Origin of the sequence: Parablautia muri (genome assembly GCF_009917485.1) — a bacterium.
In the GTDB taxonomy this organism is placed as follows: domain Bacteria; phylum Bacillota; class Clostridia; order Lachnospirales; family Lachnospiraceae; genus Suilimivivens; species Suilimivivens muri.
This window is the reverse complement of the sequence record NZ_QZDT01000030.1, coordinates 1-49798: the sequence shown is the minus strand read 5'-3', so window position 1 is coordinate 49798 and position 49798 is coordinate 1. Positions and strand designations below refer to the sequence as shown.

Annotated in this window: 51 protein-coding genes and 1 pseudogene; 19 read left to right on the top strand and 33 right to left on the bottom strand. The window is 43.0% G+C overall.

All coding sequences use genetic code 11. The features are described 5' to 3' along the window. Window positions 1–212 precede the first annotated feature (212 nt). The 4 genes from D5281_RS16365 to D5281_RS16350 form a co-directional block, all read right to left on the bottom strand. A complete protein-coding gene (locus D5281_RS16365; protein WP_160561179.1) occupies window positions 213–1568 on the bottom strand; it encodes an ABC transporter substrate-binding protein in 1356 nt (451 codons plus the stop codon). Window positions 1569–1807: 239 nt separating this feature from the next. Then, the gene (locus tag D5281_RS16360) at window positions 1808–3394 is read right to left on the bottom strand and encodes a response regulator transcription factor (RefSeq protein ID WP_160561178.1); all 1587 of its coding nucleotides are present in this window, start codon (window positions 3392–3394) and stop codon (window positions 1808–1810) included. Next, window positions 3375–5204, bottom strand: coding sequence for a cache domain-containing sensor histidine kinase (locus D5281_RS16355; protein WP_160561177.1), 1830 nt, complete (start codon window positions 5202–5204; stop codon window positions 3375–3377). Before D5281_RS16355 ends, D5281_RS16360 begins: the two co-directional genes overlap by 20 nt. Before the next feature lie 209 nt (window positions 5205–5413). Continuing rightward, a complete protein-coding gene (locus D5281_RS16350) occupies window positions 5414–5605 on the bottom strand; it encodes a DUF1858 domain-containing protein (RefSeq protein WP_160561176.1) in 192 nt (63 codons plus the stop codon). A gap of 425 nt (window positions 5606–6030) precedes the next feature. Here D5281_RS16350 and pflB point away from each other — a divergent pair, with 425 nt between their 5' ends. The 4 genes from pflB to pflA all read left to right on the top strand — a co-directional run bounded on the left by pflB (window position 6031) and on the right by pflA (window position 9599). Then, window positions 6031–8070 (top strand): formate C-acetyltransferase, encoded by a 2040-nt coding sequence (pflB, locus tag D5281_RS16345; RefSeq protein ID WP_160561175.1) that lies wholly within the window; start codon window positions 6031–6033, stop codon window positions 8068–8070. 74 nt (window positions 8071–8144) lie between these two features. Beyond that, window positions 8145–8348 (top strand): hypothetical protein, encoded by a 204-nt coding sequence (locus D5281_RS16340; protein ID WP_160561174.1) that lies wholly within the window; start codon window positions 8145–8147, stop codon window positions 8346–8348. Window positions 8349–8375: 27 nt separating this feature from the next. Then, window positions 8376–8618: an autonomous glycyl radical cofactor GrcA3 gene (gene grcA3, locus D5281_RS16335; RefSeq protein WP_160561173.1), complete on the top strand. Its 243-nt coding sequence runs from the start codon at window positions 8376–8378 to the stop codon at window positions 8616–8618. A 219-nt stretch (window positions 8619–8837) separates the two neighbouring features. Further along, entirely contained in the window at window positions 8838–9599 is a 762-nt protein-coding gene (gene pflA / locus D5281_RS16330) for a pyruvate formate-lyase-activating protein (RefSeq protein WP_160561172.1), read from the top strand. A 117-nt stretch (window positions 9600–9716) separates the two neighbouring features. Here the strand turns inward: pflA and D5281_RS16325 are convergent, their stop codons facing one another. Next, a complete protein-coding gene (locus tag D5281_RS16325; RefSeq protein ID WP_160561171.1) occupies window positions 9717–9989 on the bottom strand; it encodes a DUF3795 domain-containing protein in 273 nt (90 codons plus the stop codon). Between the two features lie 52 nt (window positions 9990–10041). Beyond that, a complete protein-coding gene (locus D5281_RS16320; RefSeq protein ID WP_277935413.1) occupies window positions 10042–10971 on the bottom strand; it encodes a helix-turn-helix transcriptional regulator in 930 nt (309 codons plus the stop codon). A 395-nt stretch (window positions 10972–11366) separates the two neighbouring features. Between D5281_RS16320 and D5281_RS16315 the strand changes: the two genes are divergently transcribed. Continuing rightward, window positions 11367–11537: a DUF362 domain-containing protein gene (locus tag D5281_RS16315; protein WP_160561170.1), complete on the top strand. Its 171-nt coding sequence runs from the start codon at window positions 11367–11369 to the stop codon at window positions 11535–11537. Between the two features lie 652 nt (window positions 11538–12189). On the opposite strand, the gene D5281_RS16310 is transcribed toward D5281_RS16315, so the two are convergent. From D5281_RS16310 to dctP, 5 genes and pseudogenes are all read right to left on the bottom strand, one after another. After that, window positions 12190–13077: an ROK family protein gene (locus D5281_RS16310; protein ID WP_160561169.1), complete on the bottom strand. Its 888-nt coding sequence runs from the start codon at window positions 13075–13077 to the stop codon at window positions 12190–12192. A gap of 9 nt (window positions 13078–13086) precedes the next feature. After that, window positions 13087–14280, bottom strand: coding sequence for a class I mannose-6-phosphate isomerase (locus tag D5281_RS16305; protein WP_160561168.1), 1194 nt, complete (start codon window positions 14278–14280; stop codon window positions 13087–13089). Continuing rightward, entirely contained in the window at window positions 14253–14819 is a 567-nt protein-coding gene (locus D5281_RS16300; protein ID WP_160561167.1) for a hypothetical protein, read from the bottom strand. Before D5281_RS16300 ends, D5281_RS16305 begins: the two co-directional genes overlap by 28 nt. Window positions 14820–14862: 43 nt before the next feature. Then, window positions 14863–15936 (bottom strand): annotated as a pseudogene (locus tag D5281_RS16295) (TRAP transporter large permease). A gap of 27 nt (window positions 15937–15963) precedes the next feature. Next, complete coding sequence (gene dctP, locus D5281_RS16290) at window positions 15964–16881, bottom strand: TRAP transporter substrate-binding protein DctP (protein ID WP_330585098.1); 918 nt, start codon at window positions 16879–16881, stop codon at window positions 15964–15966. Between the two features lie 119 nt (window positions 16882–17000). Between dctP and D5281_RS16285 the strand changes: the two genes are divergently transcribed. The 3 genes from D5281_RS16285 to bsh all read left to right on the top strand — a co-directional run bounded on the left by D5281_RS16285 (window position 17001) and on the right by bsh (window position 19240). Further along, window positions 17001–17591 carry a MurR/RpiR family transcriptional regulator gene (locus tag D5281_RS16285; protein ID WP_160561166.1) on the top strand — a complete coding sequence of 197 codons (591 nt, stop codon included), beginning with the start codon at window positions 17001–17003 and terminating at the stop codon, window positions 17589–17591. 78 nt (window positions 17592–17669) lie between these two features. Next, window positions 17670–18077, top strand: a complete 408-nt coding sequence (locus D5281_RS16280; protein WP_160561165.1) for a cupin domain-containing protein — start codon at window positions 17670–17672, stop codon at window positions 18075–18077. A 185-nt stretch (window positions 18078–18262) separates the two neighbouring features. Next, window positions 18263–19240, top strand: coding sequence for a choloylglycine hydrolase (gene bsh, locus D5281_RS16275; RefSeq protein WP_160561164.1), 978 nt, complete (start codon window positions 18263–18265; stop codon window positions 19238–19240). A gap of 116 nt (window positions 19241–19356) precedes the next feature. Here the strand turns inward: bsh and D5281_RS16270 are convergent, their stop codons facing one another. The 11 genes from D5281_RS16270 to rpsF all read right to left on the bottom strand — a co-directional run bounded on the left by D5281_RS16270 (window position 19357) and on the right by rpsF (window position 30654). Further along, complete coding sequence (locus D5281_RS16270; protein ID WP_160561163.1) at window positions 19357–20172, bottom strand: helix-turn-helix domain-containing protein; 816 nt, start codon at window positions 20170–20172, stop codon at window positions 19357–19359. Between the two features lie 254 nt (window positions 20173–20426). Next, complete coding sequence (dnaB, locus tag D5281_RS16265; RefSeq protein ID WP_160561162.1) at window positions 20427–21767, bottom strand: replicative DNA helicase; 1341 nt, start codon at window positions 21765–21767, stop codon at window positions 20427–20429. A 116-nt stretch (window positions 21768–21883) separates the two neighbouring features. Further along, complete coding sequence (gene rplI / locus D5281_RS16260; protein ID WP_160561161.1) at window positions 21884–22330, bottom strand: 50S ribosomal protein L9; 447 nt, start codon at window positions 22328–22330, stop codon at window positions 21884–21886. A 48-nt stretch (window positions 22331–22378) separates the two neighbouring features. Continuing rightward, window positions 22379–24433, bottom strand: a complete 2055-nt coding sequence (locus D5281_RS16255) for a DHH family phosphoesterase (protein ID WP_456299543.1) — start codon at window positions 24431–24433, stop codon at window positions 22379–22381. Window positions 24434–24594: 161 nt separating this feature from the next. Next, window positions 24595–25644, bottom strand: a complete 1050-nt coding sequence (locus tag D5281_RS16250; RefSeq protein ID WP_160561159.1) for an ABC transporter permease — start codon at window positions 25642–25644, stop codon at window positions 24595–24597. Between the two features lie 31 nt (window positions 25645–25675). Beyond that, window positions 25676–26890: an ABC transporter permease gene (locus D5281_RS16245; RefSeq protein ID WP_160561158.1), complete on the bottom strand. Its 1215-nt coding sequence runs from the start codon at window positions 26888–26890 to the stop codon at window positions 25676–25678. 72 nt (window positions 26891–26962) lie between these two features. Next, on the bottom strand, window positions 26963–27643 hold the full coding sequence (locus D5281_RS16240; protein WP_160561157.1) for an ABC transporter ATP-binding protein: 681 nt from the start codon (window positions 27641–27643) through the stop codon (window positions 26963–26965). 249 nt (window positions 27644–27892) lie between these two features. After that, window positions 27893–29554: a hypothetical protein gene (locus tag D5281_RS16235; protein ID WP_160561156.1), complete on the bottom strand. Its 1662-nt coding sequence runs from the start codon at window positions 29552–29554 to the stop codon at window positions 27893–27895. Window positions 29555–29572: 18 nt separating this feature from the next. After that, window positions 29573–29836, bottom strand: coding sequence for a 30S ribosomal protein S18 (gene rpsR, locus D5281_RS16230; protein WP_160561155.1), 264 nt, complete (start codon window positions 29834–29836; stop codon window positions 29573–29575). Window positions 29837–29869: 33 nt separating this feature from the next. After that, entirely contained in the window at window positions 29870–30325 is a 456-nt protein-coding gene (locus D5281_RS16225; protein WP_160561154.1) for a single-stranded DNA-binding protein, read from the bottom strand. A 38-nt stretch (window positions 30326–30363) separates the two neighbouring features. Continuing rightward, a complete protein-coding gene (rpsF, locus tag D5281_RS16220; protein ID WP_160561153.1) occupies window positions 30364–30654 on the bottom strand; it encodes a 30S ribosomal protein S6 in 291 nt (96 codons plus the stop codon). Window positions 30655–31174: 520 nt separating this feature from the next. On the opposite strand from rpsF, the gene D5281_RS16215 reads away from it, so the two are divergent. The 3 genes from D5281_RS16215 (at window position 31175) to D5281_RS16205 (ending at window position 34136) form a co-directional block, all read left to right on the top strand. After that, complete coding sequence (locus D5281_RS16215) at window positions 31175–31888, top strand: LytR/AlgR family response regulator transcription factor (RefSeq protein ID WP_160561152.1); 714 nt, start codon at window positions 31175–31177, stop codon at window positions 31886–31888. Beyond that, the gene (locus tag D5281_RS16210; protein WP_160561151.1) at window positions 31885–33162 is read left to right on the top strand and encodes a sensor histidine kinase; all 1278 of its coding nucleotides are present in this window, start codon (window positions 31885–31887) and stop codon (window positions 33160–33162) included. Before D5281_RS16215 ends, D5281_RS16210 begins: the two co-directional genes overlap by 4 nt. Window positions 33163–33341: 179 nt before the next feature. Next, on the top strand, window positions 33342–34136 hold the full coding sequence (locus D5281_RS16205; RefSeq protein ID WP_160561150.1) for a hypothetical protein: 795 nt from the start codon (window positions 33342–33344) through the stop codon (window positions 34134–34136). A gap of 14 nt (window positions 34137–34150) precedes the next feature. Here the strand turns inward: D5281_RS16205 and D5281_RS16200 are convergent, their stop codons facing one another. The 4 genes from D5281_RS16200 to D5281_RS16185 form a co-directional block, all read right to left on the bottom strand. Then, the gene (locus tag D5281_RS16200) at window positions 34151–34327 is read right to left on the bottom strand and encodes a DUF951 domain-containing protein (RefSeq protein WP_160561149.1); all 177 of its coding nucleotides are present in this window, start codon (window positions 34325–34327) and stop codon (window positions 34151–34153) included. 28 nt (window positions 34328–34355) lie between these two features. Next, window positions 34356–35072, bottom strand: coding sequence for an NAD-dependent protein deacylase (locus tag D5281_RS16195; protein WP_160561148.1), 717 nt, complete (start codon window positions 35070–35072; stop codon window positions 34356–34358). Window positions 35073–35330: 258 nt separating this feature from the next. Further along, window positions 35331–36074 (bottom strand): YdcF family protein, encoded by a 744-nt coding sequence (locus tag D5281_RS16190; protein ID WP_160561147.1) that lies wholly within the window; start codon window positions 36072–36074, stop codon window positions 35331–35333. 106 nt (window positions 36075–36180) lie between these two features. Further along, a complete protein-coding gene (locus D5281_RS16185; RefSeq protein ID WP_160561146.1) occupies window positions 36181–36381 on the bottom strand; it encodes a hypothetical protein in 201 nt (66 codons plus the stop codon). A gap of 286 nt (window positions 36382–36667) precedes the next feature. On the opposite strand from D5281_RS16185, the gene D5281_RS16180 reads away from it, so the two are divergent. The 4 genes from D5281_RS16180 to D5281_RS16165 all read left to right on the top strand — a co-directional run bounded on the left by D5281_RS16180 (window position 36668) and on the right by D5281_RS16165 (window position 40531). Then, a complete protein-coding gene (locus D5281_RS16180) occupies window positions 36668–37192 on the top strand; it encodes an adenine phosphoribosyltransferase (protein WP_160561145.1) in 525 nt (174 codons plus the stop codon). A 56-nt stretch (window positions 37193–37248) separates the two neighbouring features. Further along, the gene (locus D5281_RS16175; RefSeq protein WP_160561144.1) at window positions 37249–38607 is read left to right on the top strand and encodes an NCS2 family permease; all 1359 of its coding nucleotides are present in this window, start codon (window positions 37249–37251) and stop codon (window positions 38605–38607) included. Window positions 38608–38816: 209 nt separating this feature from the next. Next, window positions 38817–39611 carry a histidinol-phosphatase gene (locus D5281_RS16170; protein WP_160561143.1) on the top strand — a complete coding sequence of 265 codons (795 nt, stop codon included), beginning with the start codon at window positions 38817–38819 and terminating at the stop codon, window positions 39609–39611. A 269-nt stretch (window positions 39612–39880) separates the two neighbouring features. Continuing rightward, window positions 39881–40531 carry a trimeric intracellular cation channel family protein gene (locus D5281_RS16165; RefSeq protein ID WP_160561142.1) on the top strand — a complete coding sequence of 217 codons (651 nt, stop codon included), beginning with the start codon at window positions 39881–39883 and terminating at the stop codon, window positions 40529–40531. Between the two features lie 102 nt (window positions 40532–40633). On the opposite strand, the gene D5281_RS16160 is transcribed toward D5281_RS16165, so the two are convergent. The 4 genes from D5281_RS16160 to D5281_RS25815 all read right to left on the bottom strand — a co-directional run bounded on the left by D5281_RS16160 (window position 40634) and on the right by D5281_RS25815 (window position 43025). Beyond that, on the bottom strand, window positions 40634–41494 hold the full coding sequence (locus D5281_RS16160) for a LysR family transcriptional regulator (RefSeq protein ID WP_277935415.1): 861 nt from the start codon (window positions 41492–41494) through the stop codon (window positions 40634–40636). A 160-nt stretch (window positions 41495–41654) separates the two neighbouring features. Beyond that, window positions 41655–42251 (bottom strand): LVIVD repeat-containing protein, encoded by a 597-nt coding sequence (locus tag D5281_RS25825; protein WP_277935412.1) that lies wholly within the window; start codon window positions 42249–42251, stop codon window positions 41655–41657. Between the two features lie 3 nt (window positions 42252–42254). After that, window positions 42255–42842, bottom strand: a complete 588-nt coding sequence (locus tag D5281_RS26615) for an LVIVD repeat-containing protein (RefSeq protein ID WP_330585090.1) — start codon at window positions 42840–42842, stop codon at window positions 42255–42257. 21 nt (window positions 42843–42863) lie between these two features. After that, window positions 42864–43025 carry a hypothetical protein gene (locus D5281_RS25815; RefSeq protein ID WP_277935411.1) on the bottom strand — a complete coding sequence of 54 codons (162 nt, stop codon included), beginning with the start codon at window positions 43023–43025 and terminating at the stop codon, window positions 42864–42866. 250 nt (window positions 43026–43275) lie between these two features. On the opposite strand from D5281_RS25815, the gene D5281_RS25810 reads away from it, so the two are divergent. From D5281_RS25810 to D5281_RS25795, 4 genes are all read left to right on the top strand, one after another. Continuing rightward, a complete protein-coding gene (locus D5281_RS25810; RefSeq protein WP_277935410.1) occupies window positions 43276–43407 on the top strand; it encodes a hypothetical protein in 132 nt (43 codons plus the stop codon). 12 nt (window positions 43408–43419) lie between these two features. Continuing rightward, entirely contained in the window at window positions 43420–43677 is a 258-nt protein-coding gene (locus D5281_RS25805) for an NAD(P)H-dependent oxidoreductase (RefSeq protein WP_277935409.1), read from the top strand. A 5-nt stretch (window positions 43678–43682) separates the two neighbouring features. Then, complete coding sequence (locus D5281_RS25800) at window positions 43683–44120, top strand: hypothetical protein (RefSeq protein ID WP_277935408.1); 438 nt, start codon at window positions 43683–43685, stop codon at window positions 44118–44120. 108 nt (window positions 44121–44228) lie between these two features. Continuing rightward, complete coding sequence (locus D5281_RS25795) at window positions 44229–44720, top strand: hypothetical protein (protein WP_277935407.1); 492 nt, start codon at window positions 44229–44231, stop codon at window positions 44718–44720. 791 nt (window positions 44721–45511) lie between these two features. Here D5281_RS25795 and fliD read toward each other — a convergent pair. The 3 genes from fliD to D5281_RS16130 form a co-directional block, all read right to left on the bottom strand. Next, window positions 45512–46720 (bottom strand): flagellar filament capping protein FliD, encoded by a 1209-nt coding sequence (fliD, locus tag D5281_RS16140; protein ID WP_330585088.1) that lies wholly within the window; start codon window positions 46718–46720, stop codon window positions 45512–45514. A 237-nt stretch (window positions 46721–46957) separates the two neighbouring features. Beyond that, a complete protein-coding gene (locus D5281_RS16135) occupies window positions 46958–48808 on the bottom strand; it encodes an ATP-dependent nuclease (RefSeq protein WP_160561139.1) in 1851 nt (616 codons plus the stop codon). A gap of 139 nt (window positions 48809–48947) precedes the next feature. Next, window positions 48948–49798, bottom strand: an 851-nt coding sequence (locus tag D5281_RS16130) for a prepilin peptidase (protein WP_277935406.1), incomplete at its 5' end; no start/stop codon positions are given.

Here is a 49798-nt window from a genome sequence, read left to right as displayed (position 1 = left end):
ATCAACTGCTTGAAAAATACTTTTTAAACATTTTTCATTTTACCTATTGACATTTCTTAGCTGGACTTTTTAAAAAAATCCGGCATCTGGCAAATGTCAAATTGTAATATCTGATATTTGTGCAGATGCCGAAATGAGCTTACTATGCTTTTCTGATTTATTTTATTTATTGTTTTATTAACATAAGGTCTGTCCGCGAAGAATATTCTTTACTACTGATTGTCAATTTCCTTTTGGATTTCCTCCGCCGCCTTGTCTAAGGCTGTTTTGGGATCCTCCACGCCATAAGCAACACGTTCCATGGCATCATTCACCGCATTAAAAACAGCGTTTGAATATGCAACCTTGGGCGAACCCACGCCGCAGGCAACTGATTCATAAATAACCGCATTGTTTTCCGGATTTTCCGCAATATAGCGCTCTTTCAGAGATTCTCTTACAGGCGGCACGCCCATCATTTCGTAGCGGGTCCATGCCACATCTGCAGAAGATGCATACTCCATGAATCTCCATGCTTCTTCTTTGTGTGGTGTCTCACTGCTCATAAACATAAATCCCATACCGCAGAAGGTAGCCTGCTTTTCCTGCTTTAAGGGAGCTGCCATTGCAATTTTGCCGGCTAACGCACCGCCATCCCATGTGGCGAAATCGGTGGTATTGGCATAAGTCATGGCTGCAAGTCCGCTTGCAAAGGGATTGTTGTCGCTGTTGCTGCTATCCCAGGGAATGGTTCCCTCATCCTCAAGCTTCTTTAAAAATTCCGCTGCCTCCACCGTCTTTTCGGAATTACACAAAACCGTATTATTGTCCTCGTCCACCAGATTCTTTTCCCCGTTTGCCAGAAGGAAAATCGTCAGATAATGTTGCTGGCCTGTGCCGGATGAAGGAACGCTAAGCCCGGTCTGAACCACATTATCGCCTTCCTTTTTCACCAGCTTTTTGTGATACTCATAAAGCTCATCCCAGTTTGTAGGCGGGCTATCGGGATCAAGACCTGCTTCTTCAAACAGCTCTTTGTTATAAACCAGCAGCCGCACATCCGGCTGTGTTGCGATACCATAAAGCTTTCCGTTGATGGTTCCCAGATTCAAAGCGCTCTCCATATAATCATCTTTGCCATCCCAATTGGTTGTAAATTCATCCAATTCCGCATACTGTCCCAAAGGAACTCTCACGCCCATGGAAGCTAATGTAAAATCAATCACATCCGGCGCCGTTCCTGACGCAAATCCGGTATTTAACTTGGTTTCAAAATCATCTCCGTAACTGCATTCCTGGTACTCAATCTCAATATCGGGATTCGCCGCCTCAAAGTCCGCAATTACTTTATCCCAAAATTCCTTTTTCCCGGCATCTGTACCCGCTCTTAAAAAAGTCAGTTTAACCTTTTCACCTGAAGCTGTCTGCTCACTGCCGGAATCTTTGCCTGCTTCGGACTCCTGGGTTGTTTCCGATGACGATGCCGCATCTTTTGAAACAAGTTCTTCCGTACCTTTGTTTCCACAACCTGCCATACTAAGCGCCATTGCTGCTCCTAACAGAGCGCACATAACTTTTTTTAACTTCATCTTTTCCCTCCTTTATTGCTGATAAAAACGATTGACTACAAAACCTCTTAACCAATTGACAGCTCACGATTTTGTTTTACAATCAACTGTTTGATGTTTTTATTTTACGAAAAAAAGAGCACAGGTTCCATGTCTGCAATTAACACTTCCTTGTACTCAATTTCTATATTTTCGCATATTTTTTTATATAATTTATATAAAATTTGCCATTTTTGTATTTTGTTTTGTCTTTTTGTATATTATTTTGTTTTCCGGTATTCCAAAGGAGAGCACCCGTAATGGTCTTTAAACGCCCGGCTAAAATGAGCCGAATCAAAAAAGCCCACCTGTTCAGCGATTTTTCCTACCGACAGTCTGGTGTCCTTTAACAAGGTACGGGATTTTTCCAGCCTTACCTCCTGCAGATAGCTGCTGAATTTCCTGCCCGTTTCCTTTTTAAAAAGCGTAGAAAGATAGGGCTTGCTCAAAAACACCTTATCCGCCATCTGTTCTAATGAAATCCTCTCTCCCATATGATCTTCTACGTATTCCATTACCTCCTTTACAGAGGCTGAATATTGCATGTTTCCACGCTTTTTCTGCAAAAGATTACACAAATAATCCTCTTCGCTTTTCACGGCATCCAAAAGCTTCTGTAAGTTCAGCATCTCCCTGCTTATTAAAAGCTTGGCCCCTTCCACTCGTTCTTTTTCGTCATCATTTAACCCATACTCCCACAGATTATGCCGGTATGCCGACAAAATCTCATCACACAAGGCTTTCACATATGTAGGGTGAAGATAAGATGCTTTTTGCACATTATGTAAAAAATCCTCTACTTTTTGCGCTGCTTTTGCATAATCGGCCTGATACAGGTATTTCATGATTTCCTTAATATCCTGGTTAAAATAAAGCTCTCCCGCCTCCTGCTTCATATAAACCCGCATATCATCATACTGCCAGGCTCCGCAAAGTCCAAAAAAAACTCTGTTTTCTCTTGCGGCGGCGGCCTGTCTGCACATTTCTTTTATGTCAATCAGCTGGTTTGTCCCCCGCTGCGTCTGGTTTCCATCCCCCTGCATCCTGCTGATTCCCAGATACGGCCTGATACCTGTATGGACTTGCAAAATATTTCCCAGCCTGTCCATCAATTGCAGACGTTCCCCTTCTTTATTATGTAAGTATCCCAAAATAAGCGTTTGGTTATCCGCCCAGAAGAAAGCTCCCTGCAGCTGTTCCTGTTCCAGGAATATAGCAAGCAGTTCTTCTACAGCCTCGCAGGAGACCTGCTTTTCCAGATAAATTTCAGCAAACACCAATTTTGAAATTTCCTGCTCCTTTATATTTTCTCCCAAAACCCTCGTCAATTCTTCGGCGCCGGCCATACCCTGTTTTACCAGTTCGGCAAAAACCGCCCCCTTTTTGTTTTCCGTTTCTTCTATCTGGGTTTCCTCTTTATCAACCTGCTTTTGTTCCAGATACTTTGCTGCAGCGTCCAGAATCTGCTTCAGGGACTCTTTGGTGATTTCAGGCTTTAGCACAAATTCCTGGGCGCCTAAACGGATTGCCTGACGGGCATAATGAAATTCGTCATAAGCGCTTAGAATCACCTTATAGGGCTTAAGCCCCATTTCCAAAAGCTTTTCCAAAAATTCCAGCCCATCCATAACGGGCATACGTATGTCCGTAAAGACAACGTCCACATTCTTTGCACAGGCAAGATAATCAAGGGCCATACTGCCGTTGGAAAAAACCCCTTCCACATGATAATCCCCTGAAAGTTCTTCCAGCTTTTTCTTAAGCCACTGTCTGGTAATTCCTTCATCTTCAATGATGATGATTTTCATAATGGCTCCCTCCCTGTAACGCACCCGCCGTTCTGGCCGGCATCCTCATGTCAATTCTGATTCCTCCATTTTCCAGTTGATAAGCAAAAAGTCCGCTTTCATCTCCAAAAGAAAGCCTGATACGCTCCTGTACATTCCTGATTCCAATGCTGCTGACCTGGCCTTCCTGGCAGTCCTTCTTAGAAGCAAGCAGCGTCTTGATTTTATGAAGGTCCGCCCCTTCTCCATTATCATAAACACTGATGATAAGTTCTTCCCCTTCCTTTCGCGCCTTAACACAAATCTTCCCCATTTCTTTTTTCGCACCAAAGCCATGGGAAATAGAATTTTCTACCAGGGGCTGTACGGAAATCCTGGGCACCAGACATTCCTCCGTTTCCCTGTCCATTTGAATTTCCCATTCAAACATATCCTGATATCGGTTTTCCATCAGCACCAGATAATTTTCCAAAGACTCCATCTCCTCCTTGACCGGAATCAGCTCCCGATAATCCGAGAAGGTTTTCTTAAGTAGCTTAGCCAGCGCTAAAAGGGAGATGTTTGCTTTCTCCTTCATGTCCATTTCCATCAAAAACCGGATGGACGCCAGCGTATTATATAGGAAATGCGGATTGATCTGCGCCTGCAGCGCATTCAGTTCCAAAACACGCTTTTCCTCATCCCGCTCTCCAAGCTGTCTTATCAGTTCCTCGATTCTGTCAAGCATCTGGTTGAACTGGCTGCCCAGCTGCCCAAACTCATCATTGCTCTCCACCTGTGCCCGGACGCTTAAATCTCCCTGGTAGGCCGTGCGCATATCCTCCTTAAGCTTCTGCACCGGATGGCTGATATATCTTGCGTTGTAAATGGACATCAGCAGAGCCAGCAAAAAGTATATGACAGCCACCCCTACCATCCAAAGGTAGCTCCAATTGCCAAACCAGGCGCTCTTTTGCATGGTTTCATACATTACGATTTTCCAGCCTGTGACAGAGTTTGTGGTAAAACAAATCTGTGAATAAATCCCTTCTATGTTTGCAGGAAAATAACCATGGTCGTAGTCTAAAAGTTTTCCCAGATAGGTTTGTGAGCTGATATAACTTCCTGTCAGTTCCTGGTCCGTACAACTGATAATCCGCCCTGTCTCGTCCATCAAAAATACTTTTTGATTTTCCTGCCGGATGCCGTCTCTGAACAACCGTTCAAACCGTTCCTGTTGAATGCTTACATCCATTAATCCAATGTACCTGCCGCTGTTTAAATGCCGCAAAAGCCGCACCGCACGTACAATACTGTCCTTGTCTTTGCCAAATTCCTCGCTTCGATAGGTTGGAATGTAACGGATTCTGCCGCTCTCTAACAACATATCGTACCAATCTTCCTTTTTTAAACTATTCAGGTCCGAAAATATAAACTCTACTTCATCGTTCCATCTGGAAGAATAGTTCCGTCCGTTTTCTCCCAATATTTCCAGATAATACCCCGTATCGCCATAATAAACCCAACGGCTCCGCAAAAATTCCTGCATTGCCTTTTCGGTGGTTCTTGCCTCATAATCGCTTTCATATCTTTTTTGAGAAAGCAGGCCGTTTACCTCCGCATTGCTAAAAAAGAAATCCGAATAAACCACAATATTTTTAAGCATGTCCTCCATATTCCGGTTGATCTGGTTTAAAATAGCCAGCCTGGACTGATTCAGCCTTTGATTCGCCTCCGTCTGCACAAAGGAAATAATCTGCCAGGATAAAATCAAACAGGGAAGGGCAAATAAAAGTACGTTGGAAAACAATATTTTTTTCTGCAGATTCATTCCCCGTAAATATCTTCTCATTGTCAGCCATTCCTTTCAAATGGTATACATAGATTTTATCATTCCGGCCTTTTTATTTCAACCGGTTCATTTTATTGTTGGCACAGTAAAAATACCGGCCTTCCATACAAAATACATCCTCCCTTTGGCAGAGGGTATTTTGAAAGAAAACCGGTATTGTAAGCAGGGCCGTCACCGACCCTATGCCGCAGTATCCATTTATGGGCTTTTTATAATGCTTCGATTTTAGCCATCAAATCGTTAATGTCCATGCCATGCACCATAGCAGCCTCCGCAAGACTCTCAGCCTGGGCAGAAGGGCAGCCTAAGCAGTGCATGCCGGCTTCCATCAGAACCGGCGCAACCTCCGGATTGGTTCTTAAAATTTCACCAATTGTCATATCTTTATTGATCTGTGCCATATACCATAACCTCCTTTTGTATACACCATTATTTCAGGCAGATTTTACTTTATATACCTGCATTTCAGTATAATACTTTGCCCGGTTTCTGGCAAGACTAAACCTCATTGCGGACTAAAAATACGGGATAAGCACATTCTTTTTTTTAATCGGACCGCTACCAGACTAAAAAGATATCTCAGCCTAGTGTTATTAACGCAGTACCACAGGCAAAGCTTGCGGTATGCAAAGGGGATAAAAATGAACCCTAAACAATTTTTACAAAAAAATTATAAAATTTCCCTAAAATACGTACTTTGTTCATAAAAAAGTACACGCTTTGCCTTGACTCGCCGCAACTGAATAACATATAATAATGTTACGGCAGAAGCATAGTTTTATGCACAAATAAATTTATCAAATAAGGATTAGGAGGCTTACGCAAAATGAGACCAGAATGGAAAGATTTTGTAGGCGGCAAGTGGGAGAACGAGGTTAACGTACGTGACTTCATTCAGAGAAACTATCATCCCTATGAGGGTGATGAGTCCTTCTTAGCCGAAGCTACACAGAACACAAAGGATTTATGGCAGATGGTACTGGATCTGCAGAAACAGGAACGTGAAGCAGGCGGCGTTCTTGATATGGATACCAAGGTTGTATCCACAATCACATCACATGGCCCTGGTTACCTTGATAAGTCCAAGGAGACTATCGTTGGTTTCCAGACAGATAAGCCTTTCAAGCGTTCCTTTCAGCCTTACGGCGGTATCAGAATGGCTGAGAAAGCCTGCTCTGATAATGGTTACGAAGTAGACCCTGAAATCAGCGAGTTCTTCTCAACTCACAGAAAGACACACAATGCAGGCTGTTTTGACGCATACAATGCAGAGATGAGAGCTTGCCGTTCCGCACATATTATCACAGGTCTTCCTGACGCTTATGGACGTGGACGTATCATCGGCGACTACAGACGTGTTGCTCTGTATGGTATCGACAGATTGATTGAAGACAAGCAGGCGCAGAAAGATTCCACAGGACGCGTTATGACAGATGATGTTATCCGTCTGCGTGAAGAAATTTCCGAGCAGATCGTTGCTCTTAAATTAATGAAAGAAATGGCTGCTTCTTATGGCTGCGACATTTCCAAACCTGCAACCAACGTACAGGAAGCAATCCAGGCAACCTACTTTGGATACCTTTGCTCTGTTAAAGAGCAGAATGGCGCTGCAATGAGCCTTGGTCGTACATCTACTTTCCTTGACTGCTACGCTGAAAGAGACCTTGCAAACGGCACTTTCACAGAACAGCAGATTCAGGAATTTGTTGATCACTTCATTATGAAGCTGCGTTGCGTAAAATTCGCTCGTACACCTGAGTACAACCAGATTTTCGCTGGCGATCCCGTATGGGTAACCGAGTCTCTCGGCGGTGTTGGCGTTGACGGACGTCCTATGGTAACAAAGATGAGTTTCCGTTACCTGCATACACTTACCAACTTAGGACCCAGCCCTGAGCCTAACTTAACGGTTCTCTGGTCCACAAGACTTCCTGAAAACTGGAAGAAATACTGTGCAAAGATGTCCATCCAGACTTCTTCTATCCAGTATGAGAACGATGACCTTATGAGAGTTACACACGGTGATGACTACGGTATCGCATGCTGCGTATCCTCTATGGTTATAGGTAAGGAAATGCAGTTCTTCGGCGCTAGAGCAAACCTTGCTAAGTGTCTGCTTTATGCCTTAAACGGCGGTGTTGATGAAGTTACCAAGAAACAGGTTGGTCCTAAATATCGTCCTGTTGTTGGCGATGTTCTTGATTTTGATGACGTTTACAGCAAATTCATCGATATGATGGAATGGCAGGCAGACGTTTATGTAAATACTTTGAACATTATCCATTATATGCATGACAAATACTGCTATGAGAGAGCTGAGATGGCCCTTCATGACAGAGATGTTAAGCGTTATTTCGCAACAGGTGTTGCCGGACTTTCTATCGTAGCCGACTCTTTATCCGCAATCAAATATGCTAAGGTAGAGGCTATCAGAGATGAAGACGGTATCATTGTAGACTTCAAGACCACAGGTGATTTCCCGAAATATGGTAATGATGATGACCGCGTAGACAGCATTGCTCAGGAAGTTGTTCACAAGTTCATGACAGCAATCAGAAGACACCATACCTACAGAAACGGTGTTCCTACAACATCTATTCTTACCATTACGTCTAATGTAACTTATGGTAAGGCAACAGGTAATACACCTGACGGACGTAAGAAAGGCCAGCCTTTCGCTCCCGGCGCTAACCCGATGCACGGACGTGATACCCACGGTGCGGTAGCATCCTTGTCTTCTGTATCCAAGCTTCCTTTCAATGATGCACAGGATGGTATCTCCAATACCTTCACCATCATTCCGGGCGCTCTTGGCAAAGAAGATCAGGTATTTGCCGGAGATATTGAACTTGATTTAAACAAATAATGTAACCGTTCAAACAAGCTGAACTTTTACAAAGTCAGAATAAATAACAACCTAATTTCAGGAGGTACAATGCAATGGACAATAATAAAATGGTGGATGACCTTGTTAAAATGCTGGATTCCGGCATGGCTATGGGCGTAGGACATGTGAATGTGGACTATGACGAAGCCAGTGAAAAGACAAAAGATGTTCAAACCATGGGGTGTACGGATTGTTCCAGGACTCCCTTAGCCTGCAGCGTCCCTACCCTGGAAGACGGTCTGGATGACTTTCATTAATCAATTATATAAGGAGGTAAACTTGCCATGGCTAATAATACAGCACAGGTAGATAACTTAGTATCATTGTTAGATGGATACGCAACAAAGGGCGGACATCATCTCAACGTAAATGTTTTAAACAGAGATATGCTTTTAGATGCTCAGAAACATCCCGAGAATTATCCTCAGCTTACAATCCGTGTTTCCGGATATGCTGTTAATTTCATCAAATTAACACCAGAACAGCAGGCTGACGTTATTTCCCGTACATTCCATGAGTCTATCTAAAAAAGACTTGTTCGTTAATTAAAATTTAACTGGGCAGCCGGCGGATATGATTTATCTGCCGGCTGCCCTTTTATAATAAGCTTTGCAAGATACTATAAGCGGCCCTTAGGCCGTGAGCTGTAATACTTATGGCCATTTATGCGAAAAGCAAACAAAACTCTGATTTGCTTTTCACCCGCTTTCTGTTATACTATAGATTGAAATAAGAAGGGAGATGTAATGATGCAAGGTAGAATTCACTCTTTAGAAAGTTTTGGCACGGTAGACGGCCCGGGAACCCGTTTTGTTGTGTTTGTGCAGGGATGTCCCATGCGGTGCGCTTACTGCCACAATCCCGATACCTGGTCCATGACCGGCGGTACCATGATGGAACCTGCGGAAATATTTGAGCAATATAGGAGAAATGAAGCCTTTTATAAAAACGGCGGCATCACCGTAACCGGTGGTGAGCCTTTAATGCAGGTTGATTTCCTCATTGACCTGTTTACCATTGCCAAGGTCGAGAATGTACACACCTGTATTGATTCCTCCGGTATTGCCTTTAAACCGGACAATCAGCCCTTTATTGAAAAGCTTGATGAGCTGATGAAATTAACGGATTTGGTTATGTTAGATATCAAGCACATTGACCCGGAAAAGCATAAGGAGCTTACCGCCCAGCCTAATGAAGGGATTTTGGCATTTGCCGCCTACTTAAATGAAAAGCATGTGGATATGTGGATTCGTCATGTAGTCGTTCCCGGCATTACCGATGATGAGAAATATCTGTATCAGTTAGGCTATTTTATCGGACAGTTTTCCAATTTGAAAGCCCTTGATGTTCTGCCCTATCACACTATGGGCGAAACCAAGTACAAAAAGCTGGGTATGTCCTACAAATTAGCCGGCGTTCCTGCTATGGACAAGGATAAGGTGGTAGAAAAGAAACAGGTGATCTTAGATGGGATTCGCGCCCGCAGGGCGGAAAATACCCAGGAATAGTAAGACGGGCCTGTGATAGCTCTGTAGACAATGCCGGTCATTTATATAAAATATTCATCAAAAGACAGATATATTTTATATAAAAGACCGGTATTTTTTTAATAATTCAAATATTTTTTACGTGATTTCAGTATTTTTGCCCCACTTTTTACATTGTTCAATTCTTACTCCATTATCGCTTTGTTCCATATCATAGGCAAAAGTATGAAGTAAAGAACAGACAAAATCATCACATTCTCCACAATGATTTTGCGACTTAGCTTCGCAACAAGACTTAACCTGACAACTATCAGCCCAGAAAGGTTTATCCATATTTGCACAGCCTTTACACCCTGTTGTTTCTCGAAAGCCGCATTCATTGCATAATAATCCACATCTTGATTCAACCATAATAATTTACCTCCCATTTGATTTATATAGAATAGCACACCAAACACGACATCTATATGTCATATTCTATTTCTTTTTGAACAATATTCTCCGCTTGCTTTTTTCTATCTCTGCAAAGTTTAAGCGGTTCTAATACCTTTACTTTATCTCCAAAGCTGAATACCCATGATCGCATATAGCTATAACTTGCAAAATCCCATTCAAAAAATAAGTTTCCGTCATTTGTAACATGATAACAGTCTATACCATACTCCTCAATTAAGCGATATTTCTCACTTTTAGAAAAGATTGCTTTAAGATGAATTATCTCAGTCGAAAAATAGTCATCAAATTCCAATTCCTTTTGAGGTATTTTGCGGGGAACAAACTTCTCGCTTTGAATATTCATATTCCATAGACGGTTTAACTTAAAAAGGCGATAGTCTTTCCTATCTAAACAATATCCCAAAGCATACCACGCTGACCATCTGAATATCAGATAATAAGGTTCAATCCGTCTTGCACTCTCACCTTTCTCGGAATAATACAAAAACGAAATATACTTACTTTCCTGAATTGCCTTTTTTATCAATTCTATCTTGTGTACTAACGGTTTTTGGTAATGAGATGACAGGTCAATCATAATACTGCCATTGGATTCTATTTGATTCCTTTTCTTTGAAAGTTTCTCGGCAATATTAGCCAGATATGACCTTTTTGATACACTGTCAATTCCTTGCAGTCCGGAAAATATAGCCTGCAGCTCATCTTCGTCAAAAAAGGCCTTATCTATTTTGTAGCTGTCAAGAATGGATATTCCACCACCACTGCCTTGTGTAGTAACGATTGGAATGCCACTTTTGCAAATGTCTGCAATATCTCTGTTGATAGTTCTTCTTGATACCTCAAAACGCTTTGCAAGTTCGGGAGCCGTAACTTTATCTTCTTGAAGTAAAATAAATATAATCCCAATTAAGCGATCAATTTTCATTTTTATAACCATGCTCCTTTCTCAACATGCGAATTTATGCGTTCAAGCACAAATTTGCGGTTGAAAAAATACAATTCTTTCAACCTTATCCCCCTGCATATCGCAAGCTTTGTTTGCGATACTGCCACTAATAGAGTTTAGAAGTTTACACCCAAACATGCTTCTCCTTCTTGCATTATATTATACCACACAAACATAACACAATATGGTCGTGTTCAAAATAAGTTTATGGAATCTTCCAAAAGGAAGCTTTTTCCAAGCGTACTCTTGCCAACATCGGAAAAGTATTGGGAACTAAAATATGTCTAGAATTTACCTAATATTTTACTTGTATTTCCTATCATTATATATTAGAATGTACTAAGACATTGATAAAAATATTGATATATTTTAAGGAGGATTTGATTATGGCATACGTAATTGGTGACGCTTGTATTTCTTGTGGGGCTTGTGCAGGCCAGTGTCCTGTAGGCGCTATCGCTGAAGGCGATGGAAAATTTGAAATCAATGCAGATACCTGCATCAGCTGTGGTTCCTGCGCTGGCGGATGTCCTGTAGGCGCTATTTCTGAGGAATAAGATGATAATTAATAACTCTTTCATATAAAAAGACAGGTGTCTTTAGCACCTGTCTTTTTATTTCTATTTCTTCCTGGTATTTTTCCACTCCCCCCGCAGCTGCCTCATAGATATCATAAATGCACTTTTCACAGGCAGCCATTCAAGCCCCGTCTTTTGAGCAAGAAAGTTCCGGAACATTTCCTCCTTCTTTCCTTCCTCATGGGGCAGCATATATGCTCCATAGGCGCTTAAAAACAGATAATCATAGGCATATCCGCTGCCAGTCTGATAATCCTGTCATATGAAAGAACCCTTTCCCCCTGAACATTCACTACCACCATTCCCTTTTCTTCAAAACAAAAGGTTGTGCAGGGAAAGTTTCCATGGCAGCTTTTTAAAAACTTTCTGACCCGGAAATTCGGTACCTGTCTCCAGCTAATGAGCAACCAGCACCCCAGCAGACAGCACAGCCCCCTGCCACCCGGTCCATCGACCCAAATACAGATGCGAACACAAAACCAGCCCCCATCAAAAGCTACAGCAAAATATATCTTTTCTGAAAGGAAAGGTACTGCACCTGCGACAGACGCCGCACACTTTCCTCATTATGACAAAACTTTCTAGAAAACCGGCTCATGGCGCCTCCTCCCTGCCAGATAGCCACGTCTTTTTATGACGCTACACTGCCGCCCCATACTGCCGCTCCCAACATGGCAGCAGACTCCAACATCTCAGATGCATAAATCTTGACATATCCTCCCAGAGCATCGCGCAAATTCTGACCAAACAAGTCAAAAGCAAGGGATACCCGTCCTCCAACCATAATACATTGTATTTTGTGCCCTATGACAATATCCGCAATATTTTCCCCCAGAATGGTTCCCATCTGCTGGTACACCGCCTGAGCCATTCGGTCTCCTTCCCTGGCTTTATCCGCTATTTCCCTGGCTTCCAAAGACTGACCGCCATTGTGTATATAAATGGCACTAAGGCCTCTGCCGGAAACATAATCCTCCAGAATCCCTTCTCGGTACACTTTACGGAAAATGCTGTAAAAAGGCCCTCCGCTTTCTGAAAATTGCAGTTCACCATTCTCCCACAATCCCAACCCCAGGCCTGTGCCGATTATAATCCCCAGCGAATTTCCCCAATTCCTTGCGTGGCTGAAATACTTTTCACCTACAAGAAAGGCATGTACATCATGAAGGAATGTATATACTGTTCTTTCCGGCAAAATCCCCATCTCCCGGAATACTTTCCGCAGTGGCATATCCTTCAACGATATCCATTTGTGCTCCATCCGGCTGATGCCTGCAGCGCAGTCAAAGGGGCCTGGAACCGAGAAGGCCCCACGGGTAATTTCCCCTCCCAGTTCTTCGCACTGCTTTGCAGCATCTGTAAACATATTTTCAAATACGTTTAATATTTCACCTTTTGTTCCCATAGATGGCATATCATAAAATTTCCGTTCTGTCAAGAATGCATAATCTCCACCCCGTAGCAAACGATATATTATGCTTGTTCCTCCGTCATCAACCGCTAATATTACCTTATTCATAACATACTCCTATCTTACCAGCACCTTATATACTACTACCGGCTGGCTGCCCATATTCACCAGCTCATATTCGCCTATGACAGCCGGAACCACCACCAGATCCAGATAATTCATAGTATAGCTGCGGTCAGGATTGCTCTTTGAGCGGACAACAACCCTCTCACCGTCCACCAGTGCCAGCACATGGAATCTGTCTTCCGTACAATCCTCCGCCTTTTTTTCAAAGCAAAGCCTCCTGGTACTGTAATAAACCAATTCATCCTCTCCTACCACATATTCTTCATATCCTTCTCCACGATGCAGCAACATAGGTTCCTTTACCAGATGCTCATATACAAATTTCTCCGTCCGCTCCTCCTTCAAAACCTGCTCTCCGTAATAGCTATGTATCGGGCGGGGTTTTCCATCCAGATCTTCCCTAAGATAATCATACAGCTTAAAAGTGTAGGAACCCATAGTGAGACTGCCAATCTCTAAAATCAGCTGGTTTCTTCCGGATACATGGATTGTGCCTCCGGGAATCAGGAGTGGGCGGCCTGGCATGGATTCCACCTCGTTCACATAATTCTCATAATCCACCTTTGTATGCTCCCGCTCGGACTGCCGAATTTTTTCAAAAAATTCATCCTTATTAATTCCTTCCTTCAAACCGCAATAAGTCCTGGCCCCATGCCCTGTCACAACCACATAATAGCCCTCGTCCTGAGTTCCCAGCTCATTAAAATTTTCCATGCAGTACTCTCTGGGCGGATGCACCTGTATTGACATATTCCCATTAGAATGGAACGTATCGTCATAATTGAAACGGATAGGGAAATATCCGCCAAAGCGCTCCTTAATCTGAGTGCCCAGAATCGCGTCTGCCTGGCACTGTACAAAGGTAAAAAAGGGCATTTCCATCAAACCGCCTCCAAGCTGGATCAGGATACTGACTTCCATAGGGATCAGATCAAATATCCATGCAATGTTCTTAAATTGTTCCGGCAGCTTCCGGGCATGCTGTATATAATACCCGCCCCATACTCCTTCAAGATACACCGGCTTACATCGGAAAGGGTAAGCGGCCAGCCCCGCTGTTATAAGCGCAAGATCTCTCCCACTCACCACATTCATCCTCTCGTCTTTATCACTAGCCACGTACCAGTCAATTTTTCCATGCCGGAGCAAATCTCCCCTCAGCGCTGTTGCCAGCTCAAAATCCACATAATACGCCGCCTTTGCAGCTCCTTTACAGGCTGGGCCACATCATCGTCAAAATTCTTCCAGCGTCCGGCATGCGCACGGAGCATCACTTCCTTCGGCGTTACGTCCAAATAGATCAGCACGTCAATAATCTCCTGCAGTTCTTCACAGGCGGCCCCCATACCGTAGAGAATGGCAATACCGCCCTCTTTACGGATCTGCCTGCAGAGCCTTTTAATCTCCGCCACCTTTTCCGCATCCATCAAGTCTATATACTTTCCCTCATAAAGACGCCCATATAAAAGCACCGGATCCTTTACCCGATCCTGGGGCAGACAGGTAATCTCATTGGCAAACTGTTCAAAGCCAGCAGAAGGGTAACCCTCCAATGCTGCTACACAACCCCCATTTTCCAATTTATATTCCAGCACAGCCTTAGATAAAGTCTTCATAACCTCCTTCGCACCAAACACAGCCCTTTCCATTATTTCCTTGGAAAGTCCCGGCCTGTTCATCGGTGTATAGTCATCATAAGGATGAGGATTAAACATAAAACTCATAAATTTTCTCTCCTTTGCCTATTGTTTTTAATATTATTTCATGCTACCCGTATATTAGATTTGGTATCCATGTACAGACTCCGGGACAGAATACCATAAGCAGGAGGATTGCCAGCAATACTCCTATAAACGGCAGCAATTCCTTGATAAAATCGTCCACCTTCATTTTCAGCATTGGCGCAATCAGATAGATGACAACACCGAAAGGAGGCGTGATGGCCCCAATAGCTCAGTTTACCACAAGCACCACGCCAAACTGAACCATATCAATTCCAAGATTCACGGCAATAGGTCCAAATATGGGCACCATGATAATCATTGCTGTGGTACCATCCATGAACATGCCGATAATGAGAAAAAGCACTGTAACCATGAGCAAGAATACCGTAGGGTTGGTAGCATAGACCGCCACTATTGCGCCTCCCTCTGCTGCTGAGAAAATACCGCAGCGCAAGCCTACAATCAGAATCACTGGCAGTCCCAATGCCCAAAGGGCCGCCCCTATCCCATGAATTATCTCCTGAAAGCTGGCATGCCGATCCCTGCTGGGTGGATAATTCCTCTTCTTTGCTAAAAATGCCACCAGTAACATCAGTCCTATTGTCATCAGAATTCCAGGCATATATCCGGCGGCAAGCATTTTTCCCACAGAAGTATCCGTGCAGTAAGCGTATACCACAAGCCCTATGCTGGGCGGAATGATACATGTAATCAGGGACGATGCCGCCGTCACTGCAGCGCAAAAAGGTTTGTCATATCCTTTTTTCACCATTTCCGGCACCAGAATTTTACATTCCTGTGCGGCATCTGCAGCGCAGGACCCCGATAGCCCTCCCATCATAGCTGACAAAAGAATATTCACATGTCCAAGTCCTCCCCTCACATGTCCGATTAGCAGGTCGCAGAGATCCAAAAGCTTTTCCGTAATGCCGGAATAGTTCATAATTGAGCCGGCTGTAATAAAAAAGGGAATTGCCAGCAAAGAGGTGGATTCCGTAGAAGATACGAAACGCTGGATAACCACATCCATTGGGATTCCGGCCGCCCATGCAAAGTAAGAAATCACGCAGAGCATAAGGGCAAATCCAATCGGAAATCCCATGATGAATAATATCAAGTAGTATTATAAGCGGAACAATTGCCATCATGTCTTTTTCACCTCCTGCTTATCCGTCTCCTTATCATCCAGACCTGGCAAGCCTCCCTGGGCAATCCGGTTGAAGAAATCCTCCGGCGCTCTGAAAGACAATGCCAGATAGCGCAGCGTATGGACAATCATACATGCAAAACCTATGGCAACTGAAATATACTTATAAAAATATGGGATTCGAAAGTATGCGCTTACCTTTAAAAACCCCTGTGATGAGATCACAATGCTCAGATAAAGCATGAAGAAACAGGTTAAAAGCATAAAAAAATACACCACCTGCTTCAACCGTATAGCATACTTTTTTGGCAGTTTCGCCGTCAGAAAATCCACGCCCGCCTGATATACTGCCTCCAGCAGGATATTCTGATATTCTTCTGGCATGGATGCAAATATGTCCACAGGTATAACCATCATACCTGTGGAAACCAGGTGATTGGTCAGCGTACAGTACTGTGCCACCTCCTGTAGGCTGGAAGAATACAAGGTAGCCAACGGCGCCTCACAAGCTGTTACGATATTCGTAGAAATTGATGAGTAAACCTCATTCCAGTTGGTCACCACCGGTGAACAACCCAATGCTTTGACAAACGCTATTGCGGCCGGAGAATCCGCCACACGAATCTGCACGCCGTTTAAGTCATCAGGCGTCTCAATCGGTGTCTTTGACAGAATATGGCGGTATCCGGTAAAGAAGTTCCATGACAATATTCTGGTATTACCATCCTGGGCTAATTTTTCCGCCTGTTCTTTAAACCAGTCTGACTGATTAATCGCATCAATCTGATCAGCGCTTGTCAGACAATACTGGCTGTTTAAAATAGCCAGATCCGGTGCCGAAGAACTGAAGGCATCAGGCCCCGCGTAGGCGATGATGGATGCTCCCCGGGAAATCTGCTCGCAGACATCATTAATAGTTCCCAGCTCCCGCCGCCATTGTTCGGTTTTTCAGAAAAATCGGTTTTGACAGTTTTCCCTCCATGAAAGTAGGTTGGGCCAAATACTTCAATAATAATCAGTATTTTGAGAAAGATATGATTATTAATGTAGATGATTCTTACGAGAATTGTGCCAGTAAGCTTCTGGCGCATGTGACAGATGTCTGCACCACCACTGCCAATCACATTGATAACGCTACTCTGGCACAGGTGGTCCATATGATCGACCATGCAGGCTGCATCTATCTACTAGGTGTCGGCTCCTCAGCTAATGTGGCGCAGGATATGCAGCAAAAACTCCTGCGCATCAGCAAAAGAGCTTTTTTTCTTCCCGACAGCCAGATAAACCTTCTTTCCACCATCACCATCGCCCGTGAGGATGTCGTACTCGCTTTTTCCTTTTCCGGCACCACTAACGTAATTACCATATCTGCCCAGGCGGCTAAAAAACAGGGGGCCTTTATAGTTGCCATAACCGGAAATCCCGATTCGCCCGTAGGACGCACTGCCAACGTATGCCTGAGCACCCACGCCATTGAACGCAAAACCCGTATCGGCGCCGTATCATCCCACTATTCCCAGCAGTATATCTGCGATCTCCTTTTCCTGTGCCTGGTCAGCAAACATTATGATGAGGCCGAGAAGATGACCATGCATGCAACCAACCTACTGTCACGTATTTTATAAATACCCTATTGTCATTATTTAATTTAAAATGATAAATTGTAAAAATATTGTTATATTGCAAGGAGGGATTTCATATCTATGAACAACTTACAGATTTTTACACACGATGAGCCCGGATACCAGCCTCTGATCGATTATGGCGGCTGGCGGGTTGCGGTTTTAAATGCATGCACGATGTATCTGCCGGATCATATAGCATATTTCGACAGGCACTTAGAGTCCGATGAAGTTTTTATTCTGCTGAACGGCAGTTGTGGCATTCTGCTTGGAGGTCAGGGACAAAAACCGGAAAGCGTCAGCTGTACTTGGCTTTCCCCAGGCAGGATATATAATGTTCCGGTCAACACATGGCACACTCTTTTTATGATGCCGGACAGCAAGCTTACCGTAATTGAAAACCAAAATACAGGCCTCTCCAATTCCCCTCGTTACTATTTTAGCCAGGAGGAGCGTCTTGCTTTGATTCCCGCGCTCTCTTTCAACTGATTGCCACCTAAGTCTCCCCCCTGAAAGCAATGGAGTACGTGAACCTCGCGGCAGTCGCCAAATGTTCATGCAAGCATGCCCACCTGGCTCATTGCTCGCATAAATCAAAGAAAAAAAGCATATAATAGCCTCATAACAGACTAAACTGCTATAACCACTATTATTATCAATAAAGAGGGAACAAAATGTGCACCAGTATTGCATTGAAAACGCATGACTTTTACTTTGGACGTACCATGGACCTTGAATACAATTTTAATGAATCCGTTGTTTTTACCCCAAGAAACTATCCACTGCCATTCCGCAAGGTCGGTATATTGGACAGACATTACGCTATACTTGGAATGGCTGCCGTAAGCGGAGGATATCCGCTCTATGCTGATGCCGTGAATGAAAGAGGGCTTTGTATTGCGGGCTTAAACTTTCCTGACAATGCCTATTATCCTGACACAGAAGATAGCAGCAGCAACAATATTTCCCCTTTTGAGCTGATTTTGTGGATATTGGGCAAATGCGCTTCTATTGCTGAAGCAAAGAAGCTTCTTTCTGCCACTCATCTTGTGAGCGTCCCTTTCAGTTCTGACATACCTCTTACGCCGCTGCATTGGCATATTGCAGATAGTGACAGCTCCATTGTACTGGAAAGCACCCGGGACGGAATGAAGGTCTATGACAATCCGGTTGGGGTACTGACTAACAATCCCGGATTTCATTTTCAAACCACAAATCTCTGCCAATATATGAATTTAGTTACGGGCAACCCTAAAAACTGCTTCACTTCCATACCAAGTCTGATTCCCTTTGGTCAGGGACTTGGATGCTTTGGTCTGCCTGGAGATTTCTCTCCCGCCTCACGTTTTGTCAAAGCGGCCTACATGTGCTTAAATTCCGTATGCAATGATGATGAAATGAGCAGCATTTCCCAGGCTTTTCATATTCTGGATTCCGTATCACTGGTAAAAGGCAGCGTCATCACTTCCGGAAATCTCTGCGATATCACCACCTATTCCTGCTGCATGAACGCCACAAAGGGCTTTTACTATTACAAGACATATGAGAACAGTCAGTTTACAGCTATTGACATGCAACGGGAAAATCTGGAATCCGATCAGCTCCGGTCCTACCCTTTAACAGCAACGCAGCAAGTTGTATGGGCAAATTAAAGAACTTTTTAAATATTGCATCAGATAAAATGGCTTTTTCTCAATGGGTTCTGAAACCGAGGTAGTATGTAGAATAAAATCTCTCACTTTCAGAACCCCAATGTACTTCCGGCCCATTAAACCAATGAACGTTTCTTTTTCTGAAAGAGTGTTTTCAATCCTTTATTTTTCTCCCCGTCCATCTCAGGATTTGTTTCTTCCTCTTTTTCTGTTTCACAGTCCATTTTCTGTTTCTCTTTCTCCTTCCGTGTCTTTTTTGTCTTTCTTCCCCGCTGGTTATAAGCACGAAGCAGTTCATCAATTTTCTGGTAATGTTCCTCCTGTTTTAAGGCATGTTCTTCCTCTCTCGCGTCTTCCCTTTCCTCCTGAAGTCTGAACTGATAATCTAATTCCTTTAACAATGTCTCCTTAATCTCCTGACATATTTCCTCATTATTGCTTTGTATCGCATCCGCTATCATTTCCTTCAAAAGTTGCTGAAGCCGGAAGCTTTTCTGTTCTCTGCTTTCTTCCTGTACCTGCATAGTTTTTTCGTCTACCGGAAGGAACTCACCCTTTTTCACCATAACCACATGGCGTTTCCCCATCTCCACTTCCTCCTGAGAAACGTTCATTTGCACCTCTGCCGGCATTGATGCTTCCTCTCCTCTTATCCCCCCTTCAACCCCTGAGGTTTCAAAGACCATCATGGGAGCCTGTAAATTCCCATTCTTAAGCATTTGGCGAATTGCCTTGAGCTGTAATCCCTGCTCTTTCAGCTCCTTTACCCTGCGAAATGTACCAATATCCTCCTCCGTATAGTAGCGATGTCCCATCTCATTCCGCTTTGCCGGTATTTTAAGCTCCTCCTCCCAATATCTGAGCACGTGAGCCTCTACTTGTATCTGTTTTGCCGCGTCTGAAATCATGTAAATCTTTTCTGCCTGTTTCATGTATCCTTCCCCTTTCTTTATATTTAATAGCAATGCTGTCCTATTTCACTGTCAGCTTATTCTGCTCAATACTGTCATCTCTGTAAAATAATTTGTTACACCATACATTGTCATACCTCACAAACAATCTATTGTATCATTACCACTCCACTCCTATATCATTTTATTGTAACAAAAGGACAAGCTTACTTAGCTTGTCCTCTTTCGTATTCCTAAAGCTCTCACACAAAGCGTAAAAGCTTTTGATATTATATTCATTTTTGTAGATTTGCAAATTTGGTATAATCCGGCAGCCAAACCAGCTCCACGGTTCCGATAGGGCCATTTCTTTGCTTGGCTATTATAATTTCTGCTATGCCCTTCTTCTCTGAATCCTTGTTGTAATATTCATCTCTATAGATAAACATAACCACATCTGCATCCTGCTCAATCGCGCCGGACTCACGCAAATCAGACAGCATCGGCCTGTGATCCGGCCGCTGTTCCACTGCACGGCTCAACTGGGAAAGCGCAACCACCGGCACATTCAGTTCTCTTGCAAGGGCCTTCAAGGAACGGGATATATCGGATATCTCCTGCTGACGGGAATCGGACCCACGCCCGCTTCCTGACATAAGCTGTAAATAGTCAATGATAATTAAATTTAAGTTGTGTTCCAGCTTATACTTTCTGCACTTTGAGCGCAGCTCCGGAACGCTGATGCCGGGCGTATCATCTATAATTAAATTGGACTTACCTATTATGCCTGCACCTTCTATGAGTTTTTCCCACTCTGCATCTGTGAGATTCCCTGTACGTAAGTGCTGGGAATCTACTCTGGATTCCAGAGAAAAAAGACGATTCACCAACTGCTCCTTACTCATTTCCAGGCTGAAAATCGCAATTGTCTGATTCAGCTTAAAGGCCACATGCTGCGCTATATTCAACACAAAAGCCGTTTTTCCCATAGAAGGCCTTGCCGCAACCAATATCAAATCAGAAGGCTGCATACCTGCTGTTCTGTAATCTAAATCGATAAAGCCCGTTGCCACACCTGTCACATTTCCATTATTTTTAGAGGCCCGCTCAATCTTGTCCATGGCATTCATAACCACCTGCCTGATTGGAACAAACTCACCGGTATTTCTCTTTTGAACCAGTTCAAAAACGCGTTTTTCCGTATCCTCTAAGATAGTCTCAAGACTTTCTTTTCCCACATAACAGGTGTTAGCAATTTCCTCATTCAGACGAATCAGCTTCCGAAGCGTTGATTTTTCAGCCACAATATTCGCATAATACTTAATATTCGCCGAGGTATAGTAAGAAGCTAATAAGTCCTTCATAAATTCAAGGCTGCTGACCTCCGGCGGCACATCCTTCTCCTTAAGCCTGTTCTGCAGCACCACCAAATCCACCGGCTTACCCTCGTCATTTAATTCCACCATGGTATCGAACAGCACGCCATACTGTTTGCCATAAAAATCATCTCCATAAATGATTTCCGATGCAATGGTAATAGCCTCCCTGTCCATAAGCATGGAACAAATTACAGACTGCTCCGCCTCTATACTGTGGGGCAATACCCTCTTTAAAAGCGCTTCTTCCGTTCCTGCCATCTACAATCTTCTACCCCCGTATACCATAGGCATAGCCTACTTTCCTATATAATAGGCTATGCCTATTATCGTGTATCGTAAACATCTTTTTTCCATCCATTTTTCTTAAATAGCTATTATTTTTCAACTACCTTCACCTTAAGTGTACCTGTCACGCTTGGATGCAGCTTTACACCGATCTCAAACATGCCAAAGCTCCTGAGAGCTTCTGGGAGAATGATTTTTTTCTTATCAATTTCTTTTCCACACTGCTCTTTATAACCCTGTGCGATTTCTTTGGTGGAAATAGAGCCAAAGGTTCTACCGCCCTCTCCTGCTTTGATGGATAAAATCACTTCATCCTTTGCCATTTCCGCCGCAAATGCCTGGGCCGCTTCAAGCTGCTCTTTGGCCAATTTTGCTTCGTTTGACTTTTTAAGCTTCAAATCGTTCAAATTCTTGCTGGTAGCTTCAACTCCCAGCTTTTTAGGCAAAACAAAATTCCTTGCATATCCGTCATTTACATTTACAATATCATCTTTTTTACCAAGACTTTTTACATCCTCTAATAATATTACTTTCATTATTTCTCCTCCGTCTGTAAAATTATTCTAATTCCTTACAGCCAACTTTCAATCTATCTCAAGTTCTCCTTCACTTAACATCTTATCCAAAGTAGCCTTCACCATGCCAATTCCCTCAAAAATAGATGCATCCTTAAATTGGCAGCCCGCCGCGCTTAAGTGACCGCCGCCGCCCATCTTCTCCATGATTACCTGTACATTCACCTCATCAATGGAACGCGCACTGACAAAAATTTGATTTTGGTACTCTGTCAAAACAAAGCTTGCCTTCACTCCCCTGATATTCAGCAGCTCATTGGCTGCCTGCGCGCCTACAATGGTAGGGCTTTCCAAACCTTCACTGGCACAGGTTGATATGGCAAACACATTTTTGTAAATTTCCGCCTGGCCTACCGCATCCGCCCTGGCTTTGTACTCATTCGCATTTTCCCTGAATAATTTACGGACTCTTGTCACGTCCGCCCCGTTTCTCCTTAAGAAAGCTGCCGCTTCAAATGTTCTGACACCGGTTTTTGTCATAAAGTTGTCGGTATCAATCATAATACCGGAATACATGCAGTCCGCTTCCTCCGCCGTAATCCGTATACTCTCTCCGATATATTGCAAAATCTCAGACACCATTTCACAGGCGGAAGACGCATATGCCTCCACATAGGATAAGGTTGCATTTTCAATGCTCTCTGTCCCCTGCCTGTGGTGATCTAAAACTACAATAGATTTACACATGCGTAATAGTTCAGGGCATTCCGTGATGCTGGGCTTATTCACATCTACTACCACCAGCACCGTATTACTTCCGGCATACTCTACCGCCTGCTGGCTGGGTATAATCGTATCATCGTCATATTCCTCATGGCTTTTCATCAGGTCAACCATAGGCTTTAGAGATGTGCTCACATCATTTAACACAATATGGGCCCTGCGCTCTAACGTAGTAGCGATCCGGTGAATCCCCACAGCCGCCCCAAAGCTGTCCACATCCGCAAACCTGTGCCCCATAATCAGCACGTTCTCTTTGCTGGTAATAATCTCCCGAAGGGCCTGGGCCTTTACTCTTGCTTTTACTCTTGTATTCTTTTCCACCTGCTGGCTCTTTCCACCATAATAGGTAATGTTTTCCGGTGTCTTTACAACCGCCTGATCACCGCCTCGCCCAAGGGCGAGATCAATGGCATTGCGGGCAAACTCATAATTCTGGGCGTAAGTATAACCGTCTAACCCCAATCCAATACTAATCGTTACGGCCATCTCATTACCGATATTAACCGTCTTAACATCCTCTAATATATCAAACCGGCTTTCCCTTAAGCTTTCCGTGGCCTTCTTGCGAAGAACAATCATATACTTGTCCTTCTCAATCTTTTTACAAATACCGTCAAGGGCTGCAATATATTTGTTAATCTTCCGGTCTATCAGCGCAGTAAGCAAAGAACGCCGCACTTCTTCTATACTCTCAAGCGCCTCATCATAATTGTCAAGATAAAGAAGCCCAACCGCAAGACTCTGGTCATCCACCTCCTGGAGGGCAATCCGAAGGGCTGTCTCATCAAACAGATAAAAAGCAATCAAAAAGCCTTCATATTCTTTGGCATTGACAATATCACTGCTCTCCAGCATTTCTTTCAGAGAAATCCTGCGCATTCTCGCAACATAATTGCTATCCTCATAGGCAACGTCAAGCTCCGTAAATTCCTCCTCTCCCGGAAGCTTCTCTCTGGTAATAGAAGGAAAAAGAGAGGTAATGGACTTTCTGTATCCTTTGCCCTTATGTACAACATCTTCGAAGGCTTCATTTGTCCAGATCACATGCCCTTCATCGTCCAATATGGCATAGGGAATCTCAAGCTCCCGAAGGAGAACTTTCTGCACCTGTCCATATTGGGTAGCAAAGCTCACCATCTCATTCATAATAACCGGCCTGTTATAATACTGTAAGAGCAAAACCACAATAAAATAAATAAGCACAAAGCCAGTTAATACAAGCCCGGCCGGCGCACTAAAAAGATACACCACCAGATTTACAAGCACTAACAAAAATCCTAAATATAAAGAAGTCTGCACATATCTTTTCAGCCTTCCCTTTAGCTTAATCTTGTTCTTTATTGGCGTCATCCTGAAAAAATTCCTCTGTTGTTCGTATTATTATAAAATGCACTGGTTTAGTATAACATTTTTTTTTAAATTTTTCCACCTTATTATTTAGAAGCTTTTAGACAGAATCTTACTAAATCATGTTTTTTTCACCATAAAACCTCCTCTTGTCCCTAAAAAAACAGCCGGAGATAATAAGTTGTGGGAAAAATTTTTGAAACCCACAAGACTGCCGGCAGATAATTTTCCATACGGATAAATACCGGGCTAAACAAACAGCTCCCCAAAACCAGAACCGGCAAAAGCCCATACACTTCCCTGCTCTTTTTTATAAACAGGTTTAAAACCCTCACATAAATTTCAAGCACAACAGCATATGCCAAAAGAGCCACAATTTCTTTACTGAAACTGACTCTGTGGCTGAGCATTCCCTGCAGCAGCAGACAAAGTCCTCCTGTTAAAATACTGCCAAGCACCGCCACATGTATATAGCCCGATTTAGCCTGCCTTCCTAAATGTCCCGGCAGCGCCTTCCAAATCCGCTCCTGCTCCAAAGCGTTTCCTAGACCCAAAAGGCACATCAAAAACATCATCACAGCCATACAGCCTCTAAAACTGTTTAAATTTTCCGGCGCCTTGTCCTCTTTTTCTTGTGTGGTCTCATAAACAAAATGAAAGCCACTTCCATCTTCCGCATACTGCTTATTTAAGGCCAGCAGCCTGTCCACATCCTCCCCCGTTCCATTCCCAAAACCGTTTTCCCTTAAATAATGACGCAGAATATCCTCAGAGAGCATTTCAAATAAATTGACGAACACAATCTCAAAGGATATTTTATGGGTGGAAGAAGCCGGAGAATAGTAAAGCGTTACCTGACGCTTTGCCTTTCCATTCAGGAGTTCTTCATAAAAGTCCCAAGACAGCTCGTAACCGCATTCCAAAGTTCCATTCTCCACTTCCCGGATCATTTCAGAAACATTCTCAAATCCCTGAAATTTAAAAATACCCTTTTCCTGCTCAAGCTTTGTAAGCAGCTGCCTCCCTTTTTCATCTGACCAGCACACGCCTGCCGTTATCCCTCTGTAATCGCTTTCCTTATGGACACTTTTCCCTCCGGCCACACCTGCCGCCAGTGCAAATATGAGAACAAAGAGTATCCACCATTTATATTTAAACAGATACTGTTTCCACAATATCCCATATATTTGTAATCTGTTTTTCATTTTATGCTCCCTGCACATCGCAACCCATCGTTCAATTCTCTTTTCGCAATACTGCTGCCACAGCTCCTATTCCTAAAAAAAGTACCGCCATAAGCAAAAGTGTCACCACCATCTTCCCCTCAGCTCTCCCCTGCAATATGGCTGCCATACTCTCCATCCACATTCCGTATGGCACATACGCACCTGCTCTTTCTATCCACAAGGGTAAAAAAGCCGAAGGAATAAATACACCGGCCGCTGCCATCATTGCCATGAGTACCACAAAGCCGATACCAATCCCGCCTGCATGGTTCCCCACAATCTGGAGCAGCATCCTGATAAATGTTCCTACCACAAACCATAGCACGAGCAAAAAAAGCCACTGCCCATTGGGCTGAAAGAAGCTATTACTTTTGTTTATAATCAATAGTCCCACAGATGCGCATGCAGCCATACCCAGCAATCCAAACACCACCGAAAAAGCGATTGCTTCAATCCAATATCTCTGACCATTTCCAATTCCCCGGCTTCCAAAGAGCTTTTCCCGTTCTCCACTTTCCACCTGCATATATCTTCCAAAAGAAAGTCCTGCAAAGGATAAAAATGCCAGAAGCAATGCTATGGTATAATAATCCGTAAGGTTAAGCCCTCCTGCCGCCTTCACTTCTGCTTCTTCAAGCAGAGAAGATCTGTCCAGTGCATAGGAAAGATACGCTGCATTCAAATAGTCTTCTGTCCGCTCAATCTGATCCTTTCGCCCCTTTTCCACACAAAAAGCATCTGCCGCATAAATTCCGGCCTGCGCTGTCGTTAACAGTCTGGCGCCTGCCCGGGTAAATTCCTCAAAGACCGCCGTCTCCATTTCGCTGTATGAATTGTCCAGCAAAATCGTTGCCGGAATATTTTCTCCTGACAGCACACTATCAATTATTCCTTCCGGAACCAGAATCGCCGCATAAATCTCCCCTGCTGCAAGTTTTTCCCTTGCTTCCTGTTCAGAAGATAAAAGGGTAAAGAAAATCGTATCCCTGATGCTGTCCATAGACCCTATAAACCGCACCAGCATATCTGCCGTTCTATCCTCTCCCTTTGCTACAACGCCTACCCGAATCTCATTTACCACTTTTTCACCATATATGGCTTTTGTGGCATATGCCCCAATACCAAGCAAAATCAATCCAAATAAGAGTGTCTCCAAAACAATTGTTGGCAGCATTCTTATAAATTTTTTTATGTTTAGCAAAAACAATGTCCATCTGCAATACATATTTTTATACCCCTGTATCCAATAGGTTTGCCATCATACCGGCTTCTTATGGCCATTCCGATTATAACCTTCTTACCCGATATATTTTTCACTGATTTCTTCTATTGACAATCCTTCCGGTACTTTATGCGCCACTCCTTCTTTAATTGCCCAAAGGCTATGGCACAATGCAAGTTCTCCTTCATCGTGGCTGCTCAGCAAAATGCTGCCGCCCTTTTGTACAAATTCCCTGATATATGTCTTTAGTTCCTGTTTAAAGACCAAATCCAATGCCGCACTTGGCTCATCCATAAGCAGCACCATCGGTCCATGAAGCAGGGCACACACAATATTAACCCTTTTTTCCATACCACCGGACAAATTTTTGACACGTTCTTTACAAAATTCCTTTATCTTGAACTGAACGCACAAACTTTCAAGGCGCCTGCCATTCTCCTTGTAATTTCCAAAGCTGGCCCAGAGCTTTAAATTATCTGCAACTGTCAGTTCCGGCATCAAAGCGCTTTCCTGCGGAATATATCCCGCATATTTCGCCATCTGGCGGGATGGATTTTCAATCTGCTTGCCGCCCAGAAAAATTTCACCGTCATCTGCTTTTTCCACTCCGGCAAGCACTCGAAGCAGAGTAGATTTTCCGCATCCGTTCGCTCCTATAATTCCAGTGCACTTTCCTTCCCCTGCCGTAAGGCTGACCTTTCTTAAAACCTGTTTTTTTCCATATCGCTTTTGAAGCTCTCTGATTTCCAACTCCATAAAAATCTCCTATGTTTCTAACGTCCCACAACAAGCAAATCTACCTCTGCCAAAAGTTTTTCCTGATTTGCCCATATGATGAAATAAGGCAGTGGATTGCCCACTGCCCCAACCTTTATGCCAATGCTTCGCGGCAACACAAATCCATGCGGATCATACCCGTATTTTAGGCATTTTCCGGGTAAAACTTAGAAGTTCTTAGCGCAACAGCCTCTGCTGTGCGCTTTAGAACTTCTTTTCACCCTATGTTCAATAATACAGATTTTCACTGATTTCCCACAGGATTTCGTACCAATCATCCTCTGTTAAATCCATCACATTCACCTTTTCTCCCTCCGGCTTTACAATTTCCTCCTCATATTCTTTAGAAAAAAGGATATCTCCCCGCAGGATTTCTTCTCCATCTAATTCAAAAGTATCAATTTCAATCGTAAATTCTACACCTGTTTTCCCCTCCTTTATCCCTCCTTCTAACAGCATCTCATCATAACCATAAATAAGCTCAAAACGGAAATCTCCATCTTTCTTACTCCGTTCCACATTAAGCGCAAGCTCATCTCCATCCACTTCCAACTCATAATCTGCCAGATACTTATCTCCCTTCACACTGCCTGTTCTGGTAATCACAAAATCAGTACTGTCCGTTGTGAGACTAAATTCCATATTCTCAAGAGGGAAATTTCCACCCTGGATATTCCACTCTAAGACCACCTCTCCATCCTCACAATAAATCTGCGCCAGCACATCTTTATAGACATAGAAATAAATATCCGTATCGCCTTCCTCCACAAGCTCATCTGCATACCTTTGAAGCTCCTGCGCCGGATTCTCATATTCCAGCAGCTCCTCCACGCTGCTATAGCCTTCCATCCCCATCCATAACTGATTGATATAATTCTGAAATGCCGTATTGCCTTCATAAATGTCCTTACAGGTAAGGAACACCTCCGCCGCCTGTCTGCCTGTGATGGTCAGCACATAGCCCTTACAGCTTCTTTCCTTCCCATCCACCGTCAGCTTCTTACCATCGGCTTTCTTTATCTCAGCTTTCTTTAATATGGCAAGAACCGCATCCTTAAGCTGCTGCCCTGCCATCTCCATTTCTTCATTGGCATTGACCAAATCTTTGCTGCCCATATTAAGCGACTTTAAAGACTCAACTGCCGCTTCATCCAAATCGTATTCTAAAGCCAGCCTTTCAATATCTCCGTCAAAGGTGTCCCTGTCCACATAAAAAACTTTATCTATAAGCCCTGGCATTCCCAGCAAAATTTCATATTCATCTATATATAAATCCGCCTCTAAAAGGGAAAAACCATAATAACCGATATCCATATGCGCATTATAAAGCTCTTGGTCTATGTTTATCTCCATTCCCATCTGCACGGAATCTGCCAGTGTTAAATCCGCCTCCATATAAGCTTGTTTGTCTGAAAACATATCTTCGTAACCGTCCAGCCGCCACGTATCTCCCATGGCTTCCGCGCTCTCCGTAAAGGTTTTTCCCAAAGCATCTAATATCACATCATTTTTATTTCCAAAAACACCTGTTGCAACCGTCACCCCTATCAGGAGCAATACAAGAACTACACAAACTGCCGCAGGAATAATAAATTTAACCATATCCTTTGGATTTTTATTCTTGGGATTGTTACCCATAGCATTATGATCCATATAATTATTGTCCATAAGGCTATCATTCATAAAATTGTTCACAGGGTCTTGTCCTCCGCCATCCATACCAGATGATGTTGCATTCTCGGGTGTCATTGCATCCTTTTTCATCTCATCCATATTAATCCCCCATTCTTCTGCCCTGCATATCGCAAGGTTATGCTTACAATATTCTACTACAAAAAGCGGCTGCCAATCATTGGCAACCGCCCTACGCTTCATTTCAACAATGTTCAAGTTGCATTCCGCATATGTTTAATCACAAGTATAAGGCATCAGTGCAACATGACGCGCTCTCTTAATTGCAACCGTAAGCGCTCTCTGATGCTTTGCACAGTTGCCTGTAATTCTTCTGGGAAGAATTTTTCCTCTTTCAGATACATATCTTTTTAACTTGTTTACATCTTTGTAATCAATCACATTGTCTTTACCACAAAATACGCATACTTTTTTTCTTCTGCGCATTCCAACTTTTTTTCTCATGGGAGAATCAGACTTCTCTGCTTTATTATATGCCATAATGATTGCCTCCTATCTAACAAACAAATCTTTCTAATTAAACGGCAGCTCCTCATCTATTCCATCTGGAATATTCATGAAGCCATCGCCAGCACCTGACGGTTCGGGAGTCCTGCTCATGCCGCCGGAAAACCCTCCATCCATACCGGCACTGCTGCTATTGTTTTTGCTCTCGGCAAATTCCTGGTCTTCTACTACCACGTCAGTGGTATATACTTTAACCCCATCCTTATTGGTATAACTGCCTGTCTGGATGCGGCCTGTCACTACGACCTTGGTTCCTTTCCTGAAATACTTTTCAGCAAATTCACCGCTTCTTCCAAAGGCCACGCATCCTATAAAATCCGCCGTATTCCCATCACTGTTATTCCGGGTAAATCTGCGGTCTACGGCAAGTGTATATCTGGCTATTGCCATTGCATTATCCCCCTGTGAATATCTCACTTCGGGATCCCTTGTCAAACGCCCCATCAGTATTACTTTATTCATACCTGCCTCTACTTTCCAGCATATTGTTCGTACACGCTTTATGCTATATCCTGTCTAACGCATAAAAATCTGATAACATTGTCCATAATGCGGATACGATGTTCAATTTCGATTGGCGCAGAGCTTTCAGCGTCAAACTGGATAAAATAATAGAAGCCTTCTTTCATCTTCTGAATTTCATAAGCCAGTCTCTTTTTGCCCCAGTCGTCAACATTTGTAATCGTACCACCGAATCTTTCAATCAGAGCTTTACATCTGTCAACTACAGCTGCCCTTTCTTCTTCTTCGATCCTCGCATTTACAACAACGGCTAATTCATACTTGTTCATGCTTAAGTTACCTCCTTTTGGTCTCTGGCCCCCTTGCGGGAGCAAGGAATGTGTTGCTTCGCCATATGCGAATGTTAAAACATACCACGGATAAACATCATAACATGATTTTTTTCTCTTTTCAAGAGTTTCTTTCACTTCTTGTCCGTTTTTTTGTAGCGGCTGGTTACTTTTCACGGGTCAGGAATGCGCATTTACTACGCATTCCCGTGAGAACGTGATTCAGGTGTGAGGGGGGATTTTTACGAAGCGAAACTTGGAATATCGCCCCGAATGTTACTATAAGCGGCTCCTAGGCCATGAATAGTAACAGCGGCTGTGATACCTTTCACAGCTTAGGAGTACACTTGCACTACGCATTTTGCCATAAGTAAATCCGTTACATCTTGATAACCCCAACGCTAACGTGCTATCCTAGACAACAGATACTTACGAATATTTTTAAACTGCTCTTTTCATTGGGCTTTCAAGTTGTGCTTGTGCCCAAATTTATGGGCATCAGCAAGAATGGAGGACAACTATGCTACAAATCGCCATATGTGATGACGAATGCTTTTACAGGGAAAAAATACAAAAGCTTCTTGTAGCGTATCTTGAAAGTCATCAATTGACATATAACATCTGCTTTTTTACATCCGGAGAAGAATTTTTATCCCAAAACGAAAACCATGTAAAGTACCACATTGTTTTTATGGATATCAGTATGAATGAATTAAGCGGCATCGAAACCGCTATGCGGATGCGCGCCTTTCATTCGGATACCTTTCTTGTGTTTGTGACCGCTTTTATTGATTACGCGCTAGAGGGCTATAAGGCAAATGCCATCCGCTATATTATGAAGGATACTCTTGATGCGGCTGTGGGAGAATGTATGGACGCTATTTTACAAAAAATGCGCATAGCCCAGGTAGTTTTTCCTTTTACGGAGGGAGAAAGAAAATTGTATACCGACAATATCCTCTATATAGAAAGCAGCAAACACAAATCCATCTTTCACTGTATGGAAACAGATTTGACCCATTACCAAATATACACCAAGCTGGACGCTATCGAGCGAACGTTGTCAGACTATGGCTTTCTGCGTATCCACAAAAGCTATCTTGTAAATATGAAGCATATCTGCAAAATCAATCATTACATAGCTTATCTGGATATCGGGTTAGAGCTGCCTATTCCCCGTTCCCGTTTCAGGACCGCTAAAGAAACATACGTTACATATAAAGGAGCATTATGATGGAAATTTTCATAAAATGTGTTATTTTATCTTTTCTGATGGCCGCAAGCTGCAACCTGTTCTTTGAGACCCTGCTGCCAAAGCGCACTTTCCCTTTTAGATGGCTCCGCCATATGTCCCTTCCCACATTTATGGTTGGATTTCTTCTGATTGCATTTACCCCGATTCCACCTTTTATTTTTCAGCCAGTCCGCTTTGTTCTGACCGTCATGTTGACAGCGCTGCTTTATTTTGAAGCGGGCCTGGTGCGCCACATGGCGTTTTCACTTCTGCTTTGCAGCATTTATTGGATAACATCCGTTTTTCTCACCTCCCTTATTTATCTCCTTCCGCCGCTTTTGCACGAAAGCCTTTTCAGCGCCGTGGAAGATATAGCAGGTAGTATTTTTTTATGTCTGATATTCATTTTTCATCTCAGATTCAAAAATCATTCTGATAAGTGGCTCTCTTTCAGTTGGACATTTACAAGTTTCTTTCCCCTTCTCAATATCATTGTCCTCCTGTCACTTAGCATGATGGATATCAGCGGTAACGCCACCGAAAACCGGGCCATGTTTGCTGTCGTTTCCGGCTTTGCGGTTATCAATGTATGCTATTTCTACTTTATCAGCAAAACAATGGACAAAGAAGAAGAAATGCAGCGGCTTCGTTTATTTCACGAGCGTACCCAGAATCAAATGGTCCTTTATCGGGACATGCAAAAAAGCTACGACCTGCAACGGCGGCAGCTTCACGATTATAAAAATCAGCTCGGATGCATTCAGGGAATGCTAAAAGACGGACAGGTGCAGAACGCTCTTTCCTATGTTTCCACACTGACAGGAACCCTTTCCAAAAGTGTCTGTCTTATTAATACCGGTCATGAGGTGGTGAACATTATGCTAAGCAGAAAATATCAGGAGGCTGCTGAAAAAGGAATCACAATAACGTTGTCGGTAAACGACCTATCAACCCTTACTATCAGCGAGGAAGAAATTGTCATACTACTGGGCAACCTGCTTGACAATGCAATTGCAGCCTGTGAAAAACTGGACTTTGGCAGAATCATTCAATTTAAAATGATTCTCGAAAGCAACCAGCTGATTCTCTCTGTCCGCAATCCTGTAAAGGAGCCGGTACTGATAAAAGAAAACAAAGTTGTTACCGACAGACGAAGGGGGCCCCTTCACGGAATCGGCCTTTTGAACGTAGATTCCGTTATCCAAAGACATGGAGGAACCAGCGTTCTCAAATATAATAACGGATGGTTTTATTTCTCCGCCATCATTCCCTAGAGCGTGTTTGAAACTTTCTTTCCTCCGGATGTACGCCATATCCGGCGTCTTTTTTTGCCCTGCCACCGTCTGTTCGTGCCACAGCCATTGCTTTTTAAATCCCACAAAATATAATAAAAATAACATAAGGAACTGTAAAAAACCAATTTTTAACAGTTCCTAAAAATGGAGGTGTCATTATGACAAAGAAAAAAATACTATTGCTTTTATTTATCATCGGAAACATATTTCTGTGCGCCTGTTCCGGAAAAACATCCGTGGAAAGCGTTGGCGCAGAGGCTACACAAGACCACCTTACTTCCCCGGAGCATACCGCGGAAAATGTAATGAATAGCCTGCGAACATTGGATTTGGACACTTTTAACGAATACACAGACAATTATATATCCACCACCCGGAACTGGATTGGCATTCCCACCTCAGCGCAATACCGGGTCTTTAATGAATTACTTCAGCCCACTCTTATAAAAGGAAAGCATTATAAGCGCAACTACCAGCTTTCCCAAAAGCTCACCCAAAACCTATCATGGGAAATAACACAGGTTCGTGAATCCGATCAAACTGCGGAAATCGACATGGATATCACCAATCTTGACATGTCGCTGGCCACAGGGAACTATATGGTTTTCCTCCTTGAAAATATGTCCCAAAGCAACGGCATCGGCCTTAGATCACTGATGAAAGATATGCGGGATCTAAATCAGGACATGGATGGCTTTTTATCCATAATAGATTCTTTAGATTCCGATGATACCTGTACTATCAGTGTTACTCTCTCCGCATTTAAGCAGGACGGAAAATGGAAACTTCACGTCAGTGACGAATTTATCAATGCTTTTATGGGGAATATTGATTCCGAAGAATATCCGGAAGAAATCATGCAAAAAATCAACGTTCTGGAAAAAGAAATTGAAGATAATACCGCGAAATGGGCGGAGGATTTCGAAAGCAGGATGGAGGGGCTTTTTGACTAGGCCCCTCCCCAGATCTAACGCTTTACTTTTTTAATCCTTTTTTCAATCTGGCTGCGCGGAATCATGATCTGATGCCCGCATCCTGCACATTTTAACCGGAAGTCCGCCCCAACGCGAAGAACGTCCCATTCATGACTTCCGCAAGGATGCGCTTTTTTTAAAGTCAGGCTGTCGCCTACCTGAATATCCATAGACTAATATCCTTCCCATCCGCAAAAACTACAAAGCCGCAAATATTTCCCCAATGCTGCCCTGCACCACCAGGTCCGCCGCTCCGTCTCTGGCCGTAGGTGTCTTATTGACCAAAATCAGTTTATTTCCGTTATAGTAATCAATCAGACCTGCTGCCGGATAAACTACCAGCGAAGTGCCGCCGATTATCAGAACGTCTGCATTTTGAATGTAGTAAATGGCATCCCTGAGAGTCTTGTCATCAAGCCCCTCCTCATACAAAACCACATCCGGTTTGATCGTCCCTCCACATTCATCACATTTCGGTACACCGTCTGCGTGCAGCATATATTCCGCATCAAAAAATTTCCCGCATCTTTCACAATAGTTGCGCAGCACACTTCCATGCAGCTCCAATACCCGTTTACTTCCTGCCGCCTGATGGAGTCCGTCAATGTTTTGGGTAATGACCGCCTTAAGCTTTCCTTCCTGCTCCCACTGGGCAAGCTTTAAGTGAGCGGCATTGGGTTTTGCACCAAGGCAAAGCATTTTATCCTTATAAAAACGGAAAAATTCTTCCGGCTTTTGTCTGTAAAAAGTATGGCTTAAAATCGTCTCCGGAGGATAATCATACTTCTGATTATACAGACCGTCCACACTTCTGAAATCAGGAATGCCGCTTTCCGTGGAAACACCTGCCCCGCCAAAAAAAACAATGTTGTCCGTTCCCTCAACAATCTCTCTTAATTTTTCTATTTGATTCATCTTTATCCCCCATTTTAATCCTTTTTCTCCCCCGTCATCATAAGTAACGCAAATCATCTATAAAACTATAAATCATTATAACATGTTTCAAAAATTAATTCACCCATTATCTATTTTGGGCCACGGAAGTCGTAACAGTTCAGCCTTGCCGAACTGTTACTGAATCCAGTCATGAAAAGTTTGTCTTCGCCGAAGGACTGGATTCACGCAACAGGGAATCAATCTTTAAGGACGCTGTGTGCCAGCAAACGTCCGTCACTACATATTTCCCGCCAAAAAATCCTTCAAAACACCAAAGAATTCCCGCATCATATTATTATACTGTAAAAACGGTTCCCCTTTGGCAGCAATCCCACAAACATTCTGATAACCCGCCTTCCTGGCAATCTTCTCAGCCCGAAATACATGAAAATTATTACTGACCACTCCTACACTGTCTGCTTCCTTATCCAAAAGCTCTGCCGAAAAAACAAGGTTTTGAAAGGTATTTCTCGACTGGTCTTCCATCAGAATTCTCTCCGGTGCGATTCCCTTTTCCACCAGATAATCGTGCATTCCCTGTGCTTCCGATACAGGTTCATCCGCCCCCTGGCCGCCAGATACAATCACCTTCGTATCAGGATTTTCCACCAGATAGCCTGCAGCCTCATCCAGTCTGTACTGCAGCGCCCTTGAAGGCCCGCCTGCTTTTATCTGCGCCCCCAGTACAACAAGATAATCGAGCCCGGAAGGCCCTTTTTTAGAGAAACCGCTGACAATACACCCTTCCACCACAAGAAACAATATTCCGCCAAGGCATACTAACACAATAAAAAAACGCCTGAACCAAAAAGGAATACGGTCATGCCAAATTTTCTTTTTTAGAAGAATACACATGATAAATGCTCCAATTCCAAGAAACAGCCACACAAAAGAAAAACTTCCGGCATGACCTGTGAAAAAAATTATACCACAGAAATACCCTATAAAAATAATTCCTAATAAAAGCAGTACAAAGCACATTTATCTTTCCCTCCAGCATTGCCGCCATTCCCATTTTATCTTCCAATGAATTCTGCATCAGGACAGTTTCCGCCATCTACTGATCCGAATCTTTATCTATGCTGCTTCAATGATCGGAACTGTTACGCTTACCCGCCAGATGTTCTTTCACAATTTTATCAATAGCGTCCCTTGAAAGCGGGTAATGATATTCCTTAATAATTTTGTCCGTATCATACCCTAAATCCACCAAATGCCTTATGGCTCCCCCATAAGCAAAATCCTTCACAAAATTTTGAAGTGCCTCATTGAAATATTGATTTTCCATTTTCTGTCCCCATTCTATCGTATTTGTTTTCTGTTCCGGGAATCTGCATGCCTGCCAATTTTTAACCTGTTTCTGTTTTCATAATAGCAGAAAAGAAAGGTAGCAGCAATCAATTTATATTTGACAATTCCAGCTAAAAGAAATTTATCCGGTTATTTTCCGCCAAATCTATATCCTGCCCTTAATTTTCGTGAAATTAACAATTTTTATTGCGTTTTGTCTGGGAACAAAATATAATAACTTTATTGCAACTATTAAATTTTTATAAAGAATGGAGAAACAGTAAATGAAAAAACTGGAGGAATACGTGCAAAGTATACCGGATTTTCCTGAAGAAGGTATTATTTTCCGCGATGTAACAAGCGTACTGCAGGATCCGGACGGACTGGCACTGGCCATTGATTCCATGAAAGAAAAGCTTACAGGCATTGACTTCGATATCATTGCCGGAACAGAATCAAGAGGCTTTATTTTCGGCGTACCAGTGGCGTATGCGCTTCACAAGGCTTTTGTCCCCATCCGCAAAAAGGGAAAGCTGCCCCGTGAGACTATTTCAGAGAGCTATGATTTGGAATACGGCAGCGCTGTCATTGAGATACACCGGGATGCCATTAAGCCGGGAGATCGTGTTGTACTGATTGATGACCTGATTGCAACAGGCGGCACCATCAAAGCCAGCATCCGCATGATAGAAGCCTTGGGCGGCAGTGTGGAAAAAATTGTCTTTCTGATGGAACTTGCCGGGTTAAAAGGACGTGAACAGCTCAAGGGCTATGACGTGGAAAGCGTCATCATTTATGAAGGAAAATAGTACTTATGGACACAGACAACGGATAACATAACACATCACCGTAGGAGGAGATAGACATGTTAGAAAATTTTTTTAAATTAAAAGAAAACAACACAACTGTCAAAACAGAAGTAATGGGTGGTATTACCACTTTTATGACAATGGCGTATATCTTAGCAGTAAATCCTTCCTTACTGTCTGCTGCAGGAATGGATAAAACCGCTGTTTTGATAGCCACCGCCCTAGCATCCTTTGTAGGGACAATCCTGATGGCACTGCTTGCAAATTATCCTTTCGCACTTGCTCCCGGTATGGGCCTGAATGCCTACTTTGCTTTTACCGTATGCGGAGCATACGGCTATTCCTGGCAGGTAGCGCTGGCTGCTGTATTTGTCGAGGGAATTATTTTCATTATATTGTCCCTGACAAACGTGCGCGAGGCTATCTTTAATGCGATTCCGCTCACCCTGAAAAAGGGCGTAAGCGCAGGTATCGGACTCTTTATTGCCTTTATCGGTCTTCAGGGCGCGCACCTTGTAGTGGCGAATTCTTCCACTCTGGTAAGCTACGTAGATTTCGCCGGCGAATTTCACACCAAAGGTATTTGTGCCATCCTTGCACTAATTGGGTTATTTATCACAGCAATCCTCTATGTGAAAAATGTAAAAGGCTCCATCTTAATTGGTATACTTGCCACATGGGTCCTGGGCATGGTCTGCCAGGCGCTAGGCATTTATACAATTGATGCGGAAAACGGATTTTACTCTCTGTATCCTGCCCTGGGCATGACAGATTTATCCGCAATTTCCCTGACATTTGGACAGGTAATCAAGGCTGATTTCTCTGGCGTAAGCATTATTAATTTTATTGTTGTACTCTTTGCATTCCTTTTTGTGGATATGTTTGACACACTTGGCACTTTAATCGGTGTTGCTACAAAGGCTGATATGTTAGATAAAAACGGTAAGCTTCCCCGCATTAAGCAGGCGCTATTAGCAGACGCTATCGCAACCAGCGCAGGCGCAGTATTTGGTACCTCCACCACTACTACCTTCGTGGAGAGCTCCTCAGGTGTAGCGGCAGGCGCAAGAACCGGCCTTGCATCCGTAATAACCGGTTTATTGTTCTTATTATCCATTTTCCTGTCTCCAATCTTCTGCGCAATTCCGGGATTTGCTACGGCTCCCGCATTGATTTTTGTAGGCTTCTTAATGGTAACTGTTGTGGCGGATATTGATTTCAACGACTTTACCGAGGCTATTCCCACCTATCTGTGTCTGCTGTCCATGCCTTTGATGTACAGCATATCAGAAGGTATTGCCATTGGTATTATCTCCTATGTCATCATCAATGTAGTTTGTGGAAAGTCTAAGAAAATCACGCCGCTTATGTATATACTTGCTGTACTGTTTATCTGTAAATATATCTTCTTATAGGATACTAAAAAGGTGCCGTTTTGCATTTTTCCTAAACTCTTTTACGAAGATTTCACAAACGGCACCTACTGTTTTACGTTTGTTTAATCATAAAACAGTTATGTATAATCTCATCTGTCTTCATGAAATCAAGGGAGAAAAAATCTTGCTTTTTACCAATCCCCAAATTATACTGATAATATCATATAGAAAGGCTATGGCAAAACAAAATGTTAACAATAAAAAATAATTTCCACACCCACTGCCAGCGTTGCAAACATGCCCTTGGGCAGGAGGAAGACTACGTAAAATCCGCTCTTTCAAGCGGACTTTCTCAGCTTGGCTTCTCTGACCACGCGCCTTATCTAAAACCCGAGGCTGATTTCGGCAGGCGGATGGAATTTCATGAATTAAAAGATTATCTGGAAACAGTAGATACGCTATCCGAAAAATATAAAGATAAAATAAAAATACGAAAAGGACTGGAAATTGAGTATTTGCCAAAATATTTCAATTATTATGAAGAATTATTGACCAAATGGAATGTTGAATATCTGTTGCTGGGCGAACACTTTTACATAAATGCAGAGGGAGAATATGGAAACACTTACGAAATAACTTCTACGGATGAATATATCTTCTATGCCCGCACCTTAACCGAAGGCATGAAAACCGGTCTCTTTAAGGCTGTTGCCCATCCCGACCTATACCTGTTAAATCCCTATGCCTGGAATAATGACTGTCAAAAAGCTGCTGATATGATTATTGATACCGCAGTTACCACCGGAACCATTCTTGAATACAATGCCAATGGTTTCAGGCGCGGCCTGCGGCTCTATCCTGACGGGACACGTTATCCTTATCCTGACGACCGTTTCTGGCTTCTGGCTGCTAAGGCCCCCGTCAAAGTCATTGTAGGCTCAGACTGTCATGAACCAAAATATATGTGGGATGATGCTATGGAACTGGCCTATGAAAAATTGCAATCCTTGGGCATCTGTCCGATTTTGGATTTAGGAATTTAGGAAACCACCACAAGCACAGCTCGTGGTATGCAAGGGGTATAAGTTTGGAAGTAAACTTCCAAACTCTTTATTGGTAGCAGTACCACAAGCACAGCTCGTGGTATGCAAGGGGTATAAGTTTGGAAGTAAACTTCCAAACTCTTTATTGGTAGCAGTACCACAAGCACAGCTCGTGGTATGCAAGGGGTATAAGTTTGGAAGTAAACTTCCAAACTCTTTATTGGTAGCAGTACCACAAGCACAGCTCGTGGTATGCAAGGGGTATAAAAATGGAATTACATGCAACTATCTTTTTCCCTATAGAGATCATCGGAACCGTAGCTTTTGCATCTTCCGGCGCCATGGTTGCCGTCCGCAAAAAATTGGATTTATTTGGCATCATCGTCCTTGGCGTTATCACCGCCGTAGGCGGCGGAATGCTCCGCGATTTAATGATTGGCAGCATCCCACCCAATATGTTCCGCAATCCGGTTTATGTCTTCACGGCTTTTTTGACAGTCCTTATCCTGTTCCTACTATTTCGTTGCTGGCCTTTTTTATTGGGAAGTCGTTACATAGAAAGTTATGAAAAGGTTATGAATATTTTAGACGCCATCGGACTTGGAGCCTTCACGGTCATTGGAATTGATACAGGCGTGGATGCCGGCTATGGAGAATACCATTTTCTGATTATCTTTCTTGGTGTCATCACTGGCATTGGCGGCGGCATACTGCGTGATATCATGGCAGGCGAAACCCCTTACGTCCTGAAAAAGCATGTTTACGCCTGTGCCTCCATCTCTGGTGCATGTCTTTATGTATTGCTTTTACAGTTTACCCATTCAGATTATGCCATGCTGTTTAGCGCCCTTTTGGTAATTGCAATCCGCATTCTGGCAAGCCATTATCGTTGGAATCTACCTGGCATCCAGGACAAATAAATAGATAAAATGTAATCGATCTATAAAATCATTCTGGAGAAAACACCACAAGGCGCTTCCTCCAGAAAATGATTGATAATTTTTAAAATTCCCCACATCCGTTTACACAATCACATGCGTTTCGAAGTATTGAATAAATTCCTCCTTCAGAATCTGAATAGCGGAAAGCTCTGTCTGCGCCTGGCTATTCCAGGCAATACAAATATCATGGTTTGAATTTAATTCTACATAATGGATTCCTTTACCCTCCATATTTTTTCCCCATTCATCTAAAATCGACACACCTTGTCCATTCTCCACATTGGCAATCACTGTTTCCATATTTGTAAGCATCCTCAGCCTAGGTACAAAATGATACGTTTTACAATAATTTTCAATTTCCGTGCGGAACTGCTGTATCCGGTCATCACTAATCACAAAAAATTCAAAATCTCGGAAATCCTCCAGTCCGTGGACATAATGCGGCGGTATCAATATTTCTGAATAAATAATGACTCTCCGTATACTAGTAACCTTCTCTTGGCGAATCGTTGAATGATGCTGAGGATAATTGGCCAAGGTCAAAATAGCATCCAGGCGGTGCTTTACAATAGCATCCACCGGGTCCGAAAACTCCATGCATTCAATCGAAATATACAAATCCGAATCTTTTTTCCGGCATTGCGTGATGATATCCGGAAGAAATGTTGAGATATTCCAACCAATATTGTAATCAAAGTGCAACGTTTTTTGACGTGTCCGCTGCAGTCTCTTTGCATCCCTAAGCTCATTCTGAAACCGCTCAAATATGTCATAGTAAATCTTTCCTGCTTCAGATAATTGCATCTTCCGCTTGCCTTCACAGATAAAAAGAGTCACACCCAGTTCTTCTTCCAGTACTTGTATATACCTGCTGACAGTAGGCTGTGGCAGATATAAATTCTTTGCCGCCTTGGTTACATTCAGCTCTTTTCTGACTTCCAGAAAACATTCTATCTAGCGATTGTTCATTTGCAGGACTCCTTTTCTGCTTTTTAAAGATTGTACCTTTCCATAAAAGCATTGTAAAGTCGGTCAGACACGCTCTTTTCTCTTAACGATTGCACGAAACGATAACCGTTCAGACAAAGACTGACCTGTCACTTTAAACCAGACAGCGCAGAATATACGCACCATCATGCATTGTATTGACAAAAATATTACCTCTGTCATCCACAACAACATCCTCCATTGTTCCCAGTGGGGGATTCGCCATTTTAAGGTCAAAATACAATTCCTCCGGATTAGGCGGAATAAAATAAGCAATCTCCTTTGGCACAAAGGGATCGTGTACATCATATACCCGTAGTCCAACGTGGAAATAACAGACATAAACACGATTGGGATTGTTCTCAATCCATGGCTTGTTTGTCATGGGCTCATGCAGATTGTGGGGCCCAAAGGGACCTGGCAGCGGCAGTCCACAATAATTAAAGTTCTCATAAGGAAAATCTTCCGGAACCTCCGGATATGGGAAAACGGAAATCATAACAGGGTCCTCCGGGTTGGAGATATCCAACATCTCAATCCCATTCATGGGATCCGTACCAATGGATTCCTGCAATTCTCGATTCATAATCCAGAACCGCTCACCCTCCTGCAAGCCTACCGCATAATTCCTGCCAATCAAAGGAAGGAAGGTATGCCATAAAGCGCCCCCAAACTTTCCGGAGAAAGGAGGACAGGTAGATGCCTCTCCCAAAACCTACGGCACCTGCGGATCGGAGATATCTAAAATCTTAAAGCCTGCGCCTACGCAGCTTACGTACGCTTTATCTCCTAACGCATAAACGCAATGAACATAGCCAGGATAAGAATCATTTCCATTCCAGCCATGGATATTTTTTTGCTGTGTAGCTTTGGTCTGATTTCCTAAAAACTGTCCCGGATTCCACCAGCGCCCTGCCTCCACCGGATGTCTTGGATCTGATATGTCCAAAATACGGTAAATATATCCTGTAAATCCCGGAGCCGTTGCTGAAAGATGCGCATATCTTCCCCCATTATAACAGAAACGGTGATCACCTGCCGCCATCCCATCTGTCCCTGTGTCCCAAAAGGACAGAAACTTGGGCTGCTCGGGATTTTCCTTTAAACTGTAAATAGCCACACCGCCACGCACAATCTCATATTTTTCCGGTGCAGGACCATGTAAAAAGTCAATGCAGTTGCCTGTTGCCACAATCATCAACTCATCACAAATCTGAATCTTAGGCGTAGCCATATAAGTATATTTTTCCGGCTCCATCACGTACATATACTGAACGGTTTTAGGATTGACCGAATCCGTCACATCAATAATTTGTACCCCGTTTCACTTATAACAGCCTCCATACAGATAATATTTTCCTTCTTGCGTTTTATAGAGCTGTGTCTGAAAAAGATAATGCCTGTCACAGTCGTGGAATCCAATCACTTCCATATTCTTAATGTAACCCTCATTACCAGGACTTTTTGCATAAAATTTTCCCCCCATTTCATAACCTCCTTACCAATTCTAATTTTCTTTCCTAAATCTATATAAATTTATTGTAATGAACCTGGAAACTAAATGCTAATACCAAAATTAAGGCTTACTTTATACCAATTTTGATATATATAGCCTATAAAACCCCTTATAGCAATATTTGATATAAGCGATTCGAAATATTTAGTATATCAAAACAATAGGCGTCATCAGCTATAATAAAGACACTCTGCTAAAATACATACGGAGGAGGTATTGAATGAAAATATTAGGTATTTCAATCAACCTGTTTGATTTGGATATCCATCACTGCACCGGCTGTGTGGCATGTGTCACTGCCCTGTTTAATGGAAAGGGCAGTGTCTGTACACAAAAGGATGATTTTGAATGACTCCTTGACAAGATGTTGGATGCTGACGGAATTCTTTTTGCAGTTCCCATCTTCGAAAAAGGCGCGCCGGGAAATTTCCACACCCTGATGGACCGCTTTGGCCCGAGACTTGACCGGGGGAATGCGGTCATTGGAATACAGATTGCAGAAGAAAAAGGCGGCAAAATTCCCGTTCCTAGAATCTTGAAGGACAAGGTGATTTCCTATATGGGAATCGGCGGTTCCGATTGGATGACTCAAATTGAATGTGACTTCGGTATTCAGGACTGACACCCATGTGGAAGATCATCGAAAAAGAAGTGTTCAGCTGGTCATTGGGTATCTTGGCTGATGATGAAAAGATAAGCCGTGCCCATCAGACTGGTATAAATCTTGCGAATGCGGCGAAAGATATCCAAAATGCACAATATATAGGGGATGAGGAAATCTGCTCTCACTGCCATTGCCGTGAATTTTATTTTGCAAAAAATAAAGAGGTAATTTGCTGCCAGTGCGGAATCATTGGAAAAATTGTATTGGATGGAGACGAATATCACTTTGAGTTCCCCGAGGAACAGTTAAAGCACGCTCACGATACCCTGGATGAAAAATTTATTCATGCTAATGATATTGATACCAATAACAGAAAAGCCGGCGCCCTGCGCATGAGTGAAAAGTATAAAAATAGAGTAGCAGCCTACAAGTCTTTTATCACAGGCTCAAAGCCGCAATAAATAGCAACGCAATATTTACAAAAGCCAAAAACTTTCCCTTAAGAGTTTGTGTTCGTGCGGCACCCACAAGCTTTTTACATAAAAAGCCGCGCAGAAAAGAGGTAAAATATGAATTTCGAGTTAATGAAAAGCGTTCTTTATGTAGATGTTATCAGAGAACAATACCGTACTAAAATGCTGCACTGGTTATATCGCTATCATATTCCGGAAAGCATTTCACAGTTTGCACCCTACGTTACCAAATATGCATTTTACAATGCCCTCCCCACACCTCCACATGGAGATTTATTTGGCACAAACCGCATGCAGCTTACAGAGCATTACTGGCTGACAAATCCCATGATGCCGAAATTTAATATCAAAGCATACACAGAATATTTTCCGCCGGAAGTATTGCAGTGGCATGGTAATATCCCTGAGGCAGGTGGACCTACCACCAACTTTGAAGGCGATGATGCAGGAAGTTCCGGAAGTGACAGCGAGAAACCCTTTATATGGGCTTTTGTTCTCCTTAGCTGGGAGACCGAATTAAAAGGCCATGGAATTACAGCAAAGGAAGGTCCTAATTACAGATGGCAGTTTTTGGTTTCCTACCCTTAAGGCGTCTCCAATGAAGAAAGCGACAAATGGCTCGTTGACCATGTACTTGCAAAATGGGCTAAAAATCCTCTCGTGCGCAGAGTTCTGACCAGCAAGGTATATCAGGATGTGAACCAGTGTCAATTTCCCCGCCTCGCAGAAGTATGGTTTGAAGGTCCCGAACAATGGTACGATGTAGTAGTAAAGCAATCCTCAGAAATCAGCAGGCCAGAATGGGTATAAACTACAGTATTCCCTTATTTAAGACCCTTTTGTAACATTACAGGTGTTTTCCTGGCAGACAATCCCACATCTGACAATTACTCCATGTACCATGGCTATCAGATGATGCGCTAAGGCCACATTCGGAAGCTTTTGTATGAACAATCGCGAAATCTTTAATTTCATTTACTATAAAAAGAAAGGCAGCCATATAGTCATCATTATGCGGCTGCTTTTCTTAATGTAATTTAAGCACTGTTACACTTTCATAAGGCACCTTCTTGTCTAAATGTTTCCGCACTTCATAATTAAAACTTTTAAATCGAAAAGGATGCCAACCTCCAGCACAACACCGGTCGATTCGCATCCTATCATACTTGCACCTCTATATCTTCTTAGACACAAATTTCATACTTGCGCCTCCATGTCTTTCCAGACACAAATTCCTGTAAAATGTACGGCGCAAGTATCATTATGCTCACATACAGACTAGCTGCATGGCGCATGTACACTCAGCGCAGCAAGTGCGCAGAGCTGTTACAAAGATGTTCTTTTCATACTTATTTTATGTTCCCAGCTTTTTAAACAGATTACATAGTGTCTGCATAGCGGGAGCTTCCCTGTACATTGTATGTCCCGTCAGATGTATAACCATTAGTAGCATTCGCCTGTGTAGTCGTATAATAATCTACAAGTGATGCATTGGTAGCGATAGAAGAACCATAGTCCTTAAAAAATGCCTGCACCTTGGACATATCTGACTGTTTAAATACATGCTCATCAATCTTTAATCTGCCCTGATCATTCACTTCAATTCCAAACTGCTTCAGTGCATCTGCATTACGTGCTGTTTTTTCTCTGATGTAAGACAAATTTGCTAATACACCGGAATTTGAACTGGATTCACCTGTATCAAACATATGATTATAATTGCTCACAAAGCTCTTAGCTGTGGTAAAAATCTTATTGACATCATAGGTCTCGTTGCCATCCTTATCCTTTACCTTCGCATATAACTCATCAGATGCAAGCGCTTTACTGTCTGTTTTCAGGCCTGCTGCACTAGTACCTGCCTTATTATCTGTCCCCGTACTGCCTGTGGTTGTATTACTGCTTACTGCAGCTCCTGCAAACCGAAGACGTGATGCAATGGTTGAACCATAGCTTGTAATATCCTTAGCGGAAAACAGCTCCTGCACTTTAGAGATACTTGCTGACTTTAATTTGGTCTCATCAAGCTCAAGCGTTCCACTTGAATCAACTGTAATACCAATTTCCGCAAGCTTATCAGCATTTGCCGCTGTACTGCCCATCATATTAGCCACATATGCAGTCTTGTTCGTTAGCGTAGAACCCTTTGCCGCATTAACAACATTGTTATAATCCGTCACATAAGCTTTCACTGCGGAAACTACCTTGTCTCCTGCACTCTTGCCATCAGCCGTATCCGTATAAGTATCATCTTTCTGCAACGTTGAAACTGTCGTTCTCAAAGTTGAAAGCCCCGATGTCAGATTAGCATTTGCTTCCTGCACATCTTTGGAAACCTTCGGATTCCTCTTCTCTTCAAAAATTCTGTCAAGCATATTGCTGGATGAACTGCTGTTCTTGCTGGATGATGCTGTGCTTGAAGACTGTCCTGACCTATAATAAGTCTTAAGCAGCCTCTGATAAGATCCGTTCTTTATAGCACTTCTGTCGGAAAGTACGCCATACAAACTGTTCAGTCCACTTCCACTGTTATTGCTGGTAGAACCAAATAACCCCCCTGAATTATAATTCCAAAAATTCGCTGCCACGCTCATCACTCCTTCACACAAATAAACCTTAATTACCTACTATAATTATTTTATACCTATAACTCCCAAAAGGCAATCTCTTTTTCTGACTGATTTGGGATATTACATTATATATTAAATATCGGAAAATTTTTACAACTTCTTTACCCTGTGGAAACACTTTTTTATATTTTTATCATAACAAAGCCAGCCGTCACCGTTTCCTCTTTCTATCATCAGTTTTTCTAAAAACCTATTTTACTGCCGCCTGCCTTCAAAAAAGGGAAAGCGTTCCAGCGCTGCAAAAATATCTTCAAAATCCTCCTTGGGCGCCAGCTCAATATATCTCTCAAGCAGCTCTCTTTCCTGCTCTTTGTATCTCCCATAAAAAATATCAAATAAATTATGGCCCCGCATATAAATGCGGATTTCTTCTATGTGCCGTTTTATATCCTCTACCGTTTCCAAATCGCCGCCCAAAATTTCCATCAAATGCCGGCCACTTTGCAGGCGGTAAAGATATTCCTTCCATTTTTCCAAAAGTATCTCATAAAAAGCGGCCTCCGATTCCACAACGCCCACCTGTGCCATTACCTTTGGGTTTAAAAAATAATTCTCAAAAGAATAATATTTGAGAATCAATACGTTTTCCGGACGGACCCTGGGCAGCTTGTCCATATCCTCACGGTTTCGCTCCTCATAATAGCGGCAAAGCTGACTCCTTAGTTCGTCCGGCTCCTTGCCATCGCTGTCTCGGATCATCAGAAATTGATCCCGCAGATAAATCTGATTCATATATTTTAAATTGGCATAGGTTTTAATATTGGTACAGCTGTTTGTGGTAATAATCGCAATGCGGGAGAGATTTCCTTCCTGGTCAACCGTCTCCGCATAATATCTCCCCAGTAGAAGGGGCAGACGGGATTTATCCTGTTTTCCCTCCACAATAAATACAAAATTCACATTCATCAAATCACCAGCTGTATAACCTAAGTCATCCAAAATAGCGCTGATATCCGTTTTTTCCCGAACATCGCTAGAACCATCTTTCCGGTGGATAACCTGCCGTATCTGCCTGCTATTAAAATTAGGCAACAAGTTCGGTGAGTGCGTGGTAAAAATCACTTGATTTTTGGCTGCCAGCCGATAAAGAATCCTGCCACATACCTTCTGAAGACTGGGATGCAGAAAAATCTCGGGATCCTCTATCATCATAATACTGGGCAGATTTTCTTCAATCTGCGTATAAGCTTCCAGCAGAGAAAACAGATAAATGGAACGCATTCCTTTCCCCATATGCGAAATCGGATGTGGTACATTTTGAGCCGGATGCCGGATTTGTGTTGTAACCTCTAGAATTTTCTCCACATCCCTGTTCATAGAATAAAGAATATGCTCACGGCCGCCGTTTTTATGAAAGCAATGATTGACCTTGCAGGCAAAGGTATCCAAATTCAGCTGATATAGCTTATAATCTAACAGCTTGGAGGTTTCCAGGGCGTTTAACTGTGCCGGACTCTTTTGCTCAATCAGTCCGATACAATCAAAGCAGTGATTGCAATCCCTTGCCTGATTAAACATACAGCAGCCGGAACGCATTTTCTTTAAAATCTCATCCTCCTGCAGCAGAAGCAAATCACTTTGCAGCTGTTCTAAGCGGCGTTCTGTATCCACGTAATATATCTTGGGAAATACCTCTTTGATATAAGGGTTATTCTTGTTCGTTCCGTCCTGGTAACGGATTCTTCCGTCCTTGTTCGCCGTCATGGTAAAGGTCAGTACATTATCAGAAAAATTGGGAAGCTTCCGGCAAAAATCCTGTAACCACGCCTCCTTTTTCCGGTACTGACTGACTACCCCGCTGCGCTGCAACAGCGCAAGGTCATCCTCCGTAAAAGATAAAGATACATGAATACGGATTTTAGCCCCGGCTTCCCCAAAATCCTCCTGACTGATCTGATATTCACCGCCCACGGCCCTGATAGCATCCAGCACAGTTGTCTTACCGGTATTGTTCTGTCCCACTAAAATCAGAGCATTCTCAATATCCGGAATATACATATCACGGATCAGTTTGAAATTTTGAATGTGAAGACTTGTAATTTTCATAGGCTGCTCCCCATATTATATATGTCTGTATGATGATGTCCTTTTCCTTCCTGCAATTCCACATATTTATTATATAAGATTATTGCTATCATTACTATCGGTACATAAAAAAACACGCATAAAACTTTTGCCTCCATTGTTACAAAAACGGCAAATACCACGCCGCCAACTCATCCCCCCAGAAAAATCCAATTCCAAGTCCCAAAGCCAAAAACGGCCCAAAGGCAATGGAATGTTTACGGGCAAGCTTCTTTCCTGCAAGCATCCAGGTACAATACGCCCCGCCAGCCAGCAGTCCCATAAACATAGCTGCTGTTATACCGCGCCATCCAAGCAAAAAACCACTGGCCGCCATCAGCTTAATGTCGCCGCCGCCAAAGGCTCCTTCCACAATAAGCGCCAATATCAGCATAGGAAATGATATCACCACCGCGCCAATCATGCGGTCCGTCAATGTATGTTCAGGAAACAACCACAGGGAAATAATCCCAAGCAGCGCAATTCCTATGTGAAAGCGATTATAAATAATCCTCGTGTCCCAATCAATAAAGGCTACCATAGTTAAAATTCCCAGATAGGCAAAGGCCAAAAGCCCTTTGGGCGGTAAAATTCCCCCTTCTCCATAGCCAAAATAAGCTCCGCAGAAGACAAATAAAAGACCGCCTGCCAGCTCTACCAGAAAATATCTCCCCGAAATCCTTTCACCACAGCCACGGCATCTTCCCCTCTGCCATAAATAACTGATACAAGGAATCAATTCCTTCACTGTCAAACTTTTTCCACAGGACAAGCAATAGCTCCGTCCCCTGACTACGCTCTCCCTATTCGGAAGCCGGCAAATCACCCTATTGAAAAAGCTGAAAGCACAGGCTCCCATAGCGAAACGCAAAAGCCACAAAAGGCTTGAAAACACTATAATCATTTTTATAATCCGCCTTTCTGCGAAAGGCACCAATGCGTCATGAAACATTGGCTGACTTTCGCTTTTCT

Bases quoted from the DNA above. Each gene is read 5' to 3' on its own strand.
- D5281_RS25800 (WP_277935408.1), top strand. From the start codon at position 43,683: ATGTGGAAGATCATCGAAAAAGAAGTGTTCAGCTGGTCATTGGGTATC.
- D5281_RS16300 (WP_160561167.1), bottom strand. From the start codon at position 14,819: ATGAGTTTTATGTTTAATCCTCATCCTTATGATGACTATACACCGATG.
- D5281_RS16180 (WP_160561145.1), top strand. From the start codon at position 36,668: ATGAAAAAACTGGAGGAATACGTGCAAAGTATACCGGATTTTCCTGAA.
- pflB (WP_160561175.1), top strand. From the start codon at position 6,031: ATGAGACCAGAATGGAAAGATTTTGTAGGCGGCAAGTGGGAGAACGAG.
- D5281_RS16165 (WP_160561142.1), top strand. From the start codon at position 39,881: ATGGAATTACATGCAACTATCTTTTTCCCTATAGAGATCATCGGAACC.
- D5281_RS16350 (WP_160561176.1), bottom strand. From the start codon at position 5,605: ATGGCACAGATCAATAAAGATATGACAATTGGTGAAATTTTAAGAACC.
- D5281_RS16190 (WP_160561147.1), bottom strand. From the start codon at position 36,074: ATGTGCTTTGTACTGCTTTTATTAGGAATTATTTTTATAGGGTATTTC.
- D5281_RS25815 (WP_277935411.1), bottom strand. From the start codon at position 43,025: ATGGGGGGAAAATTTTATGCAAAAAGTCCTGGTAATGAGGGTTACATT.
- D5281_RS16225 (WP_160561154.1), bottom strand. From the start codon at position 30,325: ATGAATAAAGTAATACTGATGGGGCGTTTGACAAGGGATCCCGAAGTG.
- pflA (WP_160561172.1), top strand. From the start codon at position 8,838: ATGATGCAAGGTAGAATTCACTCTTTAGAAAGTTTTGGCACGGTAGAC.
- D5281_RS16170 (WP_160561143.1), top strand. From the start codon at position 38,817: ATGTTAACAATAAAAAATAATTTCCACACCCACTGCCAGCGTTGCAAA.
- D5281_RS16285 (WP_160561166.1), top strand. From the start codon at position 17,001: ATGATTATTAATGTAGATGATTCTTACGAGAATTGTGCCAGTAAGCTT.
- D5281_RS16250 (WP_160561159.1), bottom strand. From the start codon at position 25,644: ATGAAAAACAGATTACAAATATATGGGATATTGTGGAAACAGTATCTG.
- D5281_RS25810 (WP_277935410.1), top strand. From the start codon at position 43,276: ATGAAAATATTAGGTATTTCAATCAACCTGTTTGATTTGGATATCCAT.
- D5281_RS16215 (WP_160561152.1), top strand. From the start codon at position 31,175: ATGCTACAAATCGCCATATGTGATGACGAATGCTTTTACAGGGAAAAA.
- D5281_RS25795 (WP_277935407.1), top strand. From the start codon at position 44,229: ATGAATTTCGAGTTAATGAAAAGCGTTCTTTATGTAGATGTTATCAGA.
- D5281_RS16200 (WP_160561149.1), bottom strand. From the start codon at position 34,327: ATGGATATTCAGGTAGGCGACAGCCTGACTTTAAAAAAAGCGCATCCT.
- rpsR (WP_160561155.1), bottom strand. From the start codon at position 29,836: ATGGCATATAATAAAGCAGAGAAGTCTGATTCTCCCATGAGAAAAAAA.
- D5281_RS16310 (WP_160561169.1), bottom strand. From the start codon at position 13,077: ATGAATAAGGTAATATTAGCGGTTGATGACGGAGGAACAAGCATAATA.
- D5281_RS16360 (WP_160561178.1), bottom strand. From the start codon at position 3,394: ATGAAAATCATCATCATTGAAGATGAAGGAATTACCAGACAGTGGCTT.
- D5281_RS16195 (WP_160561148.1), bottom strand. From the start codon at position 35,072: ATGAATCAAATAGAAAAATTAAGAGAGATTGTTGAGGGAACGGACAAC.
- D5281_RS16325 (WP_160561171.1), bottom strand. From the start codon at position 9,989: ATGGTTGAATCAAGATGTGGATTATTATGCAATGAATGCGGCTTTCGA.
- D5281_RS16245 (WP_160561158.1), bottom strand. From the start codon at position 26,890: ATGTATTGCAGATGGACATTGTTTTTGCTAAACATAAAAAAATTTATA.
- bsh (WP_160561164.1), top strand. From the start codon at position 18,263: ATGTGCACCAGTATTGCATTGAAAACGCATGACTTTTACTTTGGACGT.
- D5281_RS16185 (WP_160561146.1), bottom strand. From the start codon at position 36,381: ATGGAAAATCAATATTTCAATGAGGCACTTCAAAATTTTGTGAAGGAT.
- rpsF (WP_160561153.1), bottom strand. From the start codon at position 30,654: ATGAACAAGTATGAATTAGCCGTTGTTGTAAATGCGAGGATCGAAGAA.
- D5281_RS25805 (WP_277935409.1), top strand. From the start codon at position 43,420: ATGTTGGATGCTGACGGAATTCTTTTTGCAGTTCCCATCTTCGAAAAA.
- D5281_RS16135 (WP_160561139.1), bottom strand. From the start codon at position 48,808: ATGAAAATTACAAGTCTTCACATTCAAAATTTCAAACTGATCCGTGAT.
- dnaB (WP_160561162.1), bottom strand. From the start codon at position 21,767: ATGGCAGGAACGGAAGAAGCGCTTTTAAAGAGGGTATTGCCCCACAGT.
- D5281_RS16315 (WP_160561170.1), top strand. From the start codon at position 11,367: ATGGCATACGTAATTGGTGACGCTTGTATTTCTTGTGGGGCTTGTGCA.
- D5281_RS16210 (WP_160561151.1), top strand. From the start codon at position 31,885: ATGATGGAAATTTTCATAAAATGTGTTATTTTATCTTTTCTGATGGCC.
- D5281_RS16340 (WP_160561174.1), top strand. From the start codon at position 8,145: ATGGACAATAATAAAATGGTGGATGACCTTGTTAAAATGCTGGATTCC.
- D5281_RS16270 (WP_160561163.1), bottom strand. From the start codon at position 20,172: ATGAAACAGGCAGAAAAGATTTACATGATTTCAGACGCGGCAAAACAG.
- rplI (WP_160561161.1), bottom strand. From the start codon at position 22,330: ATGAAAGTAATATTATTAGAGGATGTAAAAAGTCTTGGTAAAAAAGAT.
- D5281_RS16205 (WP_160561150.1), top strand. From the start codon at position 33,342: ATGACAAAGAAAAAAATACTATTGCTTTTATTTATCATCGGAAACATA.
- D5281_RS16280 (WP_160561165.1), top strand. From the start codon at position 17,670: ATGAACAACTTACAGATTTTTACACACGATGAGCCCGGATACCAGCCT.
- D5281_RS16365 (WP_160561179.1), bottom strand. From the start codon at position 1,568: ATGAAGTTAAAAAAAGTTATGTGCGCTCTGTTAGGAGCAGCAATGGCG.
- grcA3 (WP_160561173.1), top strand. From the start codon at position 8,376: ATGGCTAATAATACAGCACAGGTAGATAACTTAGTATCATTGTTAGAT.
- D5281_RS16355 (WP_160561177.1), bottom strand. From the start codon at position 5,204: ATGAGAAGATATTTACGGGGAATGAATCTGCAGAAAAAAATATTGTTT.
- D5281_RS16240 (WP_160561157.1), bottom strand. From the start codon at position 27,643: ATGGAGTTGGAAATCAGAGAGCTTCAAAAGCGATATGGAAAAAAACAG.
- D5281_RS16320 (WP_277935413.1), bottom strand. From the start codon at position 10,971: ATGGTTATAAAAATGAAAATTGATCGCTTAATTGGGATTATATTTATT.
- D5281_RS16175 (WP_160561144.1), top strand. From the start codon at position 37,249: ATGTTAGAAAATTTTTTTAAATTAAAAGAAAACAACACAACTGTCAAA.